57 protein-coding genes and 2 tRNA genes (2 of these 59 running past the window's edge) are annotated in these 57,671 nt (G+C 47.6%); 17 read left to right on the top strand and 42 right to left on the bottom strand.

Features of this window, described 5'->3' with window-relative positions; all coding sequences use genetic code 11:
• From secY to NFR57_RS05310, 30 genes are all read right to left on the bottom strand, one after another.
• A protein-coding gene (secY, locus tag NFR57_RS05455; RefSeq protein ID WP_251182824.1) for a preprotein translocase subunit SecY crosses the window boundary here: on the bottom strand, positions 1-551 show its start. The gene continues 760 nt to the left of window position 1, outside the view; the window shows 551 of its 1,311 coding nt (coding positions 1-551); its start codon is at positions 549-551; its stop codon lies off the left edge, out of view.
• On the bottom strand, positions 552-995 hold the full coding sequence (gene rplO, locus NFR57_RS05450) for a 50S ribosomal protein L15 (RefSeq protein WP_251182823.1): 444 nt from the start codon (positions 993-995) through the stop codon (positions 552-554).
• A gap of 1 nt (position 996) precedes the next feature.
• Positions 997-1,203: a 50S ribosomal protein L30 gene (gene rpmD / locus NFR57_RS05445; protein WP_251182822.1), complete on the bottom strand. Its 207-nt coding sequence runs from the start codon at positions 1,201-1,203 to the stop codon at positions 997-999.
• Positions 1,204-1,381: 178 nt separating this feature from the next.
• Entirely contained in the window at positions 1,382-1,906 is a 525-nt protein-coding gene (rpsE, locus tag NFR57_RS05440; RefSeq protein ID WP_251182821.1) for a 30S ribosomal protein S5, read from the bottom strand.
• Positions 1,907-1,915: 9 nt separating this feature from the next.
• Entirely contained in the window at positions 1,916-2,278 is a 363-nt protein-coding gene (rplR, locus tag NFR57_RS05435; RefSeq protein WP_251182820.1) for a 50S ribosomal protein L18, read from the bottom strand.
• Between the two features lie 11 nt (positions 2,279-2,289).
• A complete protein-coding gene (gene rplF, locus NFR57_RS05430) occupies positions 2,290-2,835 on the bottom strand; it encodes a 50S ribosomal protein L6 (RefSeq protein ID WP_251182819.1) in 546 nt (181 codons plus the stop codon).
• Between the two features lie 10 nt (positions 2,836-2,845).
• Entirely contained in the window at positions 2,846-3,241 is a 396-nt protein-coding gene (rpsH, locus tag NFR57_RS05425) for a 30S ribosomal protein S8 (protein WP_251182818.1), read from the bottom strand.
• Positions 3,242-3,254: 13 nt separating this feature from the next.
• Positions 3,255-3,440, bottom strand: coding sequence for a type Z 30S ribosomal protein S14 (locus NFR57_RS05420; protein ID WP_251182817.1), 186 nt, complete (start codon positions 3,438-3,440; stop codon positions 3,255-3,257).
• A 10-nt stretch (positions 3,441-3,450) separates the two neighbouring features.
• Positions 3,451-4,077, bottom strand: a complete 627-nt coding sequence (rplE, locus tag NFR57_RS05415; protein WP_275557180.1) for a 50S ribosomal protein L5 — start codon at positions 4,075-4,077, stop codon at positions 3,451-3,453.
• Positions 4,078-4,091: 14 nt separating this feature from the next.
• Entirely contained in the window at positions 4,092-4,646 is a 555-nt protein-coding gene (rplX, locus tag NFR57_RS08790; RefSeq protein WP_338022269.1) for a 50S ribosomal protein L24, read from the bottom strand.
• Between the two features lie 14 nt (positions 4,647-4,660).
• Positions 4,661-5,029, bottom strand: a complete 369-nt coding sequence (gene rplN, locus NFR57_RS05405) for a 50S ribosomal protein L14 (protein ID WP_251182816.1) — start codon at positions 5,027-5,029, stop codon at positions 4,661-4,663.
• A 51-nt stretch (positions 5,030-5,080) separates the two neighbouring features.
• The gene (gene rpsQ, locus NFR57_RS05400; RefSeq protein ID WP_251182815.1) at positions 5,081-5,341 is read right to left on the bottom strand and encodes a 30S ribosomal protein S17; all 261 of its coding nucleotides are present in this window, start codon (positions 5,339-5,341) and stop codon (positions 5,081-5,083) included.
• The gene (gene rpmC, locus NFR57_RS05395; RefSeq protein WP_251182814.1) at positions 5,341-5,547 is read right to left on the bottom strand and encodes a 50S ribosomal protein L29; all 207 of its coding nucleotides are present in this window, start codon (positions 5,545-5,547) and stop codon (positions 5,341-5,343) included. The genes rpsQ and rpmC overlap by 1 nt, the downstream gene beginning before the upstream one ends.
• A complete protein-coding gene (rplP, locus tag NFR57_RS05390; RefSeq protein ID WP_251182813.1) occupies positions 5,547-6,026 on the bottom strand; it encodes a 50S ribosomal protein L16 in 480 nt (159 codons plus the stop codon). Before rplP ends, rpmC begins: the two co-directional genes overlap by 1 nt.
• Positions 6,026-6,703: a 30S ribosomal protein S3 gene (gene rpsC / locus NFR57_RS05385; protein ID WP_251182812.1), complete on the bottom strand. Its 678-nt coding sequence runs from the start codon at positions 6,701-6,703 to the stop codon at positions 6,026-6,028. Before rpsC ends, rplP begins: the two co-directional genes overlap by 1 nt.
• Positions 6,704-6,705: 2 nt before the next feature.
• Positions 6,706-7,086 carry a 50S ribosomal protein L22 gene (gene rplV, locus NFR57_RS05380; RefSeq protein WP_251182848.1) on the bottom strand — a complete coding sequence of 127 codons (381 nt, stop codon included), beginning with the start codon at positions 7,084-7,086 and terminating at the stop codon, positions 6,706-6,708.
• Between the two features lie 23 nt (positions 7,087-7,109).
• Positions 7,110-7,388, bottom strand: coding sequence for a 30S ribosomal protein S19 (rpsS, locus tag NFR57_RS05375; protein WP_251182811.1), 279 nt, complete (start codon positions 7,386-7,388; stop codon positions 7,110-7,112).
• A 13-nt stretch (positions 7,389-7,401) separates the two neighbouring features.
• On the bottom strand, positions 7,402-8,229 hold the full coding sequence (gene rplB / locus NFR57_RS05370; RefSeq protein ID WP_251182810.1) for a 50S ribosomal protein L2: 828 nt from the start codon (positions 8,227-8,229) through the stop codon (positions 7,402-7,404).
• Between the two features lie 14 nt (positions 8,230-8,243).
• The gene (gene rplW / locus NFR57_RS05365) at positions 8,244-8,534 is read right to left on the bottom strand and encodes a 50S ribosomal protein L23 (protein WP_251182809.1); all 291 of its coding nucleotides are present in this window, start codon (positions 8,532-8,534) and stop codon (positions 8,244-8,246) included.
• The gene (gene rplD, locus NFR57_RS05360; protein ID WP_251182808.1) at positions 8,534-9,175 is read right to left on the bottom strand and encodes a 50S ribosomal protein L4; all 642 of its coding nucleotides are present in this window, start codon (positions 9,173-9,175) and stop codon (positions 8,534-8,536) included. Before rplD ends, rplW begins: the two co-directional genes overlap by 1 nt.
• Before the next feature lie 23 nt (positions 9,176-9,198).
• The gene (rplC, locus tag NFR57_RS05355; protein WP_251182807.1) at positions 9,199-9,828 is read right to left on the bottom strand and encodes a 50S ribosomal protein L3; all 630 of its coding nucleotides are present in this window, start codon (positions 9,826-9,828) and stop codon (positions 9,199-9,201) included.
• 18 nt (positions 9,829-9,846) lie between these two features.
• Positions 9,847-10,155: a 30S ribosomal protein S10 gene (gene rpsJ / locus NFR57_RS05350; protein WP_251182806.1), complete on the bottom strand. Its 309-nt coding sequence runs from the start codon at positions 10,153-10,155 to the stop codon at positions 9,847-9,849.
• A 1,452-nt stretch (positions 10,156-11,607) separates the two neighbouring features.
• Complete coding sequence (locus NFR57_RS05345) at positions 11,608-11,763, bottom strand: hypothetical protein (RefSeq protein ID WP_251182805.1); 156 nt, start codon at positions 11,761-11,763, stop codon at positions 11,608-11,610.
• A 320-nt stretch (positions 11,764-12,083) separates the two neighbouring features.
• On the bottom strand, positions 12,084-12,404 hold the full coding sequence (locus NFR57_RS05340; protein WP_251182804.1) for a hypothetical protein: 321 nt from the start codon (positions 12,402-12,404) through the stop codon (positions 12,084-12,086).
• Between the two features lie 412 nt (positions 12,405-12,816).
• A complete protein-coding gene (gene smpB, locus NFR57_RS05335; RefSeq protein WP_251182803.1) occupies positions 12,817-13,323 on the bottom strand; it encodes an SsrA-binding protein SmpB in 507 nt (168 codons plus the stop codon).
• A 1-nt stretch (position 13,324) separates the two neighbouring features.
• Positions 13,325-14,662 carry a tRNA uridine-5-carboxymethylaminomethyl(34) synthesis GTPase MnmE gene (gene mnmE, locus NFR57_RS05330; RefSeq protein ID WP_251182802.1) on the bottom strand — a complete coding sequence of 446 codons (1,338 nt, stop codon included), beginning with the start codon at positions 14,660-14,662 and terminating at the stop codon, positions 13,325-13,327.
• 305 nt (positions 14,663-14,967) lie between these two features.
• On the bottom strand, positions 14,968-15,621 hold the full coding sequence (gene rsmG / locus NFR57_RS05325) for a 16S rRNA (guanine(527)-N(7))-methyltransferase RsmG (protein WP_251182801.1): 654 nt from the start codon (positions 15,619-15,621) through the stop codon (positions 14,968-14,970).
• The gene (locus tag NFR57_RS05320) at positions 15,621-16,481 is read right to left on the bottom strand and encodes a DegV family protein (RefSeq protein ID WP_251182800.1); all 861 of its coding nucleotides are present in this window, start codon (positions 16,479-16,481) and stop codon (positions 15,621-15,623) included. The genes rsmG and NFR57_RS05320 overlap by 1 nt, the downstream gene beginning before the upstream one ends.
• A gap of 35 nt (positions 16,482-16,516) precedes the next feature.
• Positions 16,517-17,170 carry a signal peptidase I gene (gene lepB, locus NFR57_RS05315; RefSeq protein WP_251182799.1) on the bottom strand — a complete coding sequence of 218 codons (654 nt, stop codon included), beginning with the start codon at positions 17,168-17,170 and terminating at the stop codon, positions 16,517-16,519.
• Positions 17,171-17,174: 4 nt separating this feature from the next.
• On the bottom strand, positions 17,175-18,746 hold the full coding sequence (locus NFR57_RS05310) for a hypothetical protein (RefSeq protein ID WP_251182798.1): 1,572 nt from the start codon (positions 18,744-18,746) through the stop codon (positions 17,175-17,177).
• Positions 18,747-19,014: 268 nt separating this feature from the next.
• Between NFR57_RS05310 and NFR57_RS05305 the strand changes: the two genes are divergently transcribed.
• Positions 19,015-19,893, top strand: coding sequence for a ParB/RepB/Spo0J family partition protein (locus NFR57_RS05305; protein WP_251182797.1), 879 nt, complete (start codon positions 19,015-19,017; stop codon positions 19,891-19,893).
• Between the two features lie 143 nt (positions 19,894-20,036).
• Here NFR57_RS05305 and NFR57_RS05300 read toward each other — a convergent pair whose 3' ends face one another.
• Positions 20,037-21,293: a hypothetical protein gene (locus NFR57_RS05300; protein WP_251182796.1), complete on the bottom strand. Its 1,257-nt coding sequence runs from the start codon at positions 21,291-21,293 to the stop codon at positions 20,037-20,039.
• 101 nt (positions 21,294-21,394) lie between these two features.
• On the opposite strand from NFR57_RS05300, the gene NFR57_RS05295 reads away from it, so the two are divergent.
• Together NFR57_RS05295 and NFR57_RS05290 are read left to right on the top strand one after the other, a co-directional pair.
• Positions 21,395-22,843 carry a phospholipase D-like domain-containing protein gene (locus NFR57_RS05295; RefSeq protein WP_251182795.1) on the top strand — a complete coding sequence of 483 codons (1,449 nt, stop codon included), beginning with the start codon at positions 21,395-21,397 and terminating at the stop codon, positions 22,841-22,843.
• Between the two features lie 1,280 nt (positions 22,844-24,123).
• Positions 24,124-25,479, top strand: coding sequence for a KAP family P-loop NTPase fold protein (locus NFR57_RS05290; protein WP_251182794.1), 1,356 nt, complete (start codon positions 24,124-24,126; stop codon positions 25,477-25,479).
• An 88-nt stretch (positions 25,480-25,567) separates the two neighbouring features.
• Here NFR57_RS05290 and NFR57_RS05285 read toward each other — a convergent pair whose 3' ends face one another.
• Together NFR57_RS05285 and NFR57_RS05280 are read right to left on the bottom strand one after the other, a co-directional pair.
• The gene (locus NFR57_RS05285) at positions 25,568-26,452 is read right to left on the bottom strand and encodes an ATP-binding protein (protein WP_251182793.1); all 885 of its coding nucleotides are present in this window, start codon (positions 26,450-26,452) and stop codon (positions 25,568-25,570) included.
• Entirely contained in the window at positions 26,452-27,879 is a 1,428-nt protein-coding gene (locus NFR57_RS05280) for a DnaD domain-containing protein (RefSeq protein ID WP_251182792.1), read from the bottom strand. Before NFR57_RS05280 ends, NFR57_RS05285 begins: the two co-directional genes overlap by 1 nt.
• Before the next feature lie 176 nt (positions 27,880-28,055).
• Here NFR57_RS05280 and NFR57_RS05275 point away from each other — a divergent pair, with 176 nt between their 5' ends.
• The 6 genes from NFR57_RS05275 to NFR57_RS05250 all read left to right on the top strand — a co-directional run bounded on the left by NFR57_RS05275 (position 28,056) and on the right by NFR57_RS05250 (position 39,600).
• Positions 28,056-29,267 (top strand): metallophosphoesterase family protein, encoded by a 1,212-nt coding sequence (locus NFR57_RS05275; protein ID WP_251182791.1) that lies wholly within the window; start codon positions 28,056-28,058, stop codon positions 29,265-29,267.
• Positions 29,268-29,343: 76 nt separating this feature from the next.
• Positions 29,344-32,097, top strand: a complete 2,754-nt coding sequence (locus tag NFR57_RS05270; protein WP_251182790.1) for an AAA family ATPase — start codon at positions 29,344-29,346, stop codon at positions 32,095-32,097.
• 104 nt (positions 32,098-32,201) lie between these two features.
• Positions 32,202-34,079, top strand: coding sequence for a DUF885 family protein (locus NFR57_RS05265; protein ID WP_251182789.1), 1,878 nt, complete (start codon positions 32,202-32,204; stop codon positions 34,077-34,079).
• Positions 34,080-34,115: 36 nt separating this feature from the next.
• Positions 34,116-34,652: an SOS response-associated peptidase family protein gene (locus tag NFR57_RS05260; RefSeq protein ID WP_251182788.1), complete on the top strand. Its 537-nt coding sequence runs from the start codon at positions 34,116-34,118 to the stop codon at positions 34,650-34,652.
• A gap of 213 nt (positions 34,653-34,865) precedes the next feature.
• Positions 34,866-36,869: a leucine-rich repeat domain-containing protein gene (locus NFR57_RS05255; protein ID WP_251182787.1), complete on the top strand. Its 2,004-nt coding sequence runs from the start codon at positions 34,866-34,868 to the stop codon at positions 36,867-36,869.
• Positions 36,870-36,921: 52 nt separating this feature from the next.
• Positions 36,922-39,600, top strand: coding sequence for a leucine-rich repeat protein (locus NFR57_RS05250; protein ID WP_251182786.1), 2,679 nt, complete (start codon positions 36,922-36,924; stop codon positions 39,598-39,600).
• An 85-nt stretch (positions 39,601-39,685) separates the two neighbouring features.
• Here the strand turns inward: NFR57_RS05250 and NFR57_RS05245 are convergent, their stop codons facing one another.
• On the bottom strand, positions 39,686-41,143 hold the full coding sequence (locus NFR57_RS05245) for an MATE family efflux transporter (RefSeq protein ID WP_251182785.1): 1,458 nt from the start codon (positions 41,141-41,143) through the stop codon (positions 39,686-39,688).
• Positions 41,144-41,508: 365 nt separating this feature from the next.
• On the opposite strand from NFR57_RS05245, the gene NFR57_RS05240 reads away from it, so the two are divergent.
• The 3 genes from NFR57_RS05240 to NFR57_RS05230 all read left to right on the top strand — a co-directional run bounded on the left by NFR57_RS05240 (position 41,509) and on the right by NFR57_RS05230 (position 46,608).
• Positions 41,509-43,422: a DUF4011 domain-containing protein gene (locus tag NFR57_RS05240; protein ID WP_251182784.1), complete on the top strand. Its 1,914-nt coding sequence runs from the start codon at positions 41,509-41,511 to the stop codon at positions 43,420-43,422.
• Positions 43,379-45,238: an AAA domain-containing protein gene (locus NFR57_RS05235; RefSeq protein WP_338022270.1), complete on the top strand. Its 1,860-nt coding sequence runs from the start codon at positions 43,379-43,381 to the stop codon at positions 45,236-45,238. The genes NFR57_RS05240 and NFR57_RS05235 overlap by 44 nt, the downstream gene beginning before the upstream one ends.
• 722 nt (positions 45,239-45,960) lie before the next feature.
• The gene (locus tag NFR57_RS05230) at positions 45,961-46,608 is read left to right on the top strand and encodes a hypothetical protein (protein WP_251182783.1); all 648 of its coding nucleotides are present in this window, start codon (positions 45,961-45,963) and stop codon (positions 46,606-46,608) included.
• 288 nt (positions 46,609-46,896) lie between these two features.
• On the opposite strand, the gene NFR57_RS05225 is transcribed toward NFR57_RS05230, so the two are convergent.
• A tRNA-Ser gene (locus NFR57_RS05225) sits at positions 46,897-46,985 on the bottom strand.
• A gap of 136 nt (positions 46,986-47,121) precedes the next feature.
• Positions 47,122-47,982: a ZIP family metal transporter gene (locus NFR57_RS05220; RefSeq protein WP_251182782.1), complete on the bottom strand. Its 861-nt coding sequence runs from the start codon at positions 47,980-47,982 to the stop codon at positions 47,122-47,124.
• A gap of 242 nt (positions 47,983-48,224) precedes the next feature.
• On the opposite strand from NFR57_RS05220, the gene NFR57_RS05215 reads away from it, so the two are divergent.
• The 3 genes from NFR57_RS05215 to NFR57_RS05205 all read left to right on the top strand — a co-directional run bounded on the left by NFR57_RS05215 (position 48,225) and on the right by NFR57_RS05205 (position 52,131).
• Entirely contained in the window at positions 48,225-48,749 is a 525-nt protein-coding gene (locus NFR57_RS05215; protein WP_251182781.1) for a TetR/AcrR family transcriptional regulator, read from the top strand.
• Positions 48,746-49,447 carry an ABC transporter ATP-binding protein gene (locus NFR57_RS05210; protein ID WP_251182780.1) on the top strand — a complete coding sequence of 234 codons (702 nt, stop codon included), beginning with the start codon at positions 48,746-48,748 and terminating at the stop codon, positions 49,445-49,447. The genes NFR57_RS05215 and NFR57_RS05210 overlap by 4 nt, the downstream gene beginning before the upstream one ends.
• Before the next feature lie 101 nt (positions 49,448-49,548).
• On the top strand, positions 49,549-52,131 hold the full coding sequence (locus NFR57_RS05205) for an ABC transporter permease (RefSeq protein ID WP_251182779.1): 2,583 nt from the start codon (positions 49,549-49,551) through the stop codon (positions 52,129-52,131).
• Positions 52,132-52,221: 90 nt separating this feature from the next.
• Here NFR57_RS05205 and NFR57_RS05200 read toward each other — a convergent pair whose 3' ends face one another.
• The 6 genes from NFR57_RS05200 to NFR57_RS05175 all read right to left on the bottom strand — a co-directional run bounded on the left by NFR57_RS05200 (position 52,222) and on the right by NFR57_RS05175 (position 56,999).
• Positions 52,222-52,377, bottom strand: coding sequence for a hypothetical protein (locus tag NFR57_RS05200; protein WP_251182778.1), 156 nt, complete (start codon positions 52,375-52,377; stop codon positions 52,222-52,224).
• A 128-nt stretch (positions 52,378-52,505) separates the two neighbouring features.
• Positions 52,506-53,843, bottom strand: a complete 1,338-nt coding sequence (locus NFR57_RS05195) for an MATE family efflux transporter (protein ID WP_251182777.1) — start codon at positions 53,841-53,843, stop codon at positions 52,506-52,508.
• A gap of 236 nt (positions 53,844-54,079) precedes the next feature.
• On the bottom strand, positions 54,080-54,562 hold the full coding sequence (locus NFR57_RS05190; RefSeq protein ID WP_251182776.1) for a hypothetical protein: 483 nt from the start codon (positions 54,560-54,562) through the stop codon (positions 54,080-54,082).
• Between the two features lie 55 nt (positions 54,563-54,617).
• Positions 54,618-55,652, bottom strand: a complete 1,035-nt coding sequence (locus NFR57_RS05185) for an AEC family transporter (RefSeq protein WP_251182775.1) — start codon at positions 55,650-55,652, stop codon at positions 54,618-54,620.
• 70 nt (positions 55,653-55,722) lie between these two features.
• On the bottom strand, positions 55,723-56,229 hold the full coding sequence (locus NFR57_RS05180; protein WP_251182774.1) for a nucleoside recognition domain-containing protein: 507 nt from the start codon (positions 56,227-56,229) through the stop codon (positions 55,723-55,725).
• Positions 56,226-56,999 carry a spore maturation protein A gene (locus NFR57_RS05175; protein ID WP_251182773.1) on the bottom strand — a complete coding sequence of 258 codons (774 nt, stop codon included), beginning with the start codon at positions 56,997-56,999 and terminating at the stop codon, positions 56,226-56,228. Before NFR57_RS05175 ends, NFR57_RS05180 begins: the two co-directional genes overlap by 4 nt.
• A gap of 133 nt (positions 57,000-57,132) precedes the next feature.
• Between NFR57_RS05175 and NFR57_RS05170 the strand changes: the two genes are divergently transcribed.
• Both NFR57_RS05170 and NFR57_RS05165 read left to right on the top strand, forming a co-directional pair.
• Positions 57,133-57,207, top strand: a tRNA-Glu gene (locus NFR57_RS05170).
• Between the two features lie 337 nt (positions 57,208-57,544).
• Positions 57,545-57,671, top strand: partial view of an HNH endonuclease signature motif containing protein gene (locus tag NFR57_RS05165; RefSeq protein WP_251182772.1) — the beginning only. Its footprint extends 128 nt past the window's final position; only the first 127 of its 255 coding nucleotides appear in the window; the start codon lies at positions 57,545-57,547; its stop codon lies off the right edge, out of view.

Raw genomic sequence — 57,671 nt, 5'->3', positions numbered from 1 at the left:
CTTATGCCGTTGCCGATACCGTAGTCGGTTATGCGCTCGCCCAACCACATTGTGAGCATCGATCCCATAACCATGAGCACGCATACGAACATGCCGATAAGCCAAGGCTGGTTCATGGGTCCGAAGACTTCGGTGGACAGCGCGCCGCTCGTGCGAGCGTAAGATACGGTTACGCCAATCGCCTGCGCGAGCGCAAGCGCGATTGTTATATACCGCGTTATTTGCGTTATTTTACGCTTTCCGTCGTCGCCCTGCTTTTGGTATTCCTGCAAGCGCGGGATAGCGACCGTCAACAACTGCAAAATAATGGACGCATTGATATACGGCGTTATGCCGATAGCGAACAACGCGCCGTTTTCAAGCGCGCTACCCGTAATACCGTTGAGCAAGCCCAACAGTCCGTCCGTCGTGTTGCTGCTGAACGCCGTGGGGTTAATACCGGGGATAGGTATCCAGCAACCCAGTCGATAAATAAAGAGGAGCGCAAGCGTTATCAATAACTTTCTGCGCACATCCTTATTCTTGAAAGCGTTTTTAAGCGTTTCAAACATTTAAATGACCTCTACCGTGCCGCCCGCTTTTTCTATTTTCTCTTTAGCGGAAGCGGTGAACTTCGCCGCCTTGACGGTCAGTTTCTTGGTAATTTCGCCGTCGCCGAGCACTTTAAGCCCGTATGCTTCGACCTTTTTGACGATACCCGTTTCGACGAGCAACTTCAAGTCCACGACGGTGCCGTCGTCGAACGTGTTGAGCTTGTCGATATTGATAACGGAAAATTCCTTTTGGAATTTGTTGTTGAAACCGCGTTTGGGCAGTCTGCGCATGAGCGTGATCTGTCCGCCCTCGAATCCGGGACGAACGCCGCCGCCGCTACGCGCCCACTGTCCTTTATGACCTTTGCCGGACGTTTTGCCCAAGCCCGATCCGATACCGCGACCCAAGCGTTTCGCTTTCGTGCGCGATCCGTCTGCCGGCATAAGTGCGTGCATTTTCATGTTAAGCCTCCGTTACGGTCACCAAATGACTGACCGTTCTTATCATACCGCGCATGGCGGGATTATCTTCCACCGTTACGGTTTGGTGGAGTTTTTTAAGCCCCAACGCTTCGACGGTACGCTGTTGTTTTTCCAAACGTCCCGCCGCGCTCTTTACGAGCGTGACGTTGAGCTTTTTGTTTTCGGTTTTTTCAGCTTTCTTTGCCATTTTGTTTCTCCGATTTTTAATTCGGAATTCTGCATCGTGAATTCGGAATTATTACCAATTATATATATAGTCAGTACGCGCGCTTTGTTTTGCCGATATTGCGTATTCCACATGTCGGTCTGACTGTCGCGACGCGTAATCGCGGCAAACGCAAACGTCCGTTCGCCTTTGCAACCGCTTAACCGAGGATTTCTTCGACGGTTTTGCCGCGTATAGCCGCAACTTCGTCCGCCGTTCTCAAGCCTTCGAGCGCTTTCATGGTCGCTTTTACGACGTTGATGGGGTTGCGCGATCCGTAGCATTTGGTCGTGATGTTGTTTACGCCGCAAAGCTCCAACACCGCGCGAACGCTGCCGCCGGCGATAACGCCCTTACCTTCGGGAGCGGGACGGAGCAGAACTTTACTGCAAGAGAACTCGCCGACCGTTTCGTGCGGGATAGCCGTGCCGTTGAGCGATATTTTTTTCATATCGCGGCGCGCCGCCTGTTCCGCCTTTTTGATGGCTTCGGGAACTTCGGTGGCTTTACCCATGCCGATGCCCACTCTGCCCTTGCCGTCGCCTGCGACGACGAGCGCGGCAAAACTGCTGTTGCGACCGCCTTTAACGACCTTGCTGACTCTGCGCGTAGTGACGAGCTTGGTTTTAATCCCGTCGTCAACGACGTCTTTATCTCTTTTCTTTCTGAATTCTTCGCGTGCCATGATCGACTCCTAAAATTTAAGTCCCGCAGCGCGTGCCGCGTCGGCAAGAGCTTTTACTCTGCCCGTGTACAGATATCCGCCGCGGTCGAAAACCACTTCGGTAATGCCGTTCTTTTTCGCTTTTGCGGCGACGTCGCCGCCGACGAACTCCGCCTGTTGCGTCTTGGTCTTGCCGTCGAGGTTTGCGCCCTTGACAAGAGTGCTGCTGCTGCAAAGCGTAACGCCTTTGACGTCGTCGATAACCTGTGCGTAAATGTGGCTGGTCGAGCGATACACCGCAAGACGGGGACGCGCGGCAGTGCCTTTCAAGTCGTGACGCAGGCGCGCATGGCGTTTGGCGCGAACTTTATTTTTATCTATCTTCTTAATCATTTGCCACTCTCCTATTTCTTGCCTGCGGTCTTTGCCTCTTTACGGAGGACAACCTCGGTGCTGTAATGCATACCGTAACCGTGATACGGCTCGACGGGGCGTTTAGCCTTGATCTGCGCCGCAACCTGTCCGACATATTCCTTGTTGATGCCGCTGACTACGATTTGCAACGGGTCGGGACAAGTAATGGTAATGCCTTCCGGTATGGTGTATTCTACGGGCTTGCTGTAACCGATGTTCATAACCAGCTTGTTGCCCGTGACCGCGCACTTGTAACCGACGCCCGAAACGATAACCGTTTTGGTGAACGCGGTCTGAACGCCCGCGACCATGTTGGCTATGAGCTGACGGTACAGACCGTGATAAGCGCGGGTCTGCTTTTCGTCGTTGGCGCGCTCGACGTTTACCACGCCCGCGCCGATAACGACGTTGATGTCCTTGCATTTGATGTCCTGTTTGAGTTCGCCGAGCTTGCCTTTAACGGTGACTACTCCGTTTTCAAACGCGACCGAAACTCCCGCGGGAACGTCGATATGTTTTCTGCCTATTCTCGACATTATCGGCCTCCTACCATACATAGGCGAGCACTTCGCCGCCTATTTTGAGCTCGCGCGCTTTCTTGTCGGTCATAACGCCGCGCGACGTGGAAATAATCGCAATCCCGTAACCGCCGAGAACCTTGGGAAGATCCTCGCAACCGCAGTATACGCGAAGTCCGGGTTTGGAAATGCGCTTCAAATTGGTGATGGCGTTTTTGTTGCCGCTGTATTTGAGCGCAATCTTGATATTGCTGTGCCCTTTATCCTCGACAACCTCGCACGCCGACACAAAGCCTTCGTTAACCAAAATGTCCGCAATGGACTTTTTCATCTTGGACGTGGGTATCAATACGGTTTCGTGCCGCGCCGTGATAGCGTTGCGAATTCTTGTGAGCAAATCCGCGATAGGATCTGTTGTAACCATAATTTATACCTCCTTACCAGCTCGACTTCTTTACGCCGGGGATTTCGCCCTTGTACGCAAGTTCACGAAAGCAAATTCTGCAAATGCCGTACTTTTTGAGAACGGAATGCGGACGGCCGCAGATACTGCAACGCGTATACGCGCGAGTGCTGTATTTAGGCGTTCTTTGCTGTTTGTTTATCATCGCTTTTTTAGCCATAATGTTCTCCTTAATTCTTAAAAGGCATACCGAGCTTGGTAAGCAATACCTTGGCTTCCTCATCGGTTTCGGCAGTCGTGACGACGTCAACGTCAAAGCCTCTGATCTTTTCGATAAGCTCGTATGAAATTTCGGGGAATATCGTTTGATCCTTTATGCCGAGCGCATAGTTGCCTCTGCCGTCAAACGACTTGCCCGATATGCCGCGGAAGTCGCGCACGCGCGGAAGCGCAATGGACACGAGCTTGTCAAAGAATTCGTATGCCATTTCGCCGCGAAGCGTAACTTTTATCGCTATGGACTGACCTTCGCGCAGTTTGAAGTTACTTACCGACTTTTTGGCTTTTACGAGCACGCTCTTTTGTCCCGCTATCGATTCGAGCTCCGCTTGCGCGAGCTGTATGCTCTTGGAATTGTCTTTTATGTCGCCGAGGCGCATATTGAGAACTATTTTGACAATCTTGGGGACTTGGTTGACGTTTTTATATCCGCGCTCTTTCATGAGCTGCGGCACGATTTCCGTCTTATACTTGTTGCGAAGACGGTAGCGCGCCGGATTGGTCGATTTTACGGGCTTGCCGCTTGCCGCGGGAGCCGCTTGCGCCTTGTCCTTGGCTTTGGTCGCTTTTTCTGCCATTACCGTAATACTCCTTACTCTGTTTTACCGTCCGAAGTTTCTTCGACGGGAACTTTATTCTCTTCCGCTTTTTTCGCCGCGGGCTTTTTTGCCGCGGGTTTCTTTGCGGGGGTCTTTGCCGCTTTTTCGGTTTTTTCCGCTTTTACTTCGGTCGCAGGTTCCGCGGCCTCGGTCGTCGCTTCTTTCGCCGGCTTTTTGGCTTTCTTTTCCGCTTTGTCGGCTTTCTTCTTGGTCTTTTCGGCTTTGAGCGCCGCGTCGAGACTGCCGCCGCACTTGGCGCAGATACGCGCGTTCTTGCCGTCGATTACCTGATGCCTAACGCGAACGCTCTTGCCGCAGGACGGGCAAAGTATTTGCACGTTACTGCTATCGATAGGAGCTTCCACCTTCTTTTTGCCGCCCTGCTCGGTAGCCGAACGAGGTTTGAGGTGATGCGTCGCCATGTTCACGCCCTCGACAAGTACTTTATTGGTTTTGGGATCGGTAGCGAGCACCTTGCCCGTTTTGCCCTTATCTTTGCCGGTCAAAACCTTTACGTTATCGCCTTTTCTGACATTAAGATTGTTCATCAGTCGATCCTCCGTTAAAGCACTTCGGGCGCCAAAGATATTATCTTTGTGAAGTCGCGGTCGCGCAGCTCGCGCGCTATCGGTCCGAATATACGGGTGCCGCGCGGCTGTTTTTGGTTGTCTATTATTACGGCGGCGTTGTCGTCGAAACGAATATGCGATCCGTCGGGACGGTTGACGCCCTGATGCGTGCGCACGATAACCGCTTTAACCACGTCGCCTTTTTTGACGGTGCCGCCCGGCTGCGCGGACTTTACCGACGCAGTGATTATATCGCCGATATTGCCGCTTCTGCGGAACGACCCGCCCATTACCTGTATACACATTATTTCTTTCGCGCCGGTGTTGTCGGCGACTTTAAGATACGATTGAGGTTGTATCATGATTCTCTCCTTACGCAGGCTTGCCGTTTATTGCAAGTCGCACTGCCCTTATTATTTGGCTTTCTCGACAATCTTGTTTACGCGCCAGCACTTGTCTTTGGAAATCGGGCGGGTTTCGATAATTTCCACTCTGTCGCCGACGCCGCATTCGTTGCTTTCGTCGTGCGCTTTAAAACGTTTGGTTCGCGTGACCGTCTTTTTGTAAAGCGGGTGCTTGTATTTTTCTACGACGGATACCACGACCGTCTTGTCCATTTTATCGGAAACGACGACGCCTTCGCGCGTCTTTCTTTCGTTGCGTTCGGTTGCCATTACTTCGCCTCCTTGTTCGCACGGAGCTCACGCTCTCTGATAACCGTCTTTACGCGCGCGATGTCGCGTCTTACGTTCTGTATTTGCAGGGGATTGGATAGCTGACCGGTCGCGTGAGAGAACCGAAGGTTGAACAGCTCGGTTTTGAGCGACTCCAACTTTTGCTGTAATTCGTCGTCCCTTAACTCATGAACTTTCTCTTTCATTATTCAACCTCCTTAACTTCTTCCGCGGCGGGCGCGGTTACGACCGCGTCCTCGTCGTCGGTATAGCCCGGTTCGCCTTTCTTGGCGATCTTGCAACGCACGGGCAGTTTGTACGACGCAAGCCGCAACGCTTCGCGCGCTATCGGCTCCGCCACGCCCGCCATTTCAAACATGACGGTGCCCGGCTTTACGACTGCCGCCCAGTATTCGGGCGCGCCTTTACCGCTACCCATACGGGTGTCGGCGGGCTTTTTGGAGTACGGCTTGTGCGGGAATATGCAGATCCATACTTTACCGCCGCGCTTGGTGTAACGCGTCATTGCGACACGCGCCGCCTCTATCTGATTGGACGTTATTCTGCCCGGATCCTCGCTGACGAGTGCAAATTCGCCGTAAGCAATCTTGTTGCCGCGGGTCGCTTTGCCCTTCATTCTGCCGCGCTGGACTCTGCGGTGCTTAACTTTGTTGGGACTTAACATTATTCGCCCTCCTTAAAATCGGCGGCAGGCGCGGCTTTGGGGGTTGCGCCGAGAACGTCGCCTTTGTAAATCCACACCTTAACGCCGAGCACGCCGAACGTGGTGCGCGCGATCGTATATCCGTAATCGATATCCGCGCGAAGCGTTTGCAGGGGGATGGAGCCTTCTTGGTAATGCTCGGCGCGCGCGATTTCCGCGCCGTCGAGTCGTCCGCCGACCATGACTTTTACGCCCTTCGCGCCCGCGTGCATCGCTTTGCTCATCGCCTGCTTCATCGTGCGGCGGAAGAACGCGCGTTTTTCGAGCTGCGCCGCTATGCTTTCGGCAAGCAGTTTGGCGTTAAGGTCGGGGTGCTTAACCTCGATGATATTGACGTATATCTTTTTGTCGCCGACAAGTTTTTCGAGGTTCTTTTTAAGCTCGTCGATACCGACATGCTTTTGCCCGATTATTTTGCCGGGGAACTGTGCGTGTATGGACACTTGCACTTTGCCCTGCGGACGTTCGATAACGACTTTGGAAATGCCGCAAGACTTGTATTTATTCTCGATATGCTCACGAATTTTGTGGTCCTCGATAAGATACGCCGCAAACTCCTGTTTGCCCGCATACCACTGCGAATTCCATTTTTCTATGACGCCGACGCGCAAACCGTGGGGATTGACTTTCTGACCCATGATTATTTGTCCTCCTTGGTGTCGAGAATGACGGTGATGTGGCTGGTGCGCTTTAAGATGTGGTGCGCTCTGCCCTTGCTGACGGGTTGGAAACGTTTGAGCGTGGGACCTTGATCCGCATACGCTTCCGCAACGTACAAATCGTCAACCGACAAGCCTTTGTTATGCTCGGCGTTCGCCGCCGCGGAATTGAGCGTTTTGAAAACCTGCTCGCATGCCGCTTTGGGCGTGGCTTGGAGTATAGCCATGGCTTCCGTTACCGACCGACCGCGAATAAGCGCGAGCACGATACGCACCTTGTCGGGCGATATTCTTACGTGCTTCGCCGTCGCGTAAGGACGTTTTTCGCGCCGCTCTTCCACTCTGGCGGCTTTTTCTTTCATTCTTTTAGCCATAAGTTATCTCCTTATCTGCCCTTGGTTTTGCTTTCGCCCGCGTGACCGAGGAAGGTGCGCGTGGGAGCGAACTCGCCCAGCTTGTGTCCGACCATGTCGGTCGTCACGTATACGGGCACGAACTTTTTGCCGTTGTGCACGGCAAAGGTAAGTCCAACAAACTGCGGGAATATAGTGGAAGCGCGCGACCACGTTTTGATGGGACGCTTATCCGCGACTTCCGTCATCGCCTCGACTTTTTTCATAAGTTTGGCGTCAACATAGTAACCTTTTTTTGTCGATCTTGACATATCTTAAAGCTCCTTAATTTATGCGCTTGACAATAAACTTGTCGGACGCCTTGTGCTTGGATCTCGTCTTTTTGCCGAGCGTGGGCTTGCCCCAAGGCGATACGGGGCTGGGTCTGCCTATCGGGCTCTTTCCTTCGCCGCCGCCGTGAGGGTGATCGCAAGGGTTCATAACTACGCCGCGAACGGTCGGTTTGACGCCCATGTGACGTTTTCTGCCCGCTTTGCCCAAGGACACAAGCTCGTGGTCGAGGTTGCCGACCTGTCCGATTGTCGCTTTGCAACGCTGTAACACCATTCTCATTTCGCCGGAGGGCAAACGCAAAGTCGCGTATTTGCCTTCTTTTGCCATGAGCTGCGCCGCCGCGCCTGCCGTTCTCGCCATCTGCCCGCCTCTGCCGGGGAGCATTTCGATGTTGTGAACAAGCGTACCGACGGGGATGTTGGCGAGCGGCAAGCAGTTGCCCGCTTTGATGTCCGCGCTTTCGCCCGATATTACGGTGTCGCCCTTTTGCAGTCCGAGCGGAGCGAGTATATAACGCTTTTCGCCGTCCGCATAGTTAAGAAGCGCTATGAACGCCGTGCGGTTGGGATCGTATTCGACCGTAGCAACCTTTGCGGGGATGTTGTCCTTATTGCGCTTGAAGTCGATTACGCGGTACTTCTGACGGTTACCACCGCCGATGTGACGAACGGTGATTTTACCCGAGAAGTTGCGCCCGCCTTTGCGGCTTTGCTCTCTCAACAGGGGCTTGTACGGCTTGTCGCCCGTAAGCTCCGGCGCCGCGATAACGGTTTTGAACCGCGTGCCCGGCGTAATAGGTTTATATCTCTTTATAGCCATTTTTTAACTCCTCATTAAGAAAGCGTTTCAAAGAACGGTATCGCCTTGGATTTGGCGTCGAGCGTAACGTACGCTTTTTTGCCTTTGGACGTGTAGCCGCCCGTTCTGCCCTGACGTTTGTACTTGCCGCGAACGTTGACCACGTTTACCGATTCGACAGTCACGTCGAACGCGCTTTCGACCGCCGCTTTGATTTGCGTCTTGTCGGCGCGAACGTCCACCATGAATACATAGCGTTTGGCGTTTACTCCGTCGTTGGACTTTTCCGTCAACACCGGACGGATTATTATATCGTGTGCCGTCATTATTGCGCCGCGACCTCCTTAACCGTGTATTTCTGTTCAATCGCTTTGATTGCGTCCACGGTCGTAAGCATAACCGCGTTGGCAACTATGTCGTACACGCCGAGCTGTTCGCTCGCCGCGGTGCGCACGTTGGGAATATTGTTCGAGGCGCGCAACGCGTTTTCACTGCCGTTGGGCAGAACAAGCAATACTCTGCTTTCCACTTTGAGCGCTTTGAGCACAGCCGCCATGTTCTTGGTTTTGGGCTCGATATCCAGCTTGTCGAGGACGATAAGATTGCCGTCCGAGAGCTTTGCCGAGAGCGCGCTCGTAATAGCGTTGATGCGCACGAGCTTGTTTATCTTTTTGCGGAACGACCGCGGCTTCGGCGCGAACACCACGCCGCCGCCTTTCCACTGCGGCGCACGGATAGATCCTTGACGCGCGTTGCCCGTTCCCTTCTGACGCCACGGCTTTCTGCCGCCGCCCGTCACCTCGGTGCGCGTGAGCGTGCTTTTTGTTCCCTGACGCGCGTTAGCCATTTGCGCGACGACCGCTTGATGTATAACGGCTTCGTTGTATTCTACGCCGAATACGCTGTCGTCAAGCTCCATTGTTCCGGCAGACGTGCCGTCCTGTTTATATATCTTAATAGTAGGCATATTTCTGTTCTCTCTCCTCGACCTTATTTAACGGTTTCCTTGACCGTAACCAGTCCGCCTTTGGGTCCGGGGACCGCGCCGCGTATCAAAAGCACGCCTCTCGCCTTGTCCACTTTGACCACTTTAAGGTTTTGAATAGTGACGTTTTCGTGACCGTACTGTCCCGGCATCTTCAAGTTCTTGATGCGGCGCGACGGATTGGAGTTGGCGCCCGTCGAACCGACGCTGCGGTGAACGGGACCCGTGCCGTGCGTCATTTTAAGACGGTGGTGGTTCCAACGTTTGATAACGCCCGTAAAGCCGCGACCTTTGGTCACGCCCGATACGTCAACCATATCGCCGTCGCCGAAAATCGTGCAGTCGATAACCTTGCCGACTTCGTAAGCGTCGGCGTCCTCGAAACGGAACTCGCGCAGATAGCGCGCGGGCTTCGCCTTTGCCTTTTTGTACAAACCCGCTTCGGGCTTGTTGAGTTTGCCTTCTTTGATTTCCTCGAACGCGCAAACAACCGCGCTGTAACCGTTGCGTTCAACGGTGCGCGTGTCTACAACCGTCATCGGTCCGCACTGTACGACCGTTACGGGAATGGCGACGTCGTTTTCGCCGAAAATCTGCGTCATGCCGAGCTTCTTGCCTAATATAGCTTTCTTCATGGTATCCGGCTCCTTTGATTACAGCTTAATCTTGATGTCAACGCCGGCGGGCAAATCGAGTCGCATAAGCGAATCCACCGTCTTGCCGGACGGACTGTATATGTCGATAAGACGCGAATATGTGCGAAGCTCGAACTGTTCGCGCGAATCTTTATGCTTGTGTACCGAGCGAAGTATGGTGACTACCTCTTTCTGCGTGGGCAGAGGGATAGGACCGCAAACCTTGGAACCGGTCTGCTTCGCCGCGTCCACTATGCGTTGCGCCGAACTGTCTACAAGCTCATGGTCGTAAGCTCTTAACTTGATTCTGATTTTTTGGCTAGACATATGTTTCTCCTTGTGTCCACCCGTCGCGGACACCCCAACATGTAGTAGGGGCTTTCACGCGTTCGGGCGTGCCATTTGTGCGAATTTTTTTCGGGGCTTTTCGGCCCCGTTTTTCCGTCCACAAAATTCACCACGCATTTAGCGCAGCCTAATAATTATATCCCATAGCCTTGTCCTTGTCAACTGTTTGAGGGGTATATTTTGAAAAATTTTTATAACGAATATTGCGGCGGTTCGCCCGGATTCCTCGGCAGGCTCGGAATGATGGGGGGTGAGTAATTACCGCACTACTCTGCGGCGGTTCGCCTGGATTCCTCGGCAAGCTCGGAATGATGGGGGGGGGGGGAGTAATTACCGCACTACTCTGCGGCGGTTCGCCCGGATTTCTCGACAGGCTCGGAATGATGGGGGGTGTAAGCATTTCTTTCCTATATATATCTAATCAAGTTTTGCGCAGAGCAAAACTTCTTCAACTATTATCTTTTATCTCTTATTTATTATCTAAATTTCCTCCCATCATTTCGACCGTAGCGCGGTCACGCGCGAAGCGGAGAAATCAAGGCGTAAGCCGCACCCAGCACAGCTTGGATTTCTATCGTGTGTGGGCTTTGACCGTTTATTGTGTTTACACCCGAATAAATGCGTTACGTTAATGTGATAAGCGTAATGTCTTGACACCTTTGCGGCGGTTCGCCCGGATTCCTCGGCAGGCTCGGAATGATGGGGGGGTGAGTAATTACCGCACTACTCTGCGGCGGTTCGCCCGGATTCCTCGACAGGCTCGGACTGATGGGTGTATAAGCATTTCTTTATATAAATTAAAATCAAGTTTTGCGCAGAGCAAAACTTCTTCAACTATTATCTTTTATCTCTTATTTATTATCTAAATTTCCTCCCATCATTTCGACCGTAGCGCGGTCACGCGCGAAGCGGAGAAATCAAGGCGTAAGCCGCACCCAGCACAGCTTGGATTTCTATCGTGTGTGGGCTTTGACCGTTTATTGTGTTTACACCCGAATAAATGCGTTACGTTAATGTGATAAGCGTAATGTCTTGACACCTTTGCGGCGGTTCGCCCGGATTCCTCGGCAGGCTCGGAATGATGGGGGGGTGAGTAATTACCGCACTACTTTGCGGCGGTTCGCCCGGATTCCTCGGCAGGCTCGGACTGATGGGTGTATAAGCATTTCTTTATATAAATTAAAATCAAGTTTTGCGCAGAGCAAAACTTCCGCAACTATTATCTTTTATCTCTTATTTATTATACATTTATTTATTATACATTTTTTACGTATTTTGCAATGTACTGCATTATTTTTTCACTTTTTATAAAAATATTTAATTTATTAAATTACAAAAATGCCAAAAAACCGAGCGAGGATATCGTTCGGATTTTCGGTTGCGTAAAAATTTAATTGAAGATGTAGTTACTTAAATTCTGCTTAATGGAACTTATTTCGTTGTTCCGGTCTTTTTGCTTTGCGTGCGAGTGGTCTTGCTGTTCTTGGTAGTGGTGCCGCTAGCCTGAACGCCGCTTTCCGACTTTTTGGAGCTGCAGCAACGCGCGCCGCTCTTGTTAGGCGTAGAAGCCTTTTTCGTATTAGCCATTTTTTCCTCCCTTGTTAATTTTCTTACGCAGTAATAGTATGGTCGCCACCGTTGCGGTTTATACTCTCAAATACTAAATTCGCGCAAACTTTTTTGTGCGCAAAATGTTTCGGCACACTCCGACTTTTACTCAACGCCGCTAATTCTTGCGTTAAACATATTGTTAAAAATCATGATTTACTAAACCGACGGTTTAGTGTAACGTCGGGGGTATACGAAAATTTTACTCCACATGTGATTTTCCGAGTGATAACGTCTATCTATTATTAAATTACATTAAAAAAGCAAAGCGGTAATTTTTCGCTTTGCTTTTTGTTAGATTATTCGTTGTCTTTTTTAACTTTGGCTTGTTCGCCGTTTTCTTTTTTATCAGCTTCGTTATCGGTCGGAACGTTCTGTTCGGCATGGTCTTTTGCGCTATCGTTGCCACCGTCCGCTTCGCTTGCTTCGTTCTTTACATCCTCGGCGTTATTTTCCTGTTGTTCCTCGCTCTTGCCGCCGCTCGTCTTCTTTTTGTTTTTATTGGTCAATATAATATAGACGGCAAGCGCGCCGAATATAAGCGCCAAGAACAACAGTCCGATTACGTAGTACCAAGGATTGCTCGGATCGTTAAACGCGTTCGATAAAAATTCTGTCATGATTGCTCCTTTTCTTTTGCTTTTCCGCTCGGGCTGTTTCCGTCGAGCGCGACTGCGTTGTGCCTGCGGTATTTACATGTCGCAACCCGTTCGCGCCGCTGTCCTTATTATTATACAAAACGCGCTGACTTATGTCAAGTCCGCCGCCTGCTCGATTTTTACCGTCGGCGTTGATTCGATCGCAAAATTGCGCTTTTTCTCACCGCGCAGAAAATTTCGTACAATATACAAAATGTAAAAAATCTTGATTTACTAAACCGTCGGTTTAGTGTAACGTCGGGGTATATAATGTTTTCCTTTCTACATGTAAAATTCCGTTAGAAATCGCCGTTTTCGGGGCAATTAAAAGCCGCCCGATATATTTTATCGGACGGATTTCTTTTTACGTTATTACTTGACAACGCGATTGCGGTTAATATCGCCCGTTGATTTCGCGTTGGGCGGTGCGGTTTATATCGCGTTCTTTTTTTACCTGTTTCTTTTCGTAATTCTTTTTGCCTTTGGCGAGCGCAAGCTCGACTTTGACGAACCTGCCGCGAAAGTACATTTTAACGGGCACTATCGTGTAGCCTTTTTCCGCGGCTTTTGCCGCCAACCGCGACAGTTGCGATTTATGCAACAACAGTCGTCTTGACCTGCGCGGGTCGGGCGGAAACGCACCCACATTTGCATAAGGCGAAATCTGACAGTTTTTCAATTCCAAATTGCCGTTTTCGATATGGCAAAAGCTGTCGCGCAACGACACGTCGCCTTTTTTGACCGATTTGACTTCCGATCCTTCGAGCGCGATACCGGCTTCGACCGTTTCTTCAAAGAAGTAATCGAATACGGCTTTTTTATTTACCGCTACCGTCTTGTCGGTTTGCTTTTTTGCGACGGTTTGGGCTTTTTTATTTTTACGTTCGGTTTTACTTTTCATGCTACTTACCCACACAGAACCGTTGGAACACGGAATCGAGCACTTTTTCGTCGGCTTGTTCGCCGTACAGTTCGGTTATCGCGGAATACGCTTCGTAAAGCAACGCCGCGACGATTTCAAGACTTTGCGCGCCCGCACTTTCTCTTTTTGCTTCGTTCAGACTGTTTAAACAACGCATTGCGCACGCATACTGTCTGTGATTGCATATCGCGCCGTAATCCTTGGGGCAAAGGTCGTACAACTTTTGCTTGACAGCTGTTATATTTACCTTGTTTTTGGCGCTTATTCTAATTTTATTGCCGTCGGAACATTTATTATACTGCGCGCCGACATCTTTTTCGCCGTCGCATTTATTTACCAACACTGTCAAATTCTTTACTTTGCACGCCAAATTCGGCTCGACGCACGCGTTATCTGTCACAAAAAGCACCGCGTCCGCCTGTTCAGCCGCCTTTACAGCGCGCTGTATACCTATTTTTTCCACTTCGTCGGACGTATTGACGTTCAATCCTGCCGTATCGACTACGGTAAACTTACGATCTTTATATATATAATTTCCGTCAACAGTGTCGCGCGTCGTCCCCGCAATGGGCGTAACGATAGCTCTTTCGCTGTCCGTTAAAACATTTAATAAAGTAGATTTGCCGACGTTAGGTGCGCCGATAAGCGCAACTTTAAACCCGTCGTTGACAATTTTGCCGCCGACATAACCATTTACTTCCTCATTAAGCGCTTTTATTACACTATCGATTGAGCCGAAAACGTCTGACATTACCGCTTCGTCTATTTCGTTTTCTTCCATTTCGTCGCCGTAATGTAACACCGCTTCTACCGAGCTTAACGCTTTGTTCAGTGTTTTTTCGGCTGTTTCCAGTGATTTAAACCCGCCGTCATACCTCTTATTGCCGTAATTCAACTGTTCGGTCGTCTGCGCATCGATAATATCGGCAAGCGCCTCGCATTGCATTAAATCCAGCTTCCCATTTTCCAACGCGCGTTTCGTAAACTCACCGCGTTCCGCCGTCCTAGCTCCGCCTTTTATCAGCGTTTCGATAATCCCGTCGCAAATAGTCATATTCCCGTGCGGAAAAAGCTCCACTGTTTCTTCTCCGGAATATGATTTGGGCGCTTTGTAGCAAGCCGCCATCAATTTTTCCTCGAATTTATCAGCTTTGAACACGTTATATTCTATTACGCCGACTTTCAAAGCGCGCGACAAATAGCGTTGCGCAAGCTCTATACTTCCTTCGCCGCTTATTCTTATTATTGCGACCGCCGACTTTCCGTAAGGCGTGGCGAGCGCAACAATTATTCCGTTGTGATTGTCGATTTTGTTCATAAGATTTGCACTTGATGTTTATAAGTGATTGTTTTTACTGTTTATAACCCGCATTTTCTGTCTTTTTCGCGGTGTTAAATTGTTTTATTTTCGCGCTTGTTCACAACCTATTTTTTATACACCGCCGAAAGTTTAATAATCGCCGTGTTGTGTACATGTTTTGTTTTATAAGCGTTTCGGCTTATTGTATTAACCGAACTTGCCGTGCGCTAAATATAGTAGAAAAGGAAAGATTTGAACATTTATACACTGCTTACTAACCTATACTCTATAAAATATAATATATATAATATCACTACATACGGTTATAGTTTTTCATATACGAACAGCCGTCTGTTTATATTAGTGCCCGATAACGTATAATCGTAAGTTTCAATCAACTTAACTTTTTGTTTTTCGGCAATGGCGGGCTTGGCGGCGACGTCGTTTTGAGTTTTGTAAAGCAGGATTTTTCCGTTTCGGCGCGCAAGCGGGGCGCAAAACGTCAACGCTTTATCGGCGTCCGCGAGTGCGCGAGTGCATACGGTATCGAATTTGCGATCGGATTTTGCAAGTTCTTCCGCGCGTGTATGCTCTGCGGAAATGTTATTTAAGTTGAGTTCGGTGTTGCACAGCTTGATAAGAGTGATTTTTTTTCCTACTCCGTCAATACCGACAAAGTTTAAGCCCGTCGAAATTGCCAGCGGCAAGCACGGAAATCCGCCGCCGCAACCGACGTCGCAACATTCGCCGTCAAAGAATTTGTACGGAAACAAGCTGTCGAGATAGTGTTTTATATATATGTCATCGAAAGTTTTAAGTGCGGAAATGTTGATTACGGCGTTGACTTTTAAATAAAGCTCGGTAAGGCGGTCGAAAACTTGTAATTTATCGTCCGTAAAGCCGTTTTGTTCGAGAAAAGTTTTAAATATACTTCTTCCGAACGACAGTTCGAGCATTTTTCGTTGGTTCGATTCCATTAAATTTTGTTTCCGTCGTTAATGTAAAGTATGCCGAGCGTGCTTTTTCCGCAGTGGCTTGTGATTGTAGAGCCGGCAAACGTTTCTATAATGCTGTCATCTGCGAAGCCATAATCGATAAGTCGAGCGCGCACCGCCGCAACTGTCGCTTCTTCGGCATAAGTATGAGTGATAAACACGCGCGTTTTGTCGGGACGGTTGTATTTTTGAAGCGTGTAATCGACGTATTTTATTATGTTTTTATTAAAATTACCCAAAAACTTGCGCGCTACCGTTATATTTCCGTTGATTAACTGTAAAGTCGGCTTAATAGAAAACGCTTTGCCGAAGAACGCGGAAAGTCCGTTGCACCTGCCGCCTTTATATAAAAAGTCGAGAGTGTTGATCATAAAAGAGGCTTGCACTTCCTTCTTCCGCGCTTCGATTGTTTCGACTATATGCGGCGCGTCAAGTCCGCTGTCGCGTAAATCCGCCGCCGCAAGCGCGAGTAGTCCCGTACCGGATGACAAGGATCGACCGTCAACGACGTAAACGTTTTTCAGTTTTTGCGCCGCTATTAACGCATGCTCGTATGTAGCCGATATTTGCGACGAAATCGCGATATGAACGACCGAAAGATTGCGGTCGGTATATGATTTGAAAAAGTCGTAAAAGTCATCTATCGAGCGTGCGGCAGTCTTTGGAAGCTCTTTTGTCTTTTCGTAGTACTCGAATATCTGCGACGGCTTTATGTCAATGTCATCCAAATATTGCGTTTCGCCGAGCATGACGTACAAAGGCATTTCGCCTATATTACGAATTTTGAACAGGTCGTTAAGGTCGGACGCGCTGTCGCTTGTTATTTGTACATTGGTTTCCATGATTTCACCTTATAAAAGTATAATTATTAGTTATATCAGAGCACGCACAGGACTTTTGCCGTAACTTTATTTAGAGTGCGCATGCCGTAATATCTGCTGTCACGGGAAATATTGCGGTTGTCGCCGAGGAAATAAACGCAGTTGGGATTAACCGTGATTATATAGTCGGATAATTGAGAAAGCAAATATGCGTTATCGGGGTCGTTTATATTAAAGGAAGTAAGATTTTCGTCGTGCGGCAACAAATTAACTGTCGAATAGACGGGCGACGAAGCCTTCATGCGTTCTTTGATATACGGTTCGTTTATCTTTTGGAAGTAGGAACCATCGGCATTACAACGGTACAGATCGACGAATTTTTTGTCTTGCGATACCATAAAGACCAGTTTGTCGCCTGCGGTACCGACGACGCGCTTGACTATAAGGTGTTCTTTTTCGCCGTTATTAGCCGTGTCGATAGTGACAATATCGCCGCGTTCGACGTCGAAACACTTGCGTAAGACAAGGCAATACTGTTTGTCGTACATTGTGTTTTCCATGCTTTCGCCCGTAATCGGCACGAACGACAGGAAGTAGAAAAACACTATAAAACCTAACAGCAGGAAAATAAGCGCGTATAGCGATGCGTCCAAAAACGCCGATTTTTTTTGATTTAAAAGCGTTTCGCCGCGATTTATTTCGCTGTTCATATCGCTACACCCACAATACCGATCCGATAACGAGTTTTTGCTCTGCGTAAAATTCGAGAGTCATTATGCGCGACCAATCGGGCAACGGTCCGAAATCGCCTTTGAAATTGATATGCGCAAGCGAAAACTTGTGCCAATCGTCCGAATTTTTGATTTCCACGCGACTGCTGTACGAGTGTTCTTTGTCGCTGACCGTGACGCAAACGAGTTGAGGCTCGCCGCTTATCATAATTTGCAGAAGCGTATCCGCCGAAACCTTGAATAAAGGATCGCCCGGTTTAAATGTGAGTATGGATTTAGTGTCGCAAGTAACGCCGTCTATGTCATACGGACCCTTTACAAGACTGACCGTGCCGCCGTCGCGCGACGTCCAACCGTCTTTGCCCATACTTCCGTCATAAATTTTTCTGTGCGCTATGCCGTCGCGCGCCTTAACGCCCAGCGTTTTGGGCATTATTGAAAGTAAAGCCGAGGACTGTGTTATACCGTCGTCATTTTGCGTATTTATAAACGCGTTTATCGGCTTGTTGTTTTGACATACGTTTATATGAGACATAAACTTGCCGCCGCCCAGGCTGATTATAGGTATATTCATCCAGTTTCTGTACGGTATTTCCTCTATGCAAAAGGATACATACAGTTTAGGCGGCGCGGTAGTTGACAGCGCCTGTTCGTTAGCGTTGATATTAAAATATAAACTTCCTTCCGAATTGGACGCGGTGATTTCGGGGAAGTCGAAGTTTGCGGCGTTGTTCGCGTGCGCCGTAAAGAATTTATCGACGTCGCCGTAAACGGCTTTAATTCCGCCCGAAAACGCGCGTTCGACAATGCGGAACAGGCTTAACGAATTGGTGTTTTCCGCCAGCTCCGACATGTCGTCGAGCGACCCGTCCTCGTCGTTGGAAGAAACAGCCATAAAAAACGGTATGCGGCAGAACGGCGCGTATGCGCTGTTATCGAGCGACGCGTGATAGTTGATAAGCGCATTGCCCTCGCCCTTAACGTTGGGAATTATATTTAACAACGTCGCGCAAGCGATAAGCCCGTCGTCAAACACGGACAGTTTGTAAACCGTACTGCCGCCCAGACCCACGCCCACGGCGAAAATGTTTTTTTCGTACTTTTCGCGCAACAGTTTTATCGCCCGTCGGGATATGCACGTCCATATATACCACGGTCCCGCTTTGGTGTCGTCCGTTGCGGTAAATTCGTTTAATCCGCGGCAGTTGCATTGCGACAGCGATTTGGGATAAAGCGTATAGTGCGCTGTGCGCTCGGTCGCGCCGAGGTAGTCGAGCGCGGCAACGGTGTAACCGCTGTCGTACAGCGATTTAATCAGAGGGTCGTTCCCGCCGCCGTTTACGTCGGGCAAATATAAAATAACGCCCTTGGCTTCGGGATTTTCGAGAATTTTAATAAAAACGCGCGTCCTGCCGTCAACGGTGGTATAACCGTCGAAATACAGTTCTTTGACGCACGCGCCGTCCTCGCATTTTTCGGAAAGGTACGATATATTAAGCGGAAGTGCCGCAACGTCGTATTCTTTCCATAAGCTGTTAGGGCTTGTAATTTCCAAAGCCGCCGCTCCCGATAGCTGAATTTTAAGTATTATATACCATTGCCCGATTTTTGTCAAGCAATAAGCGCAAAGGCGTATTCGTTTATATATGACTTAATCCGTCCGATTTCGGCACAAAATACGCTTAAACGCCAAAATATTTGACAGCTTGTGTCGAAATATTTGCAACGCAAAAAAATTAAGCACTAATACGGATTTTACGGTTTTGCTTGACTTTTTTGCTTGCGCCGTATATAATAGAAAAAAAACTTTGACGGAGAATATTATGTCACCTATCAGAAAAGGCGGTCTTGGCAGAGGGCTCGGCGCGTTGTTGAGCGATATAGAGGAAGAATCGGTCATCGGTTCGGCAGAAACCTCGGAAATGTTGTTGTCAAACATTGTGCCAAACATAGACCAACCGCGCAAACAGTTCGACGACGTTGCGTTATCCGCGCTTGTGGAAAGCATTAAGAAACACGGTATAATAACTCCGCTAATCGTTACGCCGCGACCCGACGGCAAATATATGATTATTGCGGGCGAAAGACGGTACAGAGCGGCAACCGCCGCAGGGCTTGTGTCCGTGCCCGTATGCGTCCGCGAGTGCACTCCCGTGCAAATCGACGAGCTGTCGCTTATAGAAAATATCCAGCGCGAGGACTTGAACCCCATGGAAGTCGCCCGTGCCATAAAGAAACTTATGGACGATTACGGCTACACGCAAGAGGAAGCTGCGGAACGCATAGGAAAAGCCCGCCCGACGGTCGCCAACCTACTCCGCCTTATGGATTTGAGCGAAGCGGTGCAAAAACTTGTGGAAAGCGGACACCTATCCGCGGGGCATGCGCGCTGTTTGGTAGTAGTTGCAGACCCTGCGTTGCAATGGGAGCTTGCCGAAAAAGGCCGCGACGACAAAATGAGCGTGCGCGAGTTTGAAAAACTGGTTAAAAACACCATAAGCCCCAAAAAGAAAGTCGAACCCGTTAAACAAAGTCTCGAACTTAAAGATATGGTGGTGCGCATGCAACGCACGTTCGGAACAAAGGTTTCTTTGCTCGGCAACGACAATAAAGGGCGTATATTTATAGACTACTACACCCCCGACGATTTAAGTCGGTTGGAGAACATGCTCGCTTATTTGGAACAAAACTACAAAGCATAAATGTTCCACGTGAAACACATTTGCCCGCAACATAGCAAATAATGTTCCACGTGAAACAAAATAATCGTAACGGTAGACGGATGTTCCACGTGAAACAATATAAATGTAAAGAAAAACGCCGCTTGTGAGCGGCGTTTTACGTTTTAATCTTTTTTGCGTGCTAAATTTACGTTATCTTCTTTGCGGTTACGCAGAGCTTTTACGGGGTGTTCCGCTACCGTAAATCGGTAATCCTCGCCGAATTCGTTGATATAGTTATCTATTACCTTATGGCTTGCAACGGTCGATGGAGTTTTGTTTACGGTGTTGTTATACTTAAAGTATTCGTAATCGTCGGGAATATTGTTTAAATCGGTATATTCTTCGAGTACGGAAGTGTTATTTACAGTATTCTTTAAAATATTGCGGATATAGTGCTTATTCTTTTCGCAATTATTGCTGAAAGTGAGAAGCGTGGGAAATTCTGCGTTGGGAATAACCTGCGCCCACTCCTTGCCTTCGTACTTTTTAAGCAGTTCGGCGGCAAAGTGCAGGTGCGACAGCTCTTGCTCGAAGTGTGACGTCCAAATCTTTTTAGCTATTTCATTGGACTCCTCGCTCATTGCCGAGTAGTACAGGTAGCACTCGCAATATTCGTGCATCAACAGACATTCTAACCACGTTGAGGTGGGGTCCATAAGCGATTCGTATTGCGTGACGTGTTGTTCTTCTATCATGCCGATTTCCAAAAACAGCTTGCGACCGAGGTCTGACGTGGGATAGAACGTGCCGAGGTTCATATAGAAGTTCATGGTTTGTTGCTCGGCGGCGGTGATAATCATAGTGTGCAGTTTGGTCGAAAGCGACGCGTCGGGAGTTATCGGGCGGCGCACGTCGTCAAACGGATGGCGGTGTTCGGCTATGGTCGGACGCCCCGGCATGATTTCGGTATACGTGCCGACAAGTTTTTCGCCCGATATGCCCTGTTCCATTTCCAGCAGGTCGCTGAAACGGTAAAGGTGGTCAAAGTCTTCGAGCAAGGCAAAGTCGAGCGCGGCTTTTACATATTTGTTTTTTTCGGTCTGCGCGAGGATTGCCGTTAAATCGACCGCCAGTTGTTCGTAAGATATGGTCGTTTCCAGCATAGATTCGTCTTTGGGTTTAAAGTACGAAATTCGTTTTTGTTGTTGCTGTTCGAGTCTGCGCAATAACGCTACGTCGCGCCGCAAGTTGTTATCGGTCGTGTGACGGGCGAGCTGGTGCATGAACCAAGATTCCTCGAATTCCGCGCCGTTAAGCAAAATCGCACGCACTTTGGTGTATGCGTCGGCGTCGTTCTTGTCGTAAGCAGTGGGATAAATTTTCCGCCAGTCGGCGACGCATTTTTCGATTTTGCAGGGTTTTTCGTTAAATGGATTCATATAATAACCTCCGTACCGCAATTATGGTCACATTGAAACGTTTTAAAACAATTTAAGGAAAAACGGTAGCAATTATTATTCGAGTGTGGTACAATATTCGCGTGAAACCCTTGCACAGAAAAAAAGCTGTTGCTTTATACGAAACGCGTATGCGCGTCGGATATGTGGTTAAGACCGTTGTTTGCTATGTTTTTGCGGCTATTATTTGGTATATGCTTGCCGTAATTTTGCCGTATTCGGTTACTCTTAATGTGAGCGCGGCGGACAATGCAAGACTGACGCGGGCGGCTCTTTCCGCCACGCAGACCGATATAAACCGCGACGAAGCGGCAAAGGAACGGGCGTTACTCATGCCGACGAGCGAGCAATCGTTTTATAGACGACTGCGGCTTGTTGAGGACGCGCGCAAATCGATTGACTACATGGTATACGACACTTACGAGCAACAGTGGTCTTACCATTATTATACCGCGCTTGTAAGAGCCGCCGACCGCGGCGTGAAAGTGCGCATAGTGCTCGACGGAAAAATGGGTCGATTGACGGGCGAACTTGCGACAATCGGCAACATAGTATCAAATCATAATAATATAGAATTGTACTATTTTAATAAAATCAATATTTTCGATCCCGCGGGATTGATGGTGCTGATGCACGACAAAGCGACGATTGTAGACGGCGATAAGCTGATAGTCGGCGGCGTTAATATGGGTACGGGCGCGTATTTGGCTAATTACGACATGGAAGTAATGATAACCAACAGCGGCGAAAACGGCGTCGCAGGTCAAGCCGAGCGGTACTTCGAGCAAATAATCGCGAGCGATTTATCAACGCGAATAAAGTCGAAAAAAGTCGATTTGCGTGCAAAAGCCGAGTATGAACGGCAGTATTCGGAGTTTTACGATAACAGCGAAATGGCTACCGCCGAAGTCGATTATTCCACGCAAGGCGTTGCGATAGACAAAGCAACGTTTGTCAGCAATAAAATAACGTCGGGCAAAAAGCCGCCTATAATACTCCAAGCGGTATATAATCTTATGGAAAGTTCCAAAAAGACGGTTGCCGTCACACCGTACACGCTTTTGGAGAATGATAAAAAGGCGAAGTTACGCGCGCTTGCGGCAAAAAACGACGAGTTCACAATAATAACTAATTCGCTGTACAATACGCGCAACGTCGGATATGCCGACTACTATCACACGCGCGAGCAATATTTGAATAAGAATATTAAGCTGTTGGAATATCAGGCGGACAACCAACTGCACGCCAAAATGTTTACTTTTGATAACAGATACAGCATAATCGGGTCGTTTAACCTCGACGAGCGTAGCGCGCACATCGATACCGAATCGGTAGTAATTATCGACTCCCCCGCCTTTACCGCTCAATTAGACGACTATATTAACGATACGTTTGTCGTAAACAGCTTGCAGGTCGGAATGAATAACGAATACTTGCCGTCCGATACCGTCAAAAGCCACGACGTGCCCGCAAAAAAGAAGTTTATATACGGACTTTACAGCACGCTGGGCATTATCCGCTGTTTGATATAAGGAAGTAATATAAAGTAAAAACGCTATATTTTTATATTATAAAATAAAAATAATAATATAATTGCAGTAAACATAAGCAGTCGTTGCCATTGTACTTTATAATAGCGGTGACTGTTTTTTGTTGCTAATTTTGCGGCAAGTACAAGTATAAAAATATAATTCCATAGGATATGTACTGTCGGAGAACTCGTCTGCATAATGTAAATGTAACAACTGATAAATAAACGCAACGTATTCCGCATAAACTATTCCGCGTGGTATAATTATATAAATTAAGGCGATTTCTAACGGAATTTTGCATGCGAAAGGAAAATTTTTGAATACCCTCCCGCATCGCTAAACCGACGGTTTAGTAAATCAAGATTTTTAAAAAATTTTATAATAGGTTAAATTTTGCGGCAAAATGTGTAATTGTAATTTTTTAGCGGTCATGCGGCTACCGCATTGATTTCTCCACTACGCGCGTAAGCGCGCTTCGGTCGAAATGATGGGATAGGGACATGGCACGCCTTTGTGTGCTTTGTAGAATAATGGGCGTTTAAAACCAAATTCCCATCATTCCGAGCTTGTCGAGGAATCAAGGCTAACCGCCACAAAGCGGATTAGCGTAATGATATTATATGCGTTGCGAACAGGTGTACATAACAGGCGATTTCTAACGGAAAATTAAATGTTGATAAAAAGTTTTCGGATATGCTACCGTGCCACTAAACCAGCGGTTTAGTAAATCAAGATTTTTTATGTTGTGAATAAGCCGCAAAAATCCGCACTTGATTTTTATTCGGCATTGTTGTAAAATAGAAGCGGGTTAGGAGGGGAATAAGATAATAAATAAGAGATAAAAGATAATAATTGCGGAAGTTTTGCTCCGCACAAAACTTGATTAGATTATAAATAAAAGAAACGCTTATATCACCCATCATTCCGAGCTTGCCGAGGAATCAAGGCGAACCGCCGCAGGGTAGTGCGGTAATTACTCACACCCCCATCATTCCGAGCCTGCCAAGGAATCCAGGCGAACCGCCGCAGAAAAGTAAATCTTAACTGTCGCATGGAGAGGCGAAAAAAACAAACGCGATACAATTACATAAGCGCGGCTGACGTTTAATTCCTTCACTTTGCGCGTCGCCGAGCTTTAAATGAAAGGCGGCAAAAGCTGTGCGGGTTAGCATGGCAAAGATTTGCGGCACAGTGCAAGTTGACGGTCGCTTGTAATGTGCGGCGGAAATATATACGAAAAAATAATCGGGAGGAAAGCTACATAGTAGCGGTTAAAACAAATGAAAGATTTATTGAATAGAAACGGCGATATAGAAATATTATCGAATATAATAAACGCCATGACAAAGAACGGCGGGGCGAGTTGCTTTGCTGTTGACGGGTCGTGGGGGTGCGGCAAGTCGTGGGTGCTGGATCGGCTTGAACGGCGGTTGCAGGGAATTGGTGATGACGAAAAAATTGATTTGGCAAAAGCGAAAGGTAATTATTTTGTTTTTCACTATAACGCGTGGGAAAACGATTATTATGACGAGCCGCTTATTGCCGTGCTGACAACTATGATCGAAAAACTGAACGAGCTATATAAGTGCGAGCATTTTATTAAGAATATAGGTAAAGAAGTAATTAAGTCGATTAGTAAAACGTTAAACTATTGGGTTAAAAAAGTATCGGGAGTGGATATAAGGCGAACGGCGGAAAGTATAAAAAATAACGCAAAAATATCAGATGAATTTAACAATAAGAATTTAATCGGAAAAGCGATAAAAGCAGTGCGTGAACATTTAACAAAGCTGGCGGAGTCGCAAATGACGATTTCCACAGAGAGTGAAGCAAAATTCCCGTTGATATTTATAGTGGACGAGTTGGATAGGTGTTTGCCCGAATATGCTATAAAAGTTTTGGAGCGGTTGCATCACGTTTTTTACGGCATACCAAACAGTGTGATGTTGCTGTCTATCGACAAAAAACAGTTGAATCATACGGTGCAAAACATATTCGGCGATAGCGTAAACAAGGAAGCGTATTTGGCAAAGTTTATTGATTTTACCGTTAATTTGAACGAAGGCAGTATCGATGAAAAATTGTTTTGGCAAGAATTCGACGACTATAAAAAGTGCTTTTGTCCGTTGTACATAGATAGTTCATACGATTATGACAAATTATGGACAGAAAATCTGTTTTTAGGTATTCCCATGCGTGAGCGACTGCAAATCGTGCGTAAAGCTAAATTTATTCATTCCATGCTGACAGACAAAAAATTTCAAATAAGTGTTATGTATTTTGAAATATATTCTGTTATTTTAAACCAAATTAAAAAAGTAAACAGTCAAGAGCTAGATTTATACGAAAGAAAAAAATTGCGTGCGAATATTGCCGACTTATCGGAAATAAATAACCGTATTTTAAAATTTTTATTAGAAGAATATCAACAATTACATAAGCGATATGGCAGAGGACACAATAAAATAAATAGACAAATGGATGGAGAATTTTATTTTACATATATGTTTTATTTATATGAAACAGAAAAACACGATTTAGCGGTTGCATATTTGGGAAAAGAAATAGAAGAAATGTTAATTGAGGAAAAAGATCATATTAAATTATTTGAAAATCAATTAAAAATAATAAATTAAATAATTTAATCGAATTTAAGAGTATTATTGATATTTAATATTCAAACAAAAAACGGTAAAAGTTAAATTATTTTACCGTTTTAACAAATTATTTAATTCGTGCGTTTTGGGCGATTACCATAAAGCTGTTAGCGACGCTCTTGTCGCACAGGCGGGAAAATATCGCTTCGCCGTATCTGTCTATCAACGCTTCGGGTTTTAGGTTGGTCGTGACGACGGTATGTTTTTTTCTTAACCACCGCTCGTTGATTACGGTGTATAAATATTCGCGCGTTATGTTTTTCAGCATTGTTTCCGTGCCGAGGTCGTCTATTACGAGCACGTCGCAGTCGAGCATGGGGGTAAACAAGTCGTTGTAATTATCTATTGCGAACTGCGTGTGGTAGTCCTTTGCGCGTTTTACAAAATCGAACGCGCTTACCGTTACCGCCGACGCGCCGTTTTTCATAAACTCCGTTGCTATCGCCGAGGCGAGTACGGTTTTGCCTGTGCCGGACGATCCTGCTATTATAAAAAACGGTTTTGCACCGCTTTGGTATTCGTCTATGTATTTTCGCGCCGCGCCGTACACTTTGGAAATTGCCTTGGGCGCTGTTTTTTGTGCTTCCGTAAAATCGGTTTGCGGCAATACTAAATTTTCGCTTTCCGAATTTATTACGCGTTTAATTACGCATTTGCAATATTTGCTGTTAATTATTCCCGTATCGTTACACAGCTTGCAACGGCAGGGCGGTTCGATGACATTGCGATCCAATTTTGCCGCAAAAACGGCGTTTTTTAAGTTTTTTCGTGCGATTTCTATCGAATTTTGCTGTTTTTGCGCTTTTTTTACAGCTTCGTCCTGATAAATTTTGTACGCTTCGCGCAATTCTTTATTTGTGTGCAACGCTTCGCGCCAAACCGCCAAACCTGCGTCGAGATCCGCTCTGCGCTCGTCCGTAATTTCTTTTACCGCGCGTTGATAAGCGTTCATTATTCGTCCTCCGAAATCTGCGTAAACAGCGAATTAAGTTCTTCTGCCGATCTGTTTTCCACGACTATGCCCGTCGGCGCGGACAGATCGCCCGCGCGCGTCGCGGCGACTTCCGCCGCCGTTGTTTTGGCTTTGTCGAGCGTAGCGACGCCGTTGTTGTGCCATGCGAGGAGCACTGCGTTCATGTAAGCGAACGGGTTGGCTTTGTCGCTTGCGAGCGACGCGGCATAATCGATAACGTCTTTGGGCATGTTCCACTTATCCAGCCAGTTGGAGTAATATGCGCGCTGAATATCCTTGACCGCGCCTTTGACGCCCAGCAATTTATTTAATTTTTCTATTTCTCCGTCGTGACGACTTTCGTTGTCGAAGTACGCGCGGGTCTGTTTTTCGGTGGTCAAGCCGCGCTCGAACAAATCGCGCACGACCGCGTCGAGGTCGGACAATCGCTTAATGTCGTTTTTCATACAGTAGTCTGCGGCGGCGAGAATTGCGTTCTCCTCGAAGCCGAGGTTAAGCCACGGTCGGATATATGCGGTAATTTCGGGATCGACGTTCTCGTAATACAAGCCCAACGCCTTGTTTACCGCTTTTGTCAGTTTGTATGTCTGTTTGCGTTCTTCCTCGAATTTATCGATAAGGTCGGCGGTGGTAAAGCCGAGATCGCGGTATTGCGTCAGCTTGCTGTCGAGCAGAGCGACCCCGCCGCGCTTTAAGTTTTGCGCGACGTGCAAAATAACGTCGGGCGAAAACTTGTATTCGATTTTCCATTTTTTATAGAGCTTGACCGCTTCGTGGTCGGGGCGTTTACCGCCCATTGCGCCGAGCACCGCGCACAAATCGTTGTAATACACGCCGTATTCGTCTAACTTTTCGCCCACGGCGTCGGCGGTGCGGTAGCCGTCCTGCGCGAGGTTACGCGCAACCGCGAGTATGTACGGGCAGGAAACGTTGTCGCCTTTGAGGTTTACGCAGTATTTGACGACAAGCGTCATTGCCTGCCACTCCATGTTAAGTTTTTCCATCAACGTGTAATAATCGTTGTATTCGTTGGGAGTGATTTGCCGCGCGGCGATATACAGTTGGGCTTGACGGTTGAACTCGCGGTATTTATCCACGTCGAACTTTTTGATTTTGGGTCGGGCGGTTCGCGGCGAAAGATAGCAAATATCGTCGCCCAGTTTGGACACAAGCCCGCGATCCGACCAGTACTCGATAGCGGCTTCGACGGTAGCGACGTCGAGGTCGAGCCTGCGCGCAAGCCGCTCGACGTTGTCGTCCGCGTCGCCCTTGCGCGCGGCGAGCGAAAGCCCGTAAAGATAGACCTTTACGTAATCGCCGTCGGCATACGGCATATACTCGACTATAAATTTATTTTCGACGGTGATAGCGCCGTCCAGACTCGCTTCCGACGACAGTTTGAACATCTTAAAGCCTCATTTGCTTGAAAAAATCGGGAATTTGTATTATAATGGATAAGCTGTCGAGCGCGTTGCGGTTGCGCCGCAATCGACCCGATACGCGTACCGTGGTTGTTCTATATTACCACTAAACGCCGAAATTATCAACCGTTTTGGGAAAAAAGTTCGGGAGAAGGGCATAAATGAAGATTTTACATACCGCCGACCTGCACCTCGGAAAAAAACTTAACAAGGCGTCGCGGCTCGACGAGCAGTGCGCGGTTATAAAAGAACTTGCGGAGCTTGCCGACGTCGAGGATATAGACGTTATTCTTATTGCGGGCGACGTGTTCGACGCGTCGGTGCCGCCGGCGGAGGCGGAGCGCGTGTTTTATCGCAGTATTTTGACGCTTGCCGAGCGCGGCAGGGCGGTTATCGCGCTTGCGGGCAACCACGACGACGAACGTCGGCTGTGCGCGGCGAAACCGCTTGCCGAAATGCAGGGCATTGTTCTTGCGGGCGAGCTCGATTATACCGCGATAGGCGGCGGCGAAACGCTGTCCGACCCGACCCCGCCGCCGTCGTTGTACGCGCTTGCGGACGCGGCGGACTATTTGCAAAAACAGCGCATTAAGTACGCGGGGCGGTACGGCGGAATTACCGTGCAAAAAGGCGACGAAAAGGTTAATATTGCGCTTGTTCCGTATCCGTCCGAGGGCAGACTGTCGCGCTGGTATGAACAGGACTACACGGTTAGCTATCCCGACCGCGTAAAGCTCGCGCTCGAAAAGGCGTGCGAGTTTTTTGACGACGGCTATAATATTTTGTGCACGCACTTGTTTTTGAGCAAGTCCGAAACGAGCGAAGCGTTGGGCGGGCTGGCGGCTTTGCCGGTGTCCGTTCTGCCGCAGAACGCGGACTACGTCGCGCTCGGTCACGTACATAAACACTTGCGCATAAGCAAGACCCCGCTCGCCGAGTACAGCGGTTCGCCCGTGCAGTATGCTTACGACGAGAGCCGCACCAAATCGGTCAATATTATCGACACCGAAAAGCGCGCCGTCACGCAGGTTGTGTTAAAATCGGGCAAAAAACTTACCGAAACCAATGCGGACAATTTTGACGAATGTATGGCGCGACTGGACGCGTATTCGTCCGACTATGTGCGAATAAAGTACAGCGGCGATCCGCTCGGCAAGGAAGAAACGATCAAAATAAAATCCCACCCCGCGTTTAACGATTTTGTAGTCACCGCCGCAGTGCGCACAGATAAAACCGTCGAGCGGCGCGCGCACTTGTCGGACGGCGAAATTTTCGATTTGTTTTACAAATCGCGCAACGGCGACAAACTGCCGTCGGTCGAGCTTAAAGCGGCGTTCGTCGAACTGATGGAAGAATTAAAGTCTGCGCAGTAGTCGCATAGCTTCGCCGTCGCGACGGCGGACGGCAAACTTTTAAACGATAGTCAAACACGGAGAAGGCACGGTCGCAATGAAACCCGTAAAACTGATAATTGAAGGCATAAATTCGTTTACCGACGCGCAAACCCTCGACTTCGAGGCGGTCGGGCGCAATAACCTGTTTTGCATTAGCGGCAAGACGGGCGCGGGAAAAACCACCATTTTCGACAGCATTATGTTCGCGCTGTACGGCAGAAGCGGCAAAGGCAATCTTGCCGACGTGGTCAACCTTTCGCGCATGAGCGCGCGCGTGGTGTTTGATTTTACTGCGGGCGGCGACATGTATTCGGTCGAACGCACCATTAAATGTCGCGCGGAAAAGGACGCGGACGGCAACCCCACCGACAGGCGCACGGCAAACGGCGATTGCATGCTGTACAAAAACGGCGCGCCGCACGCAAAGGGCGAGGAAGCGACGGCATGCTTGGAAAACATTATCGGACTGGAAGCCGACGAGTTTAAAAACGTGTACTTGCTCGAACAGGGCGAGTACGCCAAATTCCTCAAAAAGACGCCCGCCAAACAAACCGAGGCGGTGGGTAAGATATTTTCGCTTATGCGGTTCGGCGACGTGCACAAACTGGCGGGCATAAAAAAACGCGAGCAGGACGAAAAGGCGGAGGGTGTGTCCGCGCGAATACGCGACCTCGGCGACATTTCGGTCGCAAAACTCAACGACGAAAAAAAAGCGATAGCGGGATTGCGCGCAAAGACAACCGCGCTTAAAAAAGAGTGCGAAATCAAGCGCGTCGCGCTCGACGGATTGAGTAAAGAACACGATCTGTATATTTCCGTTTGCGAAAAGCAAAACGCCGTGAAAAAGCTGACTTTGCAGTCCGACGAGGCGAAAAAAAATCAATATTCGGCGCAGACCGAGCTTGCGGAGTTTGAAAAGAATATCGATCCGCAGGCGGAAAAAACGCTCGCAGGGTTGCGCGCGCAGCTGAACGAATTGAGCGCGCTCAACTCGCTCGATAACGAATATTCGGCGACCGTTGCCGACATAAACAAGAAAAAAGCCGAGCTTGACGGCACGGTTGCAAAAGCGGCGGAGCTTGACGAAAAGCGGCGCGAACTCAACGCGCAAAAAGCAGGCGCGGACGGGGAATATTCGGCGACGCTCGGCGAGTTTATCGAGTGCGCGGCGAGAATTGCGGACAAGTCGGACGCGCTTACGGCGGCGACAAATGTGATCGGCGGCGGCAATATCGGCGGCGCGGAGTTGACGGACATTATATATTCGTTGGAAACGGACAAGCGCAATTACGACGCTTGCGCCGAAACGTGCAAAAAGTACGCGGCGGAATACGAACGGACGGTCAAGACGTGCGACGACGCGCTTAAAGTTATTGAGCGTTACGAAAACGAGTACAAGACCGCTTGCGAGGCGAAGCGCGACGCGTCGGAAAACGAGGAGCGCGCGCAAAAGGCGTTGGCGGCGGCGCAGTTAAATTCGCATGCGGCGGCTATTCGCGCGGAATTGCACGAGGGCGACAAGTGCCCTGTTTGCGGCGGAACGTATGCGCAGTGCGCGGCGGTCGGCGACGGAGACGTGGAAAAGCGCAGAGCGGAACGCGACGCGGCGGTCAAGGCGTTAAAAGCCGCGACGGATAGGGAAGCGGAGTGCGCCAAGCGCCTCGACAGGGAAAAATCGGCATACTCTCACGCTACTGCGGAACGCGACAAAACAAAAGATTTGTTAAGCGCCGCAAACAACGCCGCGGCGCAAACCAAAGTCGAGCCGCAAGTGTACGCGCAGCTTTTCGGCATTTTGGGCAAGGCGAAAACGATCGCGGCGAAAATCGCGACGATAACAAAGAATATATCGGACGGCGAGCCTGTTGCCGCCGCGCTCGATGCGGAACGTAAGGCGGCGGAGCGCGCTATTGTCGAGGCGGAGCGTAAAGCGGAGGAATACAGGGCGAAGTTGGGCGAGAACTGCGGTAAGACCGAGGCGCAAAAGACCGCGGTCGCGACGCGCATAGCCGAGCTCGAAAAGGCGGCGGAGCTTGCCGAAGCAACGCGCAAATCGCTTAAATCGCGGGCGGATTCGGCGACGGCGACGGTCGAGGCGGTTGCGCAATCGCTCGAAGCCGCGAAAAAGGATTGCCCCGTAGACATTCCGCCGTTCGACGAAGACGGGTACAACGAGAAGAAAGAGGAGATCGAGCGGCTTAACGCGCGAATAGTCGAAAACGAAAAAGACATAGCTGTCAAGGACGTGGAAATTAAGGTTTTGACCGAAAATTGCGAGCGACTTGTAAACCTCGAAGCCGAGCGCAACGGATATGTAAAGAGCGCGGACAATTACGACAGGATTTATAATCTTACCAAAAATAAAGCCATGCTCGAATACGTTGCGGCGGAATACATAGCCGAATTTACCGCCATAGCGAGCGAGATATTAAACGACGTGTCGGGCGGCAAGTACACAATGACGTATGACCGCGAGGACGGGTTTATCGTTTCCGACTATCTTAACGGCGGCAAGTCGCGCAAGACGGACACGCTGTCGGGCGGCGAGCTGTTTTTGGCGTCGCTCGCGGTGGCGATAGCGATAGCGCGCACGCAGAGCCGCGGACACAACGCGTTTTTCTTTTTGGACGAGGGCTTCGGCACGCTCGACGAGGAACTTATCGACGTTGTTTACGGCGCGCTCGAATCGCTGTCGGGCGACTGTCTTGTCGGCGTGATTACGCACGCGGAAGCGCTTATTTCGCGCATGCCGTCCTGCGTCGAAGTCATTTCCGCAACCGACTCGACGGGCAGTATAATAAAGTATTAAATTATTCGGCGCGAAACGACCGTATTCGACAAAGTTGACAATTATTCGCGCAAAGTGATATAATTATCGCGTAGCGAAATATACTACGTGAGGAGTATCTTTATATGTATATGCGTAAAAAATCGACGGCAGTCGCAATGTGCGCGGTGGTGTCCGCGACGAGTCTTTGTTTCGGACTTGCAGGGTGTCTGCACGAACGCCCCGAACAGTATTACGATCCCGATACTTTTGCGGAGTTTGGCAATGAAGTTATGTTGACATTGATGGGGTCGGATGTGATGAGCTGGAATTCGCTGTCGGTCACGCCCGAACAGTCCTACGGTTACGAGCGTTACGGCGAGCCGAGCTGGTATTCCTATTCGCCGCTCTCAAAGAGCGACGCGGCAACCGTGAATTTTGTATTCGGAATGTACAAATCAGAAATGAAAAAATATAAATTTGCGGACTTGTCCGAAGCCGATAAAATAACGTACCGCACAATGCAAAATCTTTTGGATAGTTTTTCGTCCATGTACGGATCGGCAAACGCAACGCAATTAAATTTAATCGGCGGGTCGTACATAAGCTCGCAGGGCGGGTATGTCGCAGACTTTGCTACGGTTATGGAGGGTTACGCTTTTCGCAACGAACAGGACGTGACCGATTTGCTTAAAATCACCGTTTCCACAAAAGACGCGTTCGGAACGTACCTCGACTATGCGCGCGATCGCGAAAAGGCGGGTTTTCCTTTGTACGACTATACCGTCATGTCCATGCAGAGTTATCTGGACAACATTTCGGCGCAGGGCGGAAACTTTTACTTATACGACTATATAGACGATAAAATAGACGGCGCAAACTTCTTGACTGCGTCGCAAAAACAGGACTATAAAACTCAATACAATGCCGCGCTTACAGATAATTTTATGGTTGGCGTAACTGCGTTGTCGCGTGGCTTAAACGAATATAAAGGCAACGTCACCCTTACCGGGCAAAGCTATCTCGCGTCTTACGGGGACTTGGGCAAAGAATATTATAAATGGGCGTTCGGTAATAAAACGGGCATGATCAATGCCGATGTGAACTCCGTATTGAATGAACTTACGTCTGCGGCTGACGATTGCGCGCAAAAATTAAACGATATAAATACGGTCGTCAAAACGCTTGAAGTCGCGAATAAAGCGGCTTACGACGATTTCAATGCGTACAGTAACGGCGAAAAGGCGTTGATGGATTTGAATACGCCCGAGAAAATGCTCGATTATTTAAAGATTGCGGCTAAAAAGATAGTTCCCGATCTCGAAACGGCGCCGCAGATAAGCATTAACTATATGGACGAAACGGTGGCGAGTATAACAAATACATTGGCATATTACAGGCTGTCGCCGCTCGATCAAAACAATTCGGCGGAAAGCATTACCATAAATCCCGTCAGCGCGATGGACAATCCCAACGATTTGCTTATGACAATGGCGCACGAGGGCTATCCCGGACATCTGTATGCGCATGTTTATTCCAAGGAAAAGGGAACCGACTTTTTGTCAACGGTGTTAGGCTCGCTAACCTTTGCGGAGGGCTGGGCAGTGTACGTCGAGTTCGCGTTGATGGACGATATTGCGGAGGCGAGCGACGACGTTGCCGTTCAGCTGTTTTGCGAGTATAAAAAGTACGAAGCAATGTACGGTTATTGCAATATGGTCGTAGCCGATTTGATCGTAAACTACTTCGGCGCAACCGTTGACGATTTGGTCGATATGGAAATAGGCGAAGCCGAGGCGCGCGAGCAAATAGAATTCTTAATGGAAATTCCTGCCGTGTACGTGCCTTACGGCTATGGGGCGTACACTTTTGCGACTGTTCACGACAAGGCAAAAGCGGAACTGGGCGACGCGTATTCGGAAACGGAATTTAACGGCGTGCTGTTGGCGGAAGGCAAAGCGTCCGTGCCGCGCGTAAAACAGATTACGGACGAATATATAAAATCCGTAAAAAGCAAGCTGTAAAGAATAGCGCAGGCAAAACTAATAAATACTGTAAATATGTGCGCAACTTTCAATGTGGATAAAACGACGGTAAGCAAGTATTTAAGCGAGCTTGCCGAGGATTTGGACATGCGCGACGGCGGCGACGTTTTCCCGTCGGACAAGGCGGTTATTTTGACCGCCGCCCGTCCGACCGCATGCAAATGGGGCTTTACTCGGTACGACAAAAAAGGCGTGCTTATAAACGCGCGCGCCGAAACGGTCACGCAAAAGCCCATGTTTGCGCCGAGCTTTTATGCTCGGCGTTGCGCCGTGCCCGCCAACGGTTTTTACGAGTGGGACAGCGAAAAACGCCGCAGATACTTTGTGCGTGCCGACGGCGCGCCGCTGTTTCTGTGCGGATTTTATCGAGTAGAAAACGGCGAAAATCGCTTTATTGTCTTGACCAAGCAAGCAACTTCGCCCGTAAGCGAATATCACGATCGAATCCCGATAATCGCCGAGGAAGAACAGGCAAAAATCTACCTGCGCGATTACGACTATGCGCGGTCTATTTTGTGCGAGCCTGCATCTGTTTTGCTTCGATTGGCGTGATTATTCTTATCAGAATAGTATATAAGCTAATATAATATAAATATATATACAGAAATAAACAAAGGGTTACTTCTTTGTTAAATTTTGCTTGTGCGGACAGTAAATGATTGAGATATAATATACTTGAAAAATATATTATAATTATACGAGAAAATGCGATCGTATTGACATTTGCAATTGAATTGTGATAGAATTGCGAAAAAGGAGGGCAATATGAAAAATAAAATAAAAGTCGTCCCCTTGCTTATCGCAGTTATAATGTGCGCGGTGTTTCTATCTGCTTGCGGGATTGTGACTAATGACAATTCGGAGCACGCTTTTGACGATGCGGCAATTTCAGACGTAAATATGAAATTTGACGACTGTGGCGATGCGCCGACAGTCGATTCAATCGTATCAAACGATAAAATAGATAATACATATTTAGATTCAGATAATAGCAAACCGAATAAAACGCCGACCTTGCCCGACATTGTGTTCCCGAGCGCGCCCGAAACGTCGCCGAGCGGCTCGAACGACGGCAAAGTGTCAAACTCGGACTCGATTATAAAAACCGATAGCGACCGAGATATAAATAGCGACGAGGTCGTTACGCTTATATATCTTGCGTCGGATGGCGGGCGCATTGACGGAGAAAGTACGCAAACAGTTATGCGCGGCGTGTATACGAAGGAAGTGCGTGCGGTAGCGGAAGACGGTTTTGTATTTATTAAATGGTCGGACGGATCGATTGCGAAACAACGTAGCGACATAGCGGATAAGTCTTTTACGGTAACGGCGGAGTTTGCGCAAGAAACCGTTGTTATAGGTAAATTGAAATTTACGATTGAGGAATACGAAGACGGTTACAAAGTTGCGGCAAACGATAGGACGCTGACAGAGGCGATAATTCCGGATTATGTTAACGGTTTGCCTGTTATATCCGTGGCTGAACGCGGATTTTCAACTTGCACAGAACTGAATTATGTATTTATACCCGATACGGTTAAGGAAATTTATCCTCGAGCTTTTACCCACTGTAAGAATTTAAGGACGGTTAAAGGAATGCTGGGCGTCATCGCTTTGGATGCCAACGCTTTTGAAGACTGCATAAATTTGGAAAAGATAATCGGAATGAATAAGTTGCGGTTTCTTTCATTTGCTTTTAACGGTTGTAAATCTTTAAAAAAATATATACTTCCCGAAACCGTTGAGTATATTTTTCTTGGGAATTCGCAATTAATATCAAGCGACTTTTATAGCAGACGTATTTTAACTCGTGTAAAACTTACAAATACCGATATAAACTATAATATCCCCACCGATACCGTATCTATTCCGCATATAACATATATCGGTGCGGAAGGAAAACCGAACGACGAATACGCATTAAAGGACGACGACGAGTTGTTTAACTTTACATTGACAAACGACGGTGCGGGATATTCGGTAAGCGCACGGGATTATGACATGACGGAAGCGTTAATCCCGTCGCATTATAACGGATTGCCTGTTACGGAAATCGCGGATCGCGGATTCATGAACAGCAAGGTCGTTACAGCGTATGTTCCCGAAACTGTGATCAAGATAGGACAAAACGCATTTTCGGGTTGCGGAAACTTAATACGCGTTGCGGGTCTTAACGAAGTGACTGCAATAGGAGCAGAGGCGTTTTCCGATTGCATAAGGTTAAACGAAATCGTATTGCCGCACTCCTTGGAAAAAGCGGGCGCAAATATTTTTAAAAACAATCCAAATACGATATATATAAGAAAATCGCGGGCGGAAGCGGATAAAATTAACGCGCAGTGGGATAATGCGCGCCCCGCATCGGCAAAAACAGTTTGCGTCGGAGAAATGGGCATGCCGAGCGACGTCGGCGGCGGGATGCACTTCTTCTACAATAAAATAATAGTAGACGGAAAAGCGATTACCGGATATAGTTTATCGTATGTTGAAAAAAACATTTCGGAGGCGGTTATCCCCGCAACAATCAACGGTGTACCGATTATAGGAATTCACGTTAGAGTATGCCAAGATCATGAAAAATTAAAAAAAGTTTATATTCCGGACACGGTTGTGGACATAATGTTGCACGCTTTTCGCAATTGTAAAAATTTAGAACGCGTTTACGGTATGAAAAATGTAAAAACGTTATATATAGAAGCATTTGAGGGTTGCGATAAATTGCAACGATTGGTGTTTCCAAATGATGTTATCATTCTACGCCGCCCGTAATTTAGGTTATTATACCGTAAGGTATTTTAATAAAAACAAAAGGAGAACTATTATGAAAGTCAAAGCAAAAAACAAAAGTATTATAATCTTACTTTTTATAGTGGTGGTTGTGCTGTGCGCGGGGTTGTATCTGTTATGTGAGAATAACAAAGCAACAATTTTTGCCGATTCTGTTGACGGTATTGTAACTCAAAATAGCGATGCGGAACTTGAAGAACTGTTTGCGTTTCATGCTACAAGCGACAATAAAGGTTATAGTGTCCGCGTGCGTAAAAAAGATGTTAAAGAAATTAAGATCCCCCTTAAGTATAATAATAAACCGATAACCGAAATTTACGATAATGGTTTTGCAAACTGCGTAAATTTGGTAAAAATTGATATTCTGGGAATTAAAAAAATCGGAAATAATGCTTTTTATAATTGTAGAAATTTGGAAGAGATTATAAATTACGGCGGAGTTAAAGAAATAAAAGACAACGCCTTTGCCAACTGTACAAAGGTTAAAGATATTATTATACCATCGCAAATGAAAACATTTGGATCAAATTTATTTCGTAATAATCCCAACCGCATATACTCACGAATGCCGGAAGCGGAAATGAATGCGTTAAACCCAAATTGGTGCGCCAATATGGCAGATACGGCAGAGATTGTATATTTAGATGAGGGCACACTTGTGTGTGATAAATTGATTAAGGATGACAATGTTTACGGGTATAAAATAAAAAGCAATCAAACTATTAAAGATATAGATTTAGTAATCCCGAGTACTTATAACGGGCTACCGATTTTGGAAATTAGTAAAAATGCTTTCTCGGGCTGTCGATTGAATTCAATAACAATAAAGCATAATGAAGAAAGTTCAAGTCATTCTATAAATATATGTAGTGATGCGTTTTCATATACCGAAACCGATTATATAGATATTTATGTGGATATAACTTTAAACGACCATGACGAAACTATGGATCTTAACACAGAGAGCCGTAAATCTATCAATGTTTTTGCAGGCTCGTTTGCTAAACGCATAACATTACCGGACTCATTAAATGCCATACCTGATAATACATTTTTTAATTGCATAAATTTAGAAGAAATAAGAAATATAAACCCTAATATCAAAATAAATCAACTTTCATCAAATATAGTAAATATTGGAAATGAGGTATTTTCCTGGTGTAATTCGCTGAAGGCTGTTTATATACCTAATTCTGTCGATAATCTTGGAAATACTGTATTTGGTGAGTGGGATGAAAGTCAAACGATTTATTTCGATTTTTATAAAGAGCAGTCGGGATGGTTAGAGAAATGGGATGATTGTATAAATGGTGCAAAAATAGAATATAAAAAAGCGATAATAACGTTGGATAAAGACGGCGGTACGGAAAATATAGGTACGGACGAGGTCGCGGCTTATGTCGATTATGACATGCCGCAAGCCGACGCGCCGCAACGTCGCGGATATGAGTTTACGGGATATTACACGCAACCCGATGGCGAGGGCGAAAAATACTATAACCCCGATATGTCAAGCGCGCAAATTTGGAATATAGAAAGCGACTATATTTTGTACGCCGACTGGGATATTATTTATTATGATATTGATTACTATATAGAAACGTGTACTCAATTTCCGGGATATAACGGCACACTCTTATCCGATTATGGTATTGAAAACCACAATCCTAACAAATATACGGTAGAAGATGAAATAATATTTGAGAACGTTCAATTTGGGAAATATACTATTGTAATGAAAAGGCAAAAGATTGACAAAGGGAGTATAGGAAATTTGCGTGTTGAAAGCAGAGCGACAGTGTATTTAGAAACGGAAGCAGAAAGGATAGTGTTGGAAACGTTTGAGAAGTTATATATTTATATGCCGCCTACAATCAAAGTAAAGTGTGATATAATAATTGAATCTAAAGTTGTTCAATTAAATGTATACGGGAATTCTAGTGCCGATTATATTTATCCGTGTTCTATTCAGATTAATAACGGTATATTTACATCCATTTTGCTTGATAAAATTAAGATGCGCGGTCTTAATGCCGATTCTACAATTTGTTCTGATGGTTCGATTGAGTTATTAACATACGGAAATGTTGAAATTTACGGAACGGAATCTTTATATCGCCGCTCGCCCTATGAGCCTATGACGGTGTTCGCAGTTAATGAAGATAATAATGGCACAGTTATCAATCGTGGAGTTGCGATTAGGTGTTCTGAGTTGAAAATCTTACCTCATGGGGCTTTAAGTATTTATGGTAGAGATGGGGAAGACGGGCATACCGATGATTTTGGCGGAACAAACGGAGAGAACGGCGCAAGCGCGATTCAAGTATTATGTAATAAACTTTCGATCCATATGGATCCATTTGATTATTATAATGTTAATGTGGTGATTTGTGCCGGTAGAGCCGGAAACGGCGGCGACGGCAAACCGCCAGTTTCAGGAGCGCTGATATGGAGTGCGGGGAAAGGCGGAAAAGGCGGTAAGGGAGCTTTGCCTATTGAGGGAAACGGCGAGGAACAAGTTGTTGTAGAACTTACGTATAACGTTGAAATAGCAAAAAATTTACATCTTTTGGGGAGTAAGGACGGTATTGATGGAATAACATATCCGAATGTATACCCTAATCAACCGGATATTCCAACCAATCCTGATAAGCCAATAACGCCGCCGAAAGATCCGATATATCCCGTCGAACCGCCTATTTCTTACGTTTGAATTGAATAATTGTTTTGCTATAAAAAAGCTCCCGTTCTATCCGGCGGGAGTTTTTTGCTTTGTCATACTTTAATTAAGTGTAAAGCTATTGATCGTTATTTGATTTTTCGGCGGTTTCGGTGGGTGGCGCGGAGGCGGCGGCCGCCTCGGCTTGCTTTACGGCTTGTTCGCGCTTTTTGAAAACGCGCGGGAACGTTATGAAAATCACGATAGCGGTGATTGCGCCCGCGACAAAGTCCGCTATGCCTTCGGACAGATACACGCCCTTAAAGCCGAGGAAGTGCGTAAGCGCGAAGCACAGCGGAATAAGGATTATCACCTTGCGCAGTACCGCGAGGAAAAGCGCGGATTTGGCTTGACCGAGCGCGACGTTTACGTTTTGCAGGGTCATTTGCACAAAGAACATAATCGACCCCATAAGGAAGAACGGCGTGTATTGTACTACAATCGCGCGCACGGCGGGGCTTGCCGAAAAAACATAAGCGTAAACTTGCGGAACGGCGAGCGACAGCGACCAAATAATCACGGCGTAAATAAACGCGATTATCGTCACGTCGCGCACGCCTTTTTTCAGGCGCGCGGCGTTGCCTTTGCCGTAATTATAGCTAACGAAAGGTTGCATACCGTAACCCAGTCCGTTGAGCGGCAGGGAAATAAGTTGCAACGCGCTCAACATGATTGTCAGCGCGGCGGTATAGTTTCCGTCGCCGCCGGTAGACGTTTTGAGGTTGATGTTAAAAACTATCTGTATCGCGCTTTCGGTCGCGGTCATGACAAACGGCGACAGTCCCAGCGCGAGCACGGACGCCATGCGCGCGGCGTTGGGCTTCATGTCTTTTATACGGAAGCGGAACAGGCTTTTTTTCGTGCAGAAAAACACCGTTATCCACACGAACGACAGGAATTGCGACAAAACTGTCGCAAGGCTCGCGCCGTTCACGCCCATGTCGAACATGAATATAAACAGCGGGTCGAGCGCGATATTCGCTACCGCACCGATCAGTACGGAAAACATTGCGGTAAACGAATAGCCTTGCGTGGTGATAAACGGATTAAGCCCTTGCGCGAGCAACACGAACACAGTGCCCGCCGAATAGATTTTAAGATACGATTCGGCAAAATCCGTCGCGCTTTGCGGACAGCCGAATAGCGTTACTATTTGCCGTGCAAGAAAAAAAGTCAGTAGGCTTATAACAATGCCGACGGCGGTCAGCATAACGAACGACGCGTTGAATATGCGATTGGCTTCCGCGCCGTCGCCCTCGCCCAGCTTCATGCCGGCGCGCGGCGACCCGCCCAGTCCGATAAGATTGGAAAACGCTTGAATAATCAGCGTAACGGGCAACACCACGCCGAGCGCGGCGAGCGCGTCCATGCCCGCTCCGTCGATTTTCGCAACGTACATTCTGTCAACTATGTTGTACAAAAAGGTTATCAGCTGCGCGATAACGGCAGGCACGGTAAGCCGAAACACCAACGGCAAGATTTTTCCGTGTTCGAGAAGTTCGGTAGTATTCGCGTGTTTTTCGGAACGGTTAAACATCGGCTTGACTATAATATCACCGTTGCGAGATAAAAGCAAGCCGAATTGCGGCGCGATAATCAATATCGCAATAATTATCAGTATTGTAAAATAGTACGTTTAACGAAGTAAATAACATATAAGCAAATATATAGGATTGTTGACTTTAAATTGACTTTTTGCTATAATAATTTTTAAGCGCAATTAAGAAGAATAAGGAAAAATATTACAACGTTCGGTTTAATCGGATTTGACCGGACCTGAAAAACAGACAAGCAAAATTCAAATGTTTTTTAAAGTTTAAAAATTTTAGCATCATGACGACGAGTCAACAACAGTGTAGTTATAGTGCGCTACCGAATAAATAAAACTATTAAGGAATACCGATGGATACTGAAAGATTAAGCAAATGGGCAGATTTATTGCTCGATACAGGCAAGAGAAACAACTTAATCAATTTTAAAGACTCAAAACAAGGAACGATAGAAATTGTCGCGCCCGATTTTAATATTCTATTTGAGAAAGCAGAGCACTCTGCTGTTTTTGAAGTTTATGATCCGAGGATCGATAGCGACGAAGATGACGTCGATGCGGACGACTATGACGAACAACAGGAATTGCAGTCAAAGCAGTCTTATATTACATCTTATGCGGGCAGGTTAAAGCGAAATCAAATTCTTTTGTATAACGTAGCGAATAAACCGATGCAGGCATTAAAAAATATCGGCAGAAGAGCAAAGACGGCTATTGAAGAAACAGGCGTAAACATTGCTTATATTGCATTTGGTTTTATTCATTGGACTGAAAGCGACGATTCTCGGATTGAATTGCGTGCACCGATTTTGCTTGCTCCTATTGCTATTGAAAATCAGTCGGCAGTAGAACCGTATTATGTCAGAGTATTAGACGACGATATAATTGTCAATCCGACTTTTACATACAAACTTCATAACGAATACGGCATTGAATTGCCTGAATACGACGAAGATGAAGGTATAGAAAAATATTTAGCCGATGTTTCTTCTCTGTTGACCAGACTTAAATGGACAATTACAACGGAATGTAAAATCGGGATTTTTTCGTTTTTGAAAATTAACATGTACAAAGACTTGAAAGAAAATACGGCGAAAATTGCGAATAACAGTAGTATTCGCGCTTTGTTGGGAGAAATTTCTTCTTGGGACGAAACAAACTCGGAAGAAGTTAAAGCAATCGATTTATCGGCGCTTCACAATGTCGTCGATGCGGATTCAAGTCAAGCGGAGGCAATAGAAGCCGCAAAAAAAGGCAAAAGTTTCGTATTGCAAGGACCGCCGGGAACAGGTAAAAGTCAGACCATAACCAATATCATTGCAGAGTGTTTAATGGACGGCAAAAAAGTATTATTCGTGTCGGAAAAACTTGCCGCATTGAATGTGGTTTATAATAAGTTGAAAAAGGTCGGGCTTGAAGAATTTTGTTTGGAACTTCATAGTCACAAAGCAAATAAAAAGCAGGTAATCGAAGAACTGTGTAGGACATTACGGCTGCAAAAAAGCGGCGTTTCGGATAAGGCTGAAAAAGAATTAAAGATAATGCAAGACGCACAGCGGCAGTTAGACGCTTACGCTGTCGAACTACACAAAATCCGTCCCAACATAAATAAAACGCTTTATCAATTATATGAGGAAGTATCGGCTTGCAGATCGGCAGAGGATATAAGTTTTGTAATTCAAGATATAAAAGATAAGGGCGAAAGCTACATAGACACAGCCGAAAATCTTTTAAATCGTTATACGGGTTATATTGCTTCCGTAGGGTTCGATTACCGTAAAAACCTGTGGTACGGATATATCAATACCGATAGTTCTTATCAATCGGTAATGAAACTCAAAGAAGATTTACAATCGGTAATATCATTAAACTGTTCATTATCGGAAATAAGCAAGGATGTCAAGGCGGCTTACGGCGTTTCGGCAAATACCATTAGCGAGGCGATGTCGATAAATAGGTTTTTTGAATTAGCGGGAAGAAGCGAATTTTTAACGCCGTCCCTGTTTAATTTAGCCGTGACGGGTGATGTTACGCAAACCGTCAAACGGTTGCAGATTATAGCCAAAGATATTTTGCAATACAAAAGTATTCTGGATGGTGGCTCAAGGCAGCGCAATAGCTGTTTTGTTGCGAGAAGGAGAAAAGAAGCGCAAAAAGAAAGGAATCCGACAACTTTTATCGGAGTTGGAAGATTTGGCACAGACCTTAAAACCTTGCTTTTTAATGTCTCCTTTGAGCGTCAGCACATTTCTCAATTCGGAAATTAAGTTCGACGTAATAATATTTGACGAAGCATCGCAGATATTTCCTCAAGATGCGATAGGCGCTATTTATAGGGGAAAACAGTTGATTGTTGTCGGCGATTCCAAGCAAATGCCGCCCGGTAATTTCTTTAATGTCGCACCCGATAGTGATGATGATGAAAATGAAGATATAACGGATTTCGAGTCGATTTTGGATTTGTGCTCGACTTCTTTTCCTCAAAAAAGATTGAAATGGCATTACCGAAGCAGATATGAGCAACTTATATCTTTTTCTAATAAAAATTTCTATGACAACGATTTGGTTACTTTTCCCTCCTCTAAAATGGATGAGGCAGGGATAGGCGTTGATTACTTTTATGTAGACGGCATCTTTGACCGCAAGAGTAAAACAAATCAGGCGGAAGCCGAACGCGTCGTGGATTTGGTGTTTGAAAATATTATAAAATACCCGGAAAGAAGTTTAGGCGTTGTCGCTTTTAGCATTTCACAACAGAATTTAATAGAGAAGTTAATTTACAGACGCAGACAACAGAATTCGGCGTTTGAAGAATTTTTTAAATCAGACAGGGTCGAACCGTTCTTTGTAAAAAATCTTGAAACCGTACAGGGCGACGAAAGGGATACTATAATTTTCAGTATAGCTTATGCAAAAGATTCGCAAGGCAGATTGTTGCTAAATTTCGGTCCGATCAATCGTGAGGGCGGCGAAAGGCGTTTAAACGTTGCCGTTACCCGTGCAAAGATTAACGTACAGTTAGTTTCCTCAATGCACTACTGCGATATTGATTTGTCGCGGACAAAATCTGTCGGAGCGAGATTGTTGCGCGAATATTTAGATTATGCCGAAAACGGCGTTGCCGCGTTAGAGCGAAGCATAACCGTTGACGCAACCAATCCGTTTGAACAATATGATTCCGAATTTGAATCGGAGGTTTGTGAATTTTTACGTGAAAACGGTTTTGCCGTTGATCCGCAAGTGGGCTGTTCGTCTTTTAAGATTGATTTGGCGTTGAAACGTCCCGACTCTTCGGATTATGTTCTTGCAATCGAATGTGACGGCGCAACCTATCATTCTTCTAAAACCGCTCGCGATAGGGATAGATTGCGTCAGGAAATTTTGGAACGCATGGGTTGGAAATTTTATCGTATTTGGTCAACAGATTGGTTCCGAAATAAGCATGTCGAAAAGAATAGACTTCTGGGTGCGGCGAAAAAGGCATTGGAAAATTGTCCTGCAAATGTTAATCATCCCGATATAAGCAATGATAATTTTTCCGAAGTTGTAATAGAAAAACAGTTTGAATTTCCAAAGTATAAAATGGTAGACGCAATGGCTGTTGCACGAAAAAACGGACGGAATATTCTTGCCGTTACACGCGCAATAGTTGAAGTTGAATCTCCCGTATCGGAAGAGTGGCTGTTAAAGAGAATTGTATTTCTTTTTGCCGGACGAGAAAAAGTTACTAATGTAGTGCGCAAAGAATTTAATAGGTATATGTGGAACTGTGCAAGATACGGGATTGTGCGTAAAGACGGATTTTTATATATGCAAGGCAGGCAAATCCCAATGTTGCGCGTTCCCTCTGCCGGGGTTGAACCGCGGGATATAAAATATATAGAGTTGCGAGAGCTTGCTTTGGGTCTGAAAGAAATTTTAAAACAAAATGTTTCTGCCGAAAAACAAGGGCTTTACAGACTTCTTACACAAAATCTCGGATTCAGCCGCATAGGCGACGCCATATTAGAGCGCATGGATAGCGCGTTGGAATTGATTTATAAGGATATTGAAATTAACGGCGAAATGATTTCTTTAAAGTAATTTTTTAGAATAATAGAATTATTTTTCAAGCATATTGAGTTGTCATGCAAAAGCAAAAGGCGAGTATATAATGATCGCCTAAAATTGGCGGAGGCGGAGGGATTGTGCGCGGAATCGCGCGCGACCTTTGGCGCAAGCGCCAAGCGGTTAGCGAACACTCGCCGAAATGTCATTCGGTTAATTCAGCGTATCAAGTTCTTTTTATCGTTTGTGGCTGTTTTTTATATTGCTTCGGCTCGTCGAATCTCGCGTGTCGCACAACGAAAAAACACCCATTGCGGGCGTCTTTTCGTTGGCGGAGCAATTGTAACGTAAAACGAATTTCGCAGCGAGAACCAAATGGCATATAACAAATCCGAGTCCATCTTATACAAATTGAAATATAGTTTGCGTACTGTTTTTAAACGCGGCCGTCACTTTTTTGCCTACAATATACGTGATACTTGCAAAATCGTATCGTTTATGCTACAATACAGCTTGCAGGAAGGTGATTTATGTATATATACGTGAGGAATCCGGATTCTAATGATTCGGGCAAAGACACCTATGTTGTGGGCTTGACGGAACAAAAAGACTTTCGCACTTCGCGGAGAGGTTGCGACAAGTGTAAAGAATACACGTTTACTACCGAACAATTTCATAAATACGCGGCGAACAAACAATTGAAATACGTAAGGATCGTCGCAGAAAACAACGAAGAGCTTAGACAATTGGCTGAGGTTTTGAGCGATACAAATATTTACAATATTTGGCCGCGTATCGATCCGTACAAAAATTTCGACCTTTCGCCGCTTGTTCTGCTCAATAACACTGCTTCTATTTCTATTTACTATAACCTAAAAATAACCAAGCTGTGGGACATGAGCAAAAACCGTAGGCTGGAATGTTTTCGCCTAAGCGATTGCAACCATGTTTCGGATTTTTCATGTCTTATGCATTCCAATATAGAAGAATTAACGCTTACAGGTTGCAATTATTTATCTTCGTTTACAAGTAAACTTCATATTGACGACTTGTCTTTTTTGTTTGAAATGCCCAAGTTGAAAGACCTCGCGCTCGATATAGTAAAAGACCAAAGCGACGCTTATTATCTTAAAACATTCTCAAAGCTCACAAACTTGCGCGTCCTTACTTTACCCGACGGCTTTTTTACTTTCGAGCAATACGCGTGGCTTGCGGCGCATTTGCCCGGCGTCGAAGGGCTTGAACCTTACCGAGAGGTGTACGATACCTACTGTATAATAGGGTATCGCAAGCCGAGAGAGTTGACCGATATGAAAAAAGTCAAGCAATACGAACAGCAATATAATGAACTTATGGCAATGTACAAAGATTGCGATATTCCGCCGGAGAAGCCATGCAAAAAATAAACATCTTAAAGCTTTTCACATACTTAAACTGCTTTTTCAAGCATATTAGATAAAAAACACACTTAGGCACTTTGCGGGTGCTTGAATAAACAATCGCCTGCCGAAATGAAAAGAAACGACCGACAAAACCGCAACGCCGAGCTGTTAGCGAACGCGCGCCGAAATTTCGTTCGGTGATTTTTGCGTTTTAGCTTATTTTTATCGTTTGTATCGTTTTTTACATTGCTACGGCTTGTCGAATCTCGCGTGTCGTATAACGAAAAACACCCGTTACGGGTGTCTTTTCGTTGGCGGAGGCGGAGGGATTCGAACCCCCGTGGCGTTGCCGCCAAACGGTTTTCAAGACCGCCTCGTTATGACCGCTTCGATACGCCTCCGTGTTTTTTATTTAATTATGGGGTTTCGGTAGGGCGGGGGTATTGCTTTGGCTCGACCGTGCGTTTATTATAGCGTTTTTTTGCGGGGTTGTAAAGCGATTTCGCGGCGCGGGCGGATTTATATTGTTTGTGCTTATCAAAACATTACAAGCAGAAAGCCTACAAGCACGCCTATAAACAGCGACAGGGCGGGGAGTTTGCTTTTCCACATAAGTATCGCTTCGGGCAACAGTTCGCCGAAGACCACGTACAGCATTGCGCCGCTGGCAAAGCCGAGCGACAGGGTGAGCATGATTTGGTTTATCCCGCCGAGCGCATAGCCTATAAGCGCGCCGAACACCGTCGGCAGACCGCTCAACGCCGTGAGCAGCGTCGCTTTGGTTTTGCCCATACCGCCCGAAATGAGCGGGACGGACACCGCCATGCCCTCGGGAATATTGTGCAAGCCGATTACAATAGCCATTACAAATCCCGCGCCCGAAAACAGATTGGACGTGAGGTTGGGCGTTATTGCATACGACGCGCCTATCACCATGCCTTCGGGCAGGTTGTGCAAAGCAATCGCCGTCATCATTACCAAACCCGCTACGAACAGGTTGGATTTTTCGCGCTTGTGGGTTTCAAAGTGATCGGCGTGGATTAGCTCGTCGAGGTCGTCCGCCGTTGCGGGGTGGTTTTCGTCGATGTGTTTGACTTCGCGATTGGTCTTTTTGTCTATTGCGATATTCAACAAATACACAAGCGCATAGCCGACTATAACCGCCGCCACGACGATTATAGGCGTGTACCAACCCATTTCTCCGCTTTTCATCATTTCTATCGGCTCGCTCATCAGGTCGAAGCACACGACGGCGAGCATAATTCCCGCGGCGAAAGACAGTAACAGGCTGACTATCTTATTGGATTCGCGGCGCAAAACCGCGCCTACAAGCCCGCCCAGCCCCGTGCCGACAACGCCGGATATAAACGTTATTACTATGATTGCGAGATAGTTCATTGTTAGCCTTTTTCGTTAAGTGTGCGTCGCGCTGCGCCGTTTTCGGTTAGCGGAGCGCAACCGTTCTGTATGAGTATAGCACAGAGCGCGACAAATTCCAAACGGATTTGCCTTTGTCGCAAAAAATAATGGGCAATCGTCGGCAAATTTCGTTATTGACATCTTGATCGCGGTGTGTTATAATCTACTAAACGCGTTGCGCGTGTCTTACGCCGCTTGCGCAAACGACAAAAGAGGAAAACATGTCGGAAGAGAAGAAAGCGGCGGTTGCTCGCTATCACAGAAAAACGCTGTTGGACGCGGCGGATAGATTGCTTATGCAGTACGGATATGACGGCATGAATATGAACATGCTTGCCAAGGAAGCGGGCTACTCCAAAGCGACGGTGTACGTCTATCTTTCGAGCAAGGACGAAATCGTGCGGCTTTTGTGCATAGAGCGGCTGAAACTTTTGCGCAAAGAGTTTTCCGTTATTCTCAAAAACGACATATCTTCCGCCGAAAAGCTGGAAGAAATTACGTCGGTGCTCGACGAATTTGCCGTCGAGGACAAAACCTATTTCGATTTTATTTGCGCAAGCGTGTACGCCGACGGGTTTTCGGACGCGTCCGACAGCCAAAAGGAACTGTCCGCGCTTGTCAACGGCATATTTGCCGACCTGACCGCACTGTATGCTCTCGACGAATTAAAAAGATTGTGGTATGCCTATTACGGCAGAATCAAGACCGAAAAGATGTTCGGCAGTCCCGACGGAGCGACGCGATGAGCCTTATACAATTTAAAGACGTAAACAAAATATACAAGCTCGGCGAAGTCGAAATCCCCGCGCTCAACGGCGTGGACTTTTCTATCAACGAGGGTGAGTTCGTGGTCGTGCTCGGCGCGTCGGGCGCGGGCAAGTCCACCGTGCTCAATATTCTCGGCGGCATGGACAGCGCGACGAGCGGCGAAGTCATAGTCGACGGCGAGGACATCACCAAATACAATCAGAAACGCCTGACTTTGTTTCGACGCGAAAAGGTGGGGTTTGTCTTTCAGTTTTACAATCTTATATCCAATCTTAACGCGCTCGAAAACGTCGAGTTTGCGGCGTCCGTTACAGCCGATCACCTCGATCCTGCGGACACGCTCGACAAAGTAGGGCTGTCCGAGCGCGCAAAAAATTTCCCGAGTCAGCTTTCGGGCGGCGAGCAACAGCGCGTAGCGATAGCGCGAGCGGTTGCGAAAAATCCGTTATTATTGCTTTGCGACGAGCCGACTGGCGCGCTCGACTACAAAACGGGCAAAATGGTGCTCAAACTGTTGGAGGACGTAAACGTCAAGTACAACAAGACCGTCGTTTTGATAACGCACAACAGCGCAATCGCGCCCATGGCGGACAAGGTCATACGCATGCGTAGCGGCAAGGTGGAAAACATAGAAGTCAATTCCGCGCGCGTTCCCGTCGAAACAATCGAGTGGTAGGTCTTCGATCAACGGTCGGCAATTTATAAATTACGACTAACAGCATAAAAACAGCATACGCTTTGCCGCAAGGCGCACGGCGACCGATTAAGGAGAGCGCGATGAAATACATAATGCTAAAAACGTTTCGCGACATACGCGAAACCATAGGCAGTTTTATTTCGATAGTTGCGGTTATAATTATCGGGTGCTTTTTCTTTTCGGGGATTACCGCGGGGTCTGCGGCGGTCACTCGACAGGTGAGCGATTATTATTCCGCACAGCACAGCGCGGCGGTGCGCGCCGAATATATGTACGTAAACGCGCCAGCGGTCGAGGAAATCGCCGCGGCGGACGGCGTGGACAAGGCGGCGGGCTACAACACGTTTTACACGCAGACGAGCGTCGGCGGGGCGAGGCTGGACATGACCGTCGTCACGCTGACCGACGGCATAGACGACCCGTATATCGTTTCGGGCAGACTGCCTCAAAAAGACGCAAGCGAAATTATAATCGACGAGGTTGCGGCAAAAGCGCACGGCATAAAAGTCGGCGACGCGTTGACTTTCGATGTGGCGACCATGCAAAAGATAACGCTGTCCATGAGCGAAACGGGCACGGGCACGGACACGCCGCAATACACTACCAAAACGGCCGATCGGCTTTACGAACTGACGGTGTGCGGAATTTACCACGCGCCCGACGTTATTTATAAGGTCAATCTGCGCAACACCGCCGCGCCGCCCGACGAGTTTATTTTCGCGTATGTCGATTATTCGACAATCGATCTTTACACGCCCGACGCGCGGGTCGTATTGGCGTTGGGCGGAGGCGTGGAGCAAACGCTATTCGAGTATTCGGAAATTTCGGTAAACATCTATAACGGCATTAAAATATTGGGCGACGATTACGGCGACGTCGATAAGTTGTTCGGGCGATATTCGGTGTCGAGCACGGAACAGATAAACGAGCTTTTTAAAGATCCGGACGGTGCGGCGGGTTTGTATATGTACGCGCTCGAACGCAAGAATTTTCCGTCGGTCACGGCATTCAACAGCATAAACGACACGATTGCCGCGCTTGCGGCGGTGTTGCCGTTTATGTTCTTTGCCGTGGCGGCGGCTATAACGGTAATATCGCTGTCCAAAACGGTTGACAATCAGCGCATGCAGATAGGCGTAATTCAGGCTATCGGCGTGGGCAAAGGCGCGGTGTATTTCTCTTACATTTTCTATGCGCTGTTTGCGTGCTTGATAGGCGGTACGGCGGGCGGAACGCTGGGCGTTTTGCTTGTGCCGTATCTTATTAACTTTTTGTACGCGCGGCAGTTCAGTATGCCGCCCACGCCGCAACACGTCAGCGTGCTATTCCTGTTTCTCGGAATAATCGTTGCGGCGGCGCTCGCGTGCCTTGCGGCGTTTTTGTCCTGTCACCGCACTCTCAAAGTCAAGCCCGCGCAGGCAATGCGACCCAAGCCGCCCAAAAAGACAAAGCGCATACTTGTCGAGCGGTGGACGGGGCTGTGGAAGCGGCTGGGCTTCGGCGCGAAAATGAATTTGCGCAATATGTTTTTGCACAAAATCCGCATGCTTTTGTCGTCTGTCGGCATTATAGGCTGTATCGCGCTACTGATCGGCTTGGTCGGGCTTAAAGACAACATGGATTTTTCGTTCAGACAGTACGACCGTTCCGCGCAATACGATTTGACCGTCGCGATAGAAGCGCCCGTCGATTTGCACACGTTCGACCTCGACGAAATTTCGGGGTACGAGGGCGCGCAGTACATAAAGAACTTGACGTTTGCGCCCGATTTTTCGGCGCGGTTCACTTACAAGGACAAAGCCGCGGACATGACGTTAATGGCTTTGCCCACCGCCGCCGACGCGCGTGAAAACAAATACGCCGACGAAAACTGCGTAATGCTGTTTACCGACATCGACGGCGAACGTCGGCTTGTACTCGACGACGATACGTTCGCTATCCCCACGGGGCTTGCCGATAAACTCGGCGTAAAAGCGGGCGACACGGTGACGGTCAGCGGCTATTCGCTCGACAATCGCGCCGTCGAGTTCGAGGCGAAAATTACGCATATCGTGTACGAATACTTCGAGCAAAAAGCGTACTGCGCATACGCTATGTTTAAAAACCGCGGCGTGGGGTTGTTTGCGGACACCGCTTACGCCGCGGTCAAGGACGGCACGGCAATCGGTACGGCAATAGCCGCTTTAAAAGAATACGAAGAAATCCGCGACGTGCGGGCGTTCGACGAAACGTTTGCTTCGTTAAAAGACAAAATGTCGCTACTGGACTATGCCGTTATTCTGTTCACTTTCGGCGCGGCAGTGCTTGCCGTCGCGGTCATTTACAACATAACCGCGACCAATCTTAAAGAGCGCACGCGCGAAATAGCTACGCTCATGGTGCTCGGTTACAAACAGCGCGAAACGGCGTCAATGATTCTTGTGGAAAACTTGGTTATAACTTTGATCGGGTGTCTTATCGGCTTGCCGATAGGCTACGGATTGATGGTGTGGCTGGTGGATTTGTCGTCGTCGTTCAACGTGTTTATTTCGGGATTTTTAAGCTGGTATGTCGCCATAGGCTGTATGGCATTGACGTTTGTATTTACGCTGATATCCACTTTGATGTTTAACCGCAAAATTAAAAACATTTCCATGGTGGAAGCGTTAAAGAGCGTGGAATAAACGCGATCCCGCGCGGCGCGCAATAATTAAGTAAACAAAACCCCTTGCGCTATAAGTTATAACGTAAGGGGTTTTTTAGGCGCTTTGCCGTTAGCCGTCAATTTCAAAATGGCTGTTCGCGTGGCGCGTCGGAGGCATTCTGTTGCCTTTCTTGACGCGGACGGAACCGACGACTTTGCCTTTCGACGAAACAATGTTGTATTCGCCGGTCTTGGGGGCAATCTTGCCCGAAGTCAACTTATCCATTATCGCGTATTTCCTCCTCGATATTATTTTGTCGAATTTTCGGGGAATTATACGTCCGAGGGCAAGCCCGTTTCGCGCAGGTCGTTACGCGTTGCGGAATAAGTCGAGCGCGGATTTAAAATAATCGGTTACAAATAATTGTACTTTTTGCGCAATGCAATTACGCAAGCGACGGACACCGTAAGCGTGACAAACTCGGCAATAATGGTTGCGCTCCATATCCCGTCAATGCCGAAAATAAGCGGCATAAGAAACACTGCGCCTATCTGAAAAAGAAGCGTGCGCGATATGGAAATTACCGCGGAAATAACGCCGTTGTTGAGCGCGGTGAAGAACGCGGAGGCGTAAATGTTAAACCCGCTTATTACGAAGGATATTGAAAATATGCGTATGGCGCGCGTTGCAAAATCCAACAGCGCCGCGTCGTGACTGACGAATATCATTGCGAGCGGTTTTGCCAATAATTCCGCTATCGCGGTGAGCGTAACCGCGGAAACGGCGTAAAACAGCAAACTTTTTTTAAAGATGCTTTTAAGTTCGTCGGTGTTTTGCGCGCCGTAATTATAGCCGATAATGGGCGCGGTTCCCACCGAAAAACCGAGGAAACAGCCGATAAAAATAAAGGATACGTACATGATTATGCCGTAAGCGATAACGCCCGAATCGCCGATATATTTAAGCAGTTGGAAGTTGTAAATAACGCTCACGGCGGACACGGATAGGTTGGTTATCATTTCCGACGAGCCGTTGGCGCAGATTTTGCCTATGGTTTTGAGCGCGAACGCGGGCTTTGCAAAGTACAGTGTTTTACCTTTTTTTATAAAGAAATAGACAAGCGGAATTATCCCACCCACGCACTCGCCGACGACTGTCGCTATTGCCGCGCCCGTGACGCCCATTTTTGCGACATATATCAACAGGAAATCGCCGAGCATGTTTGTCGCGCCCGCGCCGACGGTGATGGCAAGCCCGAGCTTGGGTCGGTCTGCGACGGCGAAAAAATACTGGAAAAAAGTTTGCAGAGTAAACGGGATAAGTCCGCCTATCATAATTGTGCCGTAAACGGTAAAGTGATCGACCGCTTCGCCCGTCGCGCCGAGCGCAACGGCTATTCGCGGCATAAACGGGATTATTACCGCGGTAAACATCGCGCCGATCGTCGCGGTTATTATCACCAGCCCGCCGAAGTTGCGGCGCGCGCCGTCGGCGTTGCCTTCGCCCAGCATTTTTGCTATGAGCGCGCAACCCCCGCTGCCGAGCAAAAACCCGACCGAGCCGAGTATGTAGAAAATAGGCAGGAATAAATTGATTGCCGTAAACGCGGCGTCGCCCGCAAAATTGGACACGAATAAACCGTCCACAATCCCGTAAAGCGACATAAATATCACCATGATTATGGACGGGACGGCAAACCTTAAAAGTTTGCCGAAAGTAAATTTGTCCGAAATTTGTATGCGCGTTGCCATAGCTCTTCACCGCCGTTAAATATTTAACGCATGAATTACGGAGTGCGGATAAAGACAAATGTTTTGAAATCAAAAAGGCTGATAAATATACTTTACCGAGCCCGCTCGACATCATAATCAACTTTTCAATCGGGATTGAAAGTTCTCCGATGAGCATTATCCGTATTTCCGCCATCAATAAGCGATTGTAAGCAGTAGTTTAGCATGAAAAAAAACCAATGTCAAATATTTTTCGATTAGTTGTGCAAAAATCTACGCATTTCGTCGATATTTTTTTGCTGTACCCAGAGTAGTTTGTATCCGATATTTTTGACGTCGTTGTCCACGTCCGAAAAATCGGTGAGCTTGGACGTGCACTCCGTCACGCCCTTGGTCGTGCCGTCGATTATCATTTTTGCGACTTCGCTGTCGGATGTTTCGTCGTTGATTTTCATGTCTATCATCATGCCCGCCATCATGCGCGGGAGTTTGCCGACGGGTTTGGGCGTTTCGCCCTTTTCTTCGAGCTTGCGCGTGACCTGCGCGCACACGTCCGAATAGTCGAATATGTCTTTTTCGACGGCGTTGCGCAATTCCCCCGGACCTATATTTCCGTTGACGTGTTCGAGCGTGTCCCTGCCCATTTGCGCTGCTTGGTGAAGCTGTTTCAAAAATTCTACTTCGCGGTCGATTTTGACCTGCTGTTCTTTGGTCATATCGACCTTGTCGGTTTTGTTCATTGCGTATAATCCTCCGCGTATAGTTTGCGTCGGGTGCGGCGCGATTATTCGCGGACTAAAAACAGTACCGCCACACTTCGAGCATGGCTATCATGACAAGCGGCACGGTCACGACCGAAAGCAATGTGTCGGTTATAACCGAAGCGGCGGACAACGGGTCGGGACGGTTGTAATATTGCGTAAGCGCAATAACGACTGACGCGGGCGCCATCGCCATGGCTATGACGGGCGCCAAATACACGTAACCGCGTGCGGCGTCGGCGGGGTTTATAAAACTCTTGCATGCAAAGCCGAACGCCGTCGCTACGCCGAAGGTTATTATAGGCGCGACGATTAGCCGAAGCGCGCCCGCAACGTAAACGTTTTTGTCGGCGAACAGGGTTTTTGCGGACATGTCCGCAAGCTCCGCGCCCGTAAGCATCATGGACACGGGCGCAACCATGGTCGCAAGGCTTTGCGGGATTATTTGCAAGTCTTTACAGCCGTCCATCATGAAGAAGTTAATTTGCGGCACGAAAAACAGAATAAGCGCGAGCACGGACGCTATGATTGACGGATTGAGCAGGATTTTTTTGATCTTAATGTCTTTGCGGTCGTGCGTGATAAGATAAACTCCGAGCGTCCAGCACAGAAAAATGAACACGACGTTGAACAGCGCGACGTACATCACCGCGAGCACGTTGTTGTCTGTGAATACTTTTACGAACGGTATGCCGAGGAATCCGCAGTTGGAGAACATTGCGATAAATGTGCATACGTCCGCTTGCGAACGGTTTTTGCTCTTAATGAAAATCAGTCGGCAAAAGCCGAACACCGCCAATATCGAAACCGCGGCGACGGCGGCGGATATGCAAAAGTCGATTAGCAGGTTGACCCGCCCGACGTTTTGTATCGCCGCATAGTCATCGGCAGAGAAAATGCTGAACGAACTGATCATCAGTGCGGGTTGACACACGAACAGCAGAATATTGCTTAACGTGCGCTTTGCGCCGTCGCCCAGCATGTTCAATTTTTTAAGAATAAAACTCGGAACGGCGAACGCGAGCAGGGCAAGCGTTATCAGAGTTGCTTTTAGGTAAATTTGACCCATACGGTTAGATTGTATCACAAGTAACAATAAAATAAAAGTTTTTTTGCGCAAGTTTGAGAAAATTTGTCAATCAGAAAAATTTGAGCAGGAAGCAACCGACGATACAACCCGTGTACGTCGCGACGAGCGCGACGGGAATAGCGTATCGCAACCGCCGCACGCGCGACTGCGAAAAGTATATGGTCGATATGTAAAACACCGTTTCGCTCGACCCGTAAATTACGGAGGCGCACCGCCCGATATAGCTGTCCGCGCCGTAATTTGTGTAAATCCCGTCAAGCACGGCGAGCGACCCCGCGCCCGATACGGGGCGCAGAAATAGCAGTTCCGCCAATTCTTTGGGGAGCCCGACGGAGCGAAGCGCCGGCTCGATTGCGTTGGCGAGGTACGCGGACGCGCCCGATACGCGGAACGCTTCGACAGCGACCATGACCGCGAGCAAGTAGGGAAATACGTTGATTGTGAGATCGACCGCTTGCCGTGCACCGTCTATAAACCCGCCGTAAGGCTCGCGGCGGCGGACGAACGATAAAAGCAGTACGACTAAAAAAAGAATAGGGATTATGTATGCGCTCACGAAACCACCTCGCTTGTCGTGTCGGACGGGGGAGAAGACCGGGGCGGAGTGGCGGATGAGGGGCGCTTGCCGTTGGCGCGACGGGCGCTTGCGCGGGGGGAACGGGAGCAAGCATCGCGACGAGTGCGCGCGGTTTGTTTGCGCGGGGGCGTAGGAGAAATCGAGCCGAGCGGCGCGGATTGCGAAATTACGGCGGACTTTTTTCGACGCGGGCGGTCGAAAATTCGCGCGCAGATTTTAACACCGATTATGCCGATCAGCGTGGAAAGAACGGTAGCGACGAGCGAGGGGAAAAGGAAGTCCGCGGGGTTGGCGGAGCCTGCGGTCGCGCGCATGCCTATGACCGTTGTCGGCAGAATTTGCAGGCTTGTCGCGGAAATGACGGTAAGCATAATCATGTCGGTAGAGGCGCGGGGATTGCCGTCGTCCATGCGGTTTATGGCGGTGATAGCCATGGGCGTCGCGGCGTTGCCCAGTCCCAAAAGATTAGCCGATACATTCATGGTAATGTACTTGCGCGTTTCTACGTCGCAAGAGGGGAATAGCCGCGAAATCACGGGTCGAAGCAGGCGTTCGAGTCCGCGCGACAAACCGAGCCGTTCGATAAGCGCAAAAAATCCCAACCAAAACGCGTAGAGCGCGAGTAGGTTAAGCGAAAGCTCGACCGCGCCGTGCGCGCCCGTAATCATGGAATTGACGGCGGCGGCGGGGTCGGTAAACAGCATAAGTCCGAGCGAGGCGGACAGCATTATCAGCCAAATAATTGCCATGCTATATTGTATGAAAACGGTCGAGCGATATATAACAGCAATATAATTTGCAAGATAACCGATGTCGGAGCGGGAAAACTAAATAAAATTGCTTGACAACGCGCCGAAGCTATGGTAAAATAACATGTACTGTGGCCCCATGGTCAAGCGGTTAAGACATCACCCTTTCACGGTGAAATCATGGGTTCGAGTCCCGTTGGGGTCACCAAGTCAGTTGGTCTATAAGCACTTCGCTTATAGACCAACTTTTTTCGCTTTTCGTGGCAAATTAGCCGTTTTTTGCCCAAATATTGGTTTCAAACGGTAACCGACCGTCCGAATGTTTTCACGGACGGTCATTTTTTATTTGAAAAATAGTAAACGTCAAATTGCTCAACCCACTTCTAACTTAACTGTGCCAAAAGCTGTCCCTTGTCAGAGTTGAATGGTTTTGAGTGTTGAGTCAAGTAAAGACTGTCCCAAATTTAGTACACTCTCCTATTTACAAATGAGCCGATATATGGTATAATCATATACGAGAAATTCTATAAAGGAGGTACTCCATTATGTTTGGATGGCGAAAGCATAGGTCGTATGTCACGAAAGAAGGTTATGTGCAAAAGTACAAGCCGAGTAGTCCCGAAGCGAGAGACGACGGGTATGTTGCTGTGCATCGTGACGTTGCAAGCCGCA

The sequence above is a fragment of the Anaerocaecibacter muris genome (assembly GCF_943192945.1).
Taxonomy (GTDB): domain Bacteria; phylum Bacillota; class Clostridia; order Christensenellales; family Pumilibacteraceae; genus Anaerocaecibacter; species Anaerocaecibacter muris.
Note: the sequence above shows the minus strand (reverse complement) of the source record. Positions and strands in the feature narration are given on the sequence as shown.

Coding starts and splice junctions, on each gene's coding strand:
- rplO (WP_251182823.1), bottom strand. CDS start 995: ATGAAAATGCACGCACTTATGCCGGCAGACGGATCGCGCACGAAAGCG.
- rpmD (WP_251182822.1), bottom strand. CDS start 1,203: ATGGCAAAGAAAGCTGAAAAAACCGAAAACAAAAAGCTCAACGTCACG.
- rpsE (WP_251182821.1), bottom strand. CDS start 1,906: ATGGCACGCGAAGAATTCAGAAAGAAAAGAGATAAAGACGTCGTTGAC.
- rplR (WP_251182820.1), bottom strand. CDS start 2,278: ATGATTAAGAAGATAGATAAAAATAAAGTTCGCGCCAAACGCCATGCG.
- rplF (WP_251182819.1), bottom strand. CDS start 2,835: ATGTCGAGAATAGGCAGAAAACATATCGACGTTCCCGCGGGAGTTTCG.
- rpsH (WP_251182818.1), bottom strand. CDS start 3,241: ATGGTTACAACAGATCCTATCGCGGATTTGCTCACAAGAATTCGCAAC.
- NFR57_RS05420 (WP_251182817.1), bottom strand. CDS start 3,440: ATGGCTAAAAAAGCGATGATAAACAAACAGCAAAGAACGCCTAAATAC.
- rplE (WP_275557180.1), bottom strand. CDS start 4,077: ATGGCAGAAAAAGCGACCAAAGCCAAGGACAAGGCGCAAGCGGCTCCC.
- rplX (WP_338022269.1), bottom strand. CDS start 4,646: ATGAACAATCTTAATGTCAGAAAAGGCGATAACGTAAAGGTTTTGACC.
- rplN (WP_251182816.1), bottom strand. CDS start 5,029: ATGATACAACCTCAATCGTATCTTAAAGTCGCCGACAACACCGGCGCG.
- rpsQ (WP_251182815.1), bottom strand. CDS start 5,341: ATGGCAACCGAACGCAACGAAAGAAAGACGCGCGAAGGCGTCGTCGTT.
- rpmC (WP_251182814.1), bottom strand. CDS start 5,547: ATGAAAGAGAAAGTTCATGAGTTAAGGGACGACGAATTACAGCAAAAG.
- rplP (WP_251182813.1), bottom strand. CDS start 6,026: ATGTTAAGTCCCAACAAAGTTAAGCACCGCAGAGTCCAGCGCGGCAGA.
- rpsC (WP_251182812.1), bottom strand. CDS start 6,703: ATGGGTCAGAAAGTCAATCCCCACGGTTTGCGCGTCGGCGTCATAGAA.
- rplV (WP_251182848.1), bottom strand. CDS start 7,086: ATGAAAGAAAAAGCCGCCAGAGTGGAAGAGCGGCGCGAAAAACGTCCT.
- rpsS (WP_251182811.1), bottom strand. CDS start 7,388: ATGTCAAGATCGACAAAAAAAGGTTACTATGTTGACGCCAAACTTATG.
- rplB (WP_251182810.1), bottom strand. CDS start 8,229: ATGGCTATAAAGAGATATAAACCTATTACGCCGGGCACGCGGTTCAAA.
- rplW (WP_251182809.1), bottom strand. CDS start 8,534: ATGACGGCACACGATATAATAATCCGTCCGGTGTTGACGGAAAAGTCC.
- rplD (WP_251182808.1), bottom strand. CDS start 9,175: ATGCCTACTATTAAGATATATAAACAGGACGGCACGTCTGCCGGAACA.
- rplC (WP_251182807.1), bottom strand. CDS start 9,828: ATGAAGAAAGCTATATTAGGCAAGAAGCTCGGCATGACGCAGATTTTC.
- rpsJ (WP_251182806.1), bottom strand. CDS start 10,155: ATGTCTAGCCAAAAAATCAGAATCAAGTTAAGAGCTTACGACCATGAG.
- NFR57_RS05345 (WP_251182805.1), bottom strand. CDS start 11,763: ATGGCTAATACGAAAAAGGCTTCTACGCCTAACAAGAGCGGCGCGCGT.
- NFR57_RS05340 (WP_251182804.1), bottom strand. CDS start 12,404: ATGACAGAATTTTTATCGAACGCGTTTAACGATCCGAGCAATCCTTGG.
- smpB (WP_251182803.1), bottom strand. CDS start 13,323: ATGAAAAGTAAAACCGAACGTAAAAATAAAAAAGCCCAAACCGTCGCA.
- mnmE (WP_251182802.1), bottom strand. CDS start 14,662: ATGAACAAAATCGACAATCACAACGGAATAATTGTTGCGCTCGCCACG.
- rsmG (WP_251182801.1), bottom strand. CDS start 15,621: ATGGAATCGAACCAACGAAAAATGCTCGAACTGTCGTTCGGAAGAAGT.
- NFR57_RS05320 (WP_251182800.1), bottom strand. CDS start 16,481: ATGGAAACCAATGTACAAATAACAAGCGACAGCGCGTCCGACCTTAAC.
- lepB (WP_251182799.1), bottom strand. CDS start 17,170: ATGAACAGCGAAATAAATCGCGGCGAAACGCTTTTAAATCAAAAAAAA.
- NFR57_RS05305 (WP_251182797.1), top strand. CDS start 19,015: ATGTCACCTATCAGAAAAGGCGGTCTTGGCAGAGGGCTCGGCGCGTTG.
- NFR57_RS05300 (WP_251182796.1), bottom strand. CDS start 21,293: ATGAATCCATTTAACGAAAAACCCTGCAAAATCGAAAAATGCGTCGCC.
- NFR57_RS05290 (WP_251182794.1), top strand. CDS start 24,124: ATGAAAGATTTATTGAATAGAAACGGCGATATAGAAATATTATCGAAT.
- NFR57_RS05285 (WP_251182793.1), bottom strand. CDS start 26,452: ATGAACGCTTATCAACGCGCGGTAAAAGAAATTACGGACGAGCGCAGA.
- NFR57_RS05280 (WP_251182792.1), bottom strand. CDS start 27,879: ATGTTCAAACTGTCGTCGGAAGCGAGTCTGGACGGCGCTATCACCGTC.
- NFR57_RS05275 (WP_251182791.1), top strand. CDS start 28,056: ATGAAGATTTTACATACCGCCGACCTGCACCTCGGAAAAAAACTTAAC.
- NFR57_RS05270 (WP_251182790.1), top strand. CDS start 29,344: ATGAAACCCGTAAAACTGATAATTGAAGGCATAAATTCGTTTACCGAC.
- NFR57_RS05265 (WP_251182789.1), top strand. CDS start 32,202: ATGTATATGCGTAAAAAATCGACGGCAGTCGCAATGTGCGCGGTGGTG.
- NFR57_RS05260 (WP_251182788.1), top strand. CDS start 34,116: ATGTGCGCAACTTTCAATGTGGATAAAACGACGGTAAGCAAGTATTTA.
- NFR57_RS05255 (WP_251182787.1), top strand. CDS start 34,866: ATGAAAAATAAAATAAAAGTCGTCCCCTTGCTTATCGCAGTTATAATG.
- NFR57_RS05250 (WP_251182786.1), top strand. CDS start 36,922: ATGAAAGTCAAAGCAAAAAACAAAAGTATTATAATCTTACTTTTTATA.
- NFR57_RS05245 (WP_251182785.1), bottom strand. CDS start 41,143: ATGTTTAACCGTTCCGAAAAACACGCGAATACTACCGAACTTCTCGAA.
- NFR57_RS05240 (WP_251182784.1), top strand. CDS start 41,509: ATGGATACTGAAAGATTAAGCAAATGGGCAGATTTATTGCTCGATACA.
- NFR57_RS05235 (WP_338022270.1), top strand. CDS start 43,379: ATGTCTCCTTTGAGCGTCAGCACATTTCTCAATTCGGAAATTAAGTTC.
- NFR57_RS05220 (WP_251182782.1), bottom strand. CDS start 47,982: ATGAACTATCTCGCAATCATAGTAATAACGTTTATATCCGGCGTTGTC.
- NFR57_RS05215 (WP_251182781.1), top strand. CDS start 48,225: ATGTCGGAAGAGAAGAAAGCGGCGGTTGCTCGCTATCACAGAAAAACG.
- NFR57_RS05210 (WP_251182780.1), top strand. CDS start 48,746: ATGAGCCTTATACAATTTAAAGACGTAAACAAAATATACAAGCTCGGC.
- NFR57_RS05205 (WP_251182779.1), top strand. CDS start 49,549: ATGAAATACATAATGCTAAAAACGTTTCGCGACATACGCGAAACCATA.
- NFR57_RS05200 (WP_251182778.1), bottom strand. CDS start 52,377: ATGGATAAGTTGACTTCGGGCAAGATTGCCCCCAAGACCGGCGAATAC.
- NFR57_RS05195 (WP_251182777.1), bottom strand. CDS start 53,843: ATGGCAACGCGCATACAAATTTCGGACAAATTTACTTTCGGCAAACTT.
- NFR57_RS05190 (WP_251182776.1), bottom strand. CDS start 54,562: ATGAACAAAACCGACAAGGTCGATATGACCAAAGAACAGCAGGTCAAA.
- NFR57_RS05185 (WP_251182775.1), bottom strand. CDS start 55,652: ATGGGTCAAATTTACCTAAAAGCAACTCTGATAACGCTTGCCCTGCTC.
- NFR57_RS05175 (WP_251182773.1), bottom strand. CDS start 56,999: ATGGCAATTATTTGGCTGATAATGCTGTCCGCCTCGCTCGGACTTATG.